Origin of the sequence: Pseudomonas jessenii, assembly GCF_002236115.1 — a bacterium.
Taxonomy (GTDB): Bacteria; Pseudomonadota; Gammaproteobacteria; order Pseudomonadales; family Pseudomonadaceae; genus Aquipseudomonas; species Aquipseudomonas jessenii.
The window spans coordinates 341770-399440 of record NZ_NIWT01000007.1 but is presented as its reverse complement, the minus strand read 5'-3'; the positions used below and the strand labels follow the sequence as shown (position 1 = coordinate 399440).

Genomic DNA, 57671 nt, shown 5'->3' with positions numbered 1-57671 from the left:
TCGTCAACGAAGTGTTTTCCCCGGAGTTCACCGACCTGGTGTTCCAGCAGCCAAGCAGCGAGCGCGAGCGCCTGGTGAACGAGTACCACAACACCAACTACTCGGTGGTGGACATCGATCTGATCGAGCGAATCTACGGCATCTTCTATCGGCAGAAGGTCTCGGGCATCGCCCGTCATGCGTTCCGCACCCTGACCACCATCGAAAAGGCCACCGCCAACGAACGGGGCATCGAACTGGTGTTGCGCAACAACGCCACCGGCGAAGTCTCGGTGCGTCACTACGACGCTGTGGTGCTGGCCACCGGTTACGAGCGGCAGATGCACCGCAAGTTGCTGGCACCGCTCGAAGAGTACCTGGGTGATTTCGAGGTCGACCGCAACTACAAACTGATCACCGATGAACGCTGCAAGGCCGGCCTCTACATGCAGGGCTTTTGCCAGGCAAGCCATGGGCTGAGCGACACCTTGCTGTCGATCCTGCCGATTCGTGCCGATGAGATTGCCGGCTCGCTGTATGAACACGGCAAGCATCGCGGGCATGGCCGGTCGGTGGTGGATTTGTTGTTGGCCACTGCCAGCTGAGTCCTGCGGCGACTAAAAGGCCGCCATCGCGAGCAAGCTCGCTCCCACAGGGAACCGCATTCCAATGTGGGAGCGAGCTTGGTCCGGGCGGCGTTCCGACGATGGGGCCACTGAAGTCACCCAAAACAGTCAATCCTGAACCCTTCCTGAAGAACCCCGCGATTCCCCCCGGCAAGCTTTTATAGCGGGTTTACTCTCCAAACTTCGGGGCGTAAGCTTCGCGCGTTTTCATCCATTACGGAGACCCACAGTGGGTACTTGTTCGAGTGACAGTTGTCGGCCGGTCTCGGTAACCGGCATTTTCTCGGCAAGATAACGCGCAGTCTCCTGTGCCGTTGTCTCGCCGACAAGCGAGCAGCGGCATCCCGATCATGGCCCGTCCTGGCCGTGTCCCGACGTCCCTCTCATCGACGCTGAACAGTGCGTGGTTTCGACTTGTTGTCGTGGCCGCCGCTCTATCGACACGCCTGTCATTCGTGACCGGCGTGCCAGGCCTTGCTTTGCCGGTTGTTCCGGCGCAAGAGGCGTGGACCCGCCTGCTCGACGGTTTCCCGGCTGACCAAAGGGGCACCAGCCATGAAACTTAACCTCAAGGAATTCTTCGCAGGCTTCCTGCGTAACCGTCACATCGCCCGGCACTTCCGTAGCCTGGCGTTGCTGGAAACCTTCACCGACACCACGGTCAGCCGTGAAGTCCCGCCCAGCCTGGCGCAAACCCTGGTGGCCGCTGCCGGCAGCGACACGGGTCAATTGCTCAACACCCTGGGGAGTCACACCGATGGCTTGAGCGAGCTTGAAGCCGATGCCTTGCGCGAGCAGTTCGGCCTCAATGAAGTCGAGCACGAACAACCACTGCCTTGGTGGATGCACCTGTGGCACTGCTACAAGAATCCGTTCAACCTGCTGCTGACGTTGCTGGCGGTCATCTCCTGGCTGACCGAAGACATGAAAGCCGCCGTCGTGATTTTCTCCATGGTGGTGCTCTCGACCTTCCTGCGTTTCTGGCAGGAAACCAAATCCAACCAGGCCGCCGATGCCCTCAAGGCGATGGTCAGCAACACCGCCACGGTGATGCGCCGGGACCTTGAGGACCGCGGCGCGCAGCGTATCGAATTGCCGATCAGGCACCTGGTGCCGGGCGATCTGATCGTGTTGTCTGCCGGCGACATGATTCCCGCCGATTGCCGGGTGCTCAGCGCCAAGGACCTGTTCGTCAGCCAGGCTGCCATGACCGGCGAATCGATGCCGGTGGAAAAGTTTCCCCGCCAGCAGGACCGTGACACGCTCAATCCCCTGGACCTGGACAACATCCTGTTCATGGGCACCAACGTGGTATCCGGCACGGCCATGGCGGTGATCATTACCACCGGCAACAGCACCTATTTCGGCGCCCTGGCCCAGCGGGTCGGCGCCACCGACCGGGCACCGACTTCGTTCCAGACCGGGGTCAACAAAGTCAGCTGGCTGCTGATCCGCTTCATGTTCGTGATGGCGCCGCTGGTGTTGTTCATCAACGGTTTCACCAAGGGCGACTGGACCGAAGCGCTGCTGTTCGCGCTGTCGATCGCCGTGGGCCTGACCCCGGAAATGCTGCCGATGATCGTCACCTCGACCCTGGCCAAGGGCGCGGTGTTCCTGTCGCGCAAGAAAGTCATCGTCAAACGCCTCGACGCTATCCAGAACTTCGGCGCCATGGACGTGCTGTGCACCGACAAGACCGGCACCCTGACCCAGGACAAGATCTTCCTGGCGCGTAACGTCGATGTTTGGGGCCATGACTCCGATGACGTGCTGGAAATGGCCTACCTCAACAGCTACTACCAGACCGGGCTGAAAAACCTGCTGGATGTGGCGGTGCTCGAACACGTCGAAATCCATCGTGAATTGAAAGTCGGCACGGCGTTTCGCAAGGTCGACGAGATTCCGTTCGACTTCACCCGTCGGCGCATGTCGGTGGTGGTCGCCGAGCGCGATCAACCGCACTTGCTGATCTGCAAGGGCGCGGTGGAAGAGGTGCTGGCGGTGTGCTCGCGGGTTCGTCATGGCGAAGTCGATGAAGCCTTGACCGAAGAACTGCTGGCGCGCATCCGTCAGGTCACGGCCACGTTCAACGCCGAGGGCCTGCGGGTGGTTGCGGTAGCGGCACGGCCAATGGTCGAAGGCCGCGATACCTACAGCCTGGCAGACGAACAGGCACTGACGCTGATCGGTTACGTGGCATTTCTCGATCCGCCGAAAGAAAGCACCGCACCGGCCATCAAGGCCCTGGCCGCCCATGGCGTGGCGGTGAAAGTGCTGACCGGCGACAACGAACTGGTGACGGCGAAAATCTGCCGCGAAGTCGGCCTGGAGCAGCAGGGCCTGCTGATGGGCAATGACATCGAACGCATGAGCGACGCCGAACTGGCGAAAGCCGTGGAGACCACCAACGTCTTCGCCAAACTGACGCCCTCGCACAAGGAGCGCATTGTCCGTCTGCTCAAGGGCAACGGCCATGTGGTCGGTTTCATGGGCGACGGCATCAACGACGCCCCGGCCCTGCGTACCGCCGACATCGGTATTTCGGTGGACAGCGCCGTGGACATCGCCAAAGAAGCGGCCGATATCATCCTGCTGGAAAAGAGCCTGATGGTGCTGGAGGAGGGTGTGCTGGAAGGGCGCCGGACCTTCGCCAACATGCTCAAGTACATCAAGATGACCGCCAGTTCGAACTTCGGCAACGTGTTCTCGGTGCTGGTGGCCAGTGCGTTCATCCCGTTCCTGCCGATGCTGCCGATGCACCTGCTGGTGCAGAACCTGCTCTATGACATTTCGCAGATCGCCATTCCGTTCGATAACGTCGATGACGAAATGCTCAAGCAACCGCAGCGCTGGCAGCCGGCGGATGTCGGCCGCTTCATGCTGTTTTTCGGGCCGATCAGTTCGATCTTCGACATCACCACGTTCGCCTTGATGTGGTACGTGTTCGATGCCAACACCCCGGATCACCAGACCCTGTTCCAGTCCGGCTGGTTCGTGGTCGGGCTGCTGACCCAGACGCTGATCGTGCACATGATCCGCACGCCGAAAATCCCGTTCCTGCAAAGCCGCGCGGCCATGCCCTTGCTGGTGATGACCGGGCTGATCATGGCCATGGGGATTTTCCTGCCGATGGGACCGTTGGCCCATTACTTCAAATTGCAGGCGTTGCCTTCGCTGTATTTCGTGTTCCTGCCGGTGATCCTGCTGGCGTACATGGCGCTGACCCAGGCGGTGAAGGGGTTCTACATTCGCCGGTTTGGCTGGCAATAAAGCCGCGAGGCTGGCCAATCAACGCAACCCCTGTGGGAGCGTGTGTTTTTCAAAGGATTCATCATGCAAGCACTGAACAACCTCAACCTGACCTCCCTGCTCGACACCCTGGTCAGCCTCAGCGCGGCCTTCATCCTCGGTGGCCTGATCGGTTTCGAACGCCAGTACCGGCAGCGCACCGCCGGCCTGCGCACCAACGTGCTGGTGGCGGTGGGCGCGGCGATTTTCGTCGACATGGCCAACCGTCTCGCCGGTGCCGAAGGTGCCGTGCGGGTCGTAGCTTACGTAGTTTCCGGCATCGGCTTTCTCGGTGCCGGGGTGATCATGCGCGAAGAGGGCAACGTGCGCGGTCTCAACACGGCCGCCACGCTCTGGACCTCGGCGGCAGTCGGTGCCTGCGCCGGTGCCGACCTGCTGGCCGAGGCGTTGCTTGGCACCTTGTTTGTGCTCGCGGCCAACACCTTGCTGCGGCCGATCGTCAACAACATCAACCGTCAGCCGCTGGATGTGATTTCGGCGGAGGTCACCAACATCGTCTATGTCATTGCCCGACGCACGCAGCAGAAAGCCGTGCTGGCCTTGCTCGAAGCCGAGCTGGAACGCAGTAACTACCCGGCCAGCGATGTCGATGTGCACGCCTTCGGCACGGATGAAATTGAAATCGAAGCCACCCTGGCCACCACTTCGGTCGATGGTGATGAGCTGGATGCGCTGGTGGCACGGATTTCGACCTCGACCCTGGTGGTGCAGGCGTTCTGGAGTCCGAGTACCACGGAGTAAGGGCCAAGGTTTCCCTGGCAAGCGTCAGACTAACCGGCTTTTATTTAGGAAAATTCCTACATAAACCCAGGAAGGTCTTCCGTAGGCTTTGCGACCTCTTGAAATCGACATCCTTTTGGAGGTCACCATGCCGAACAAATCCTTGCGCATCCTGATCGCCGATGCGCAGCACTTCAACCGCCTGCGGATCGAGCGACTGTTCAATCAGCTCGGCTACTTTCGCGTAGCACCGGTGCAGAGCCTCGACGAGCTCCTGCCACTGGTGGAGTACGGTTGCGAGCCTTTGGACCTGGTGCTTATCAACGGGGCGATGGCCAGCGAAGGGCTGGACCTGTTGAGTTTTTTTGCCGACAACCCGCAGGTTCATCACGCGTTTATCTTCAATGAACAGCAGACGCCGTTGCCGCTCGTCGCGGGCAACGTCCAGGTCAGCCGGACTGCCCTGCCTGACCTGGTGTGCATTACGCAGCTGATGAGCGCTGTCGATCGTCGGCTACCGTTTGTCGGAACTGTCATTTCTGTCAGGTAGTTCTTTGCAGCCTTCCATGCAAAAGTCTATGCGCAGCGTTGTGTCCAACCGCTGCGGTGCCTGGAGGGCATTTTTTGCCCGATCGTGTTGGTTTGCACGGGAGATGTCATGAAGTCAGCACTGATTGCGGAAGATCATCCGGTGGTTCGCTCCATGATCAAACTCGTACTCAAGGGCGAAGGGTTCAAGCGGATTTACGAGGCCTGCCGTGGCGATAAGGTCCTGACGTTGATCCGGGAGCATCAACCGGATGTCGTGCTGCTTGATCTGGGCCTTCCCGGTGTGGCGGGGCTTGAGGTGATGGACCGTATCAAGACCGAAAAGATGCGATGTCGCGTGGTGGTGTTCACCTCGCTGGAGGCCCAGTTCTATCAGGACCGCTGCATGCGTGCCGGGGCTGTTGCCTATGTTTGCAAGAGCAAGGACCTGGATGACCTGAAGGCGGCGGTGAATTGCGTGATGGCCGGCTACACCTATTTCGCTCAGATTCCCTCCAGTTCCGTGTCGATGGGGGAGTTGCAACGCAGCGAAAAGCAGTTGATCGACAGGCTGTCCAATCGTGAGTTGACCATCCTGCAGTACCTGGCCCGGGGGTCGAAAAACCTCGAAATCGCCGAGATCATGCACCTGAGCTACAAGACCGTCAGTACCTACAAGACCCGACTCACCCTCAAGCTCAACGTGAACTCGTCGGTGCACTTGAGGGATTTCGCCCTGCGCAATCATCTGATCTGAATGAACGCACTCCGACGACTGGCAGGTGGGGTGCTGATCGGCCTTCTTCTCTGGGCATCGACGGTCTGTGCGCAACAGTCGTTGACCCTTTTGGGACGCTCGAGTGTCGAAGGCCTGAGCGTCAGGTTGTCGGAAACCGAGTCGCGCTGGCTACAGCAAAAGGGCCGGTTGGTGCTGGCTGTCTCGGCGCCGGACTATCCCCCCTTCGAGTTCAACACGGCGGGCAAGGTATTCGAAGGCCTGACAGCCGATTACGCCGGCTTGCTCGAACAATTGCTGAACGTCGTCATTGAGGTCCAACGTTATCCGTCGCGGGCCGACGCGGTGCAGGCCATCAAGGAAGGGCAGGCAGACCTGCTGGGAACGGCCAATCGATTTGAAGCCGAAGATCCACAGTTACAGATGTCCAGCGCGTACGCGGTCGATCAACCGGTGCTGGTCACGCGCACCGATTTCCCTCCGGTGCTCGACCCGACACTGGCCGGCAAGCGGCTGGTGATGCTGTATCACTACCTGCCCGAATACAGCGTGCAACAGTTCTATTCCAGGGCGCAGGTCCAGCTGTTTCCTTCGACATTGGCGGCGATGGGCGCCGTGGCTTTCGGCCAGGCCGATGTCTACCTGGGCGATGCGATCAATGCCCATTACCTGATCAGCAGAAATTACCTGAACAACGTACACCTGACGGACTTCTCGCCCATGGAGTCCGGGCGTTTTGCCTTTGCGATGGCCCGCGACAACGATTCGCTGTTGCGCATCGTCAACAAGGCGCTGGCGGCCATCACCACCAATGAACAAATGAACATCCTGCGTCGTTGGGGGGCAAACGGGGTGTCTATCCCCGGCACCCAGTCATTGCAATTGAGCGTGGCCGAACAACGCTGGCTCGAACGCCACCCACGGGTGAGGGTCGCGATCAACGAAAGCATTCCGCCGATTTCATTTATCGACAGCGAAGGCAAGTTCCGCGGTATTGGCGTCGATGTGCTGACGAAAATCAGTTTGCGCACCGGCCTGCAATTCGACATCCGGGGCATGAAATCGGTAGCCGAGATGATGACCGGCATCAGGAGCGGGCAGATCGATGTGCTGGCCGGTATCGGCCTCAGTTCCCAGCGTGAAGATCAATTGCTGTTCACCCGGGCGTTCCTGAGCAGCCCTTCGGTGCTGGTGACCCGCGTGGCCGCGGACAGCCCCAGGACGCTGGATGACATGGCAGGGCGAACCCTGGCACTGACCCAGGGCAACATTGTCGGCGAGTACCTTCGCCAGCATTACCCGCTGATCCAGCTGGTGGATGCACCATTGTCGACGGACGCCATGGAAATGGTCGCCCAAGGCAAGACCCACGGCGGCATCAACTCCTTGATCAGCGCCCGTTACCTGATTTCCCGGCAGTATCGCGATCGCCTGCAAGTGACCAGCACCGTGGGCACCGACCCTGCACGAAGCACCCTGGCGACCAGTCGCGAGGCCACCGAGTTGCATTCGATCCTGGACAAGGCGCTGTTGAGCATCCCTCCCGAAGAAATTGACGAGCTGACCCAGCCCTGGCGCTATGACTCGATGGTCGAGCAGAGTTACTGGTTGCGACACCGGCAGGCGATCGTGAAGGCGTTTGCAGTGGCGGGTGTCTTGCTGTTGCTCGCGTTGGCCGGGATCGTCTGGCAGCGGCGTCAGATTCGCCAGCGTCAGCAATTGCTCGGACAACTGCAGGAAGCCAAGGACGCGGCGGACGACGCCAACCGGGCCAAGACCACGTTCCTGGCCACCATGAGCCATGAAATCCGCACGCCGATGAACGCCTTGATCGGCATGCTCGAACTGGCGCTGAAACGGGCCGATGAAGGGGAGACCGACCGCGCCGCCATCGAAGTGGCGTCCAACGCCGGGCAACAATTGCTGGATTTGATCGGCGACATTCTGGACGTCGCGCGGATCGAATCCGGGCATTTGTCGCTGACGCCGGAGCGGGTCAATCTGCAGGCGCTGGTGACGTCGGTCTGCCGGGTTTTCGAAGGGCTGGCGGTGCAGAAGAATCTGCAGTGGCGGGTCGAGCTCGACGAACACAGTGACTGTGACGTGATGCTCGACCCCACGCGCTTCAAACAGGTGCTGTCCAATCTGCTGAGCAATGCGATCAAGTTCACCCGGGAAGGCCAGGTGAAGCTGACGCTGGGAGTGCGGCCTCAAGCCCCGACGCACCTCGCCGTCAGCGTACAGATCGAGGACAGCGGCATCGGCATCAGTGCTTTCGACCAGCAACGCCTGTTCAGCCCGTTCGTGCAGGCGGGCAACAGCCAGCAGAGCGCCCGGCAAGGATCCGGCCTGGGCCTGGTGATCAGTCGTACCCTGTGCGAAATGATGGGGGGCCGGTTGCAACTCGACAGTCAGCCTGAGCATGGGACGCGGGTGGACATCAGCCTGGTGCTGCCCGCCCTGCAAGCGTTACCCGCGGGGGGCAAGCCCCTGGATCCGGCGCAGCTCACGACCCGGGCGTTGTCGATTCTGGTGGTCGACGATTATCCGGCCAATCGCCTGTTGCTCTCGCGGCAGTTGAGCTACCTGGGCCATCGCGTGGTGCTGGCTGAAGACGGGGCGCAGGGGCTTGAACAGTGGCGCGGGCAAGGGTTCGATCTGGTCATCACCGACTGCAACATGCCGGTGCTCAGTGGTTACGAATTGGCGGGTGCAATACGTGAACAAGAGCGGGTGCAGGGGCTGTCGGCGACGCTGATTCTGGGCTTTACCGCCAATGCGCAGGCCGAGGAGAAGGTCCGATGCCAGGCCGCGGGTATGGACGATTGCCTGTTCAAACCCATTCGCCTGGTGGATTTGCAGGCGTGGCTCGCCCAGCGGTTTTCCAGCGCACCCTCAACGGCAATCGACGATCCAGGCGTCGCCGAATTCGATTTGAGCGGGCTGGAGCGCTTTGCGGATGTGGACCGTGAGCTGATCGATCAACTGTTGCGCGATCTGGCGCTGAGCAACCGCGAGGATCGCGTGCATTTACTGGCCTTGCATGCCGGCGGCAATCGCCCGGGCTTGCAGGAACTGGCACACCGGATCAAGGGCGGGGCGCTGATGGTGCGAGCGCTTGCCCTGGTCGAGTGTTGCGAACAGCTGGAGCAGGCGTGCAATGACGGTCGCGGGGTACTGATCGACGACGCCGTCGACCAGCTACAGCAAGCCATGGCCCGCCTGGACCGGCATCTCGAGCAGGATTGAGGCTCAATCCCAGTTCGGTGCGATGCCTTTCGGGCTGGTCAAGCGATGGCCGCGATCCAGCGTTGCGATCAAGGCCATGTCGGCTTCGCTCAAGGTCAGTTCGCGAGCCTTCAAGTTGCTTTCAAGGTTGGCCCGGCGAGTGGAAGACGGGATCACGGCGTAACCCGATTGCATGGCCCAGGCCAGGGTGACCTGCGCCGGTGTCGCGTGCAGACGTTCGGCGATCTGCTGGATGAGCGGATCCTTGAGGACTTCACCGTAAGCCAGGGTCATGTACGAGGTGATGCCGATGCCTTGGCTGCGTGCGAACTCGACGACCTCGCGGTTCTGCAGGTAAGGGTGCAGTTCGATCTGGTGGGTGGCGATGTGCTCGGCACCCGTGGCGGCGATCGCCTGTTTCATCAGGTCGATGGTGAAATTGGACACGCCGATCTGCCGGGTCAGGCCCAGGTGTTTGGCTTCGAGCAGGGCGCTCATGAACTCTTCGACCGGCACCTGATCGTCCGGCGACGGCCAGTGGATCAGGGTCAGGTCCAGGTAGTCGGTCTGCAGTTTGCGCAGGCTTTCTTTCAAGCTGTCGATCAGACGATCACCGGCCAGGTTGGCGACCCAGATCTTGCTGGTGATGAACAACTCTTCCCGGGCGATGCCGCTGGCGGCGATAGCCTCGCCGACGTCGGCTTCGTTCTCGTAGATTTGTGCGGTATCGATCACCCGGTAGCCAAGCGCCAGGGCGGTGCTCACCGAATCGATGACCACCTGGCCTTGCAGGCGAAAGGTACCCAGGCCGAAAGCGGGAATAGACATTGAAGACTCCAGAGGTTGCAGTGGGAATGGGCGGCAGTATCGGCGCCTGCATCCGTGAGAAAAACCGCTGGAGCGGCAAAGCAATGTTTACCGCAAGTCAAGAATCGGGGCAGACCGATGTATTGAAGGTGTCTGGTCTGGCGCCATCGCGAGCAAGCTCGCTCCCACAGGGGATTTGTGGTGCATATAGATCCAATGTGGGAGCGAGCTTGCTCGCGATAGCCATCACTCGGTCCAAAGCCTTACCCCGCCCTTAAGCAATATCACTGCGGCTGAACTCCTCCCCAAGAAAATCGATCAACGTGCGCACCGAAGGCAGCAGGCCCCGACGCGAGGGGAAGATCGCATGGATGACACCGCTTTTCGGTGCCCAGCCCGGCACCAGTTCCACCAGTTGCCCGGCAGCGATTTCATCGCGCACCACCACACTGGGCAGGTGCACGATGCCGATCCCGGCGACCGCCGCATGGCGCAAGGCCAACAGGTCATCGGTGACCATGCGCGGTGCATGCCGGATCATCGCGGTGCTGCCATCGGCCCCGAACAGTTCCCACTGATATTCACGTTGCGCCGCGCCCCAGTGCAGGCTCGGCAAGCCGCTGAGGTCGGCCGGGGAGGCCGGTGTCGACAGGCGCGATAAAAAGGCCGGGCTGCCGACCACGCTCTGGGTGCTGTTGCCCAGCACCTTCATCACCATGTCGGTGTTTTCCAGCGGGGGGAAACGTACCCGCAGGGCAATGTCGAAGCCCTCATGGATCAAGTCGACCCGGCGGTTGGTGCTCTCGATGAACAACTCCACCAGCGGGTACTTGAGCATGTAGCGGGTCAGCATCGGCCCAACCCAGGAATTGAGCAGCGCCGTCGGGCAACTGACACGCACCAGGCCCTGAGGCTCGGAGCGATTGCGTTCGATCAGTTCGGCGGCGCTTTCCGCCTCCACCCGCATGGCCAGGCAGCGCTGGTAATAGGCCTGGCCGATTTCCGTCAAGGAGCAATGCCGGCTGGTGCGGTGCAGCAGGCGCACGCCGAGGCGTTCTTCAAGCTCGGCAATGCGTCGGCTGAGCTTGGACTTGGGCATGTCCAGTGCCCGGCCGGCCGCGGCGAAACCGTGATGCTCCACCACTTGGGTGAAGTAGTAGAGGGTGTTGAGGTCTTCCACCATCGTTCTCCAAATAGAACGCTAAAGCTGATTTTTGCAGTCTAGCGCAGCAAAGGTCACGGTTTTAAGCTTTGTCCATGGCTTCACTCACCTCATCAGGAGACACCATGAAAAACATCATCGGTATCTACACCAGTCCACGGACCCATTGGGTTGGCGACGGTTTTCCGGTTCGCACGCTGTTTTCCTACGACAACCTGGGCAAACACATCAGCCCGTTCCTGATGCTGGATCATGCCGGCCCCGCTGAATTCACCCCGACCACCGAACGGCGTGGCGTTGGTCAGCATCCTCATCGTGGCTTCGAAACCGTGACTATCGTTTACAAGGGCGAACTGGAGCACCGGGACTCCACCGGCAGTGGCGGCAAGATCGGCCCTGGCGATGTGCAATGGATGACCGCAGCCTCGGGGATCCTGCATGAAGAGTTTCACTCCGAAGGTTTCGCCAAGAGCGGCGGCACCCTGGAGATGGTGCAACTGTGGGTCAACCTGCCGGCCAGGGACAAAATGGCCGACCCCGGCTACCAGACGATTCTCGACCGTGACATCCCGGCCATCCCCTTGAAGGACAACGCCGGCAGCCTGCGCCTGATCGCCGGCGAGTTCGATGGCCACAAAGGCCCGGCGCGCACCTTCACCCCAGTCGACGTGTGGGACATTCGTTTGAATGCCGGCAAGTTGCTCACCCTTGACCTGCATGAAGGGCGCAATACCGCCCTGGTGGTTCTGCGTGGCACGGTTCAGGTCAACGGCCTGGAATCGGTGCGCCAGGGGCAACTGGCCCTGTTCGACCGCAAGGGCGATCAGGTGAGCCTCGAAGCCAGCGAAGACGCGGTGGTGTTGTTGCTCAGCGGTGAGCCGATTGACGAGCCGATCGTCGGTCACGGGCCGTTCGTGATGAACACCGAGCAAGAAATCCACCAGGCCTTCGCCGACTTCCAGTCCGGTCGCTTCGGCCGGATGCACGCTTAGTTCGCAACGCTTTTACACCCGACTCTACACAGGATGAGTAGGCCGGTTTTCAGGCCAGGGATGGCTGTTGCCCAAAAGAAAGAGGAAACGCACATGAACACTGCCTACGCGGCCAACTTCAACGGCCAGAAACCGACCATCGACCCCAATGACAGCGCAATGCTGTTGATCGATCACCAGAGCGGACTGTTCCAGATCGTCAAGGACATGGACGTGCCCCAATTGCGCGCCAACGCCATTGCCCTGGCCAAGGCCGCGACCCTGCTCAAGATGCCGGTGATCACCACCGCTTCCGTTCCCCAGGGGCCGAACGGGCCGTTGATCCCGGAAATCCACGAGGCCGCGCCCCATGCGCAGTACGTGGCGCGCAAAGGTGAAATCAACGCCTGGGACAACCCGGAGTTTCACGCGGCGGTCAAAGCCACCGGCAAGAAAACCCTGGTGATCGCCGGCACCTTGACCAGCGTGTGCCTGGCGTTCCCGTCCATCGCCGCCGTGCATGAGGGCTACAAGGTGTTTGCCGTGGTCGACGCCTCCGGCAACCACTCGAAACTGGCCACTGATCTGACCGTTGCCCGTCTGGCCCAGGCCGGGGTGGTGCCGATCGACATCATGGCTACGCTCTCTGAGCTGCAAGGCTCGTGGAACCGCCCGGACGCCGAGCAGTGGGCCGCTGTCTACGCCCAGGCCATGCCGCATTATCAGTTGCTGATCGAGAGCTACCTCAAGGCCCAGCAAGTGGCGAACGAACACGAAGCGCTGGACTCCCAGCGCTAACCGGTTACCCCACGCCGATTTCCAATCGGCATCGATAACATGCGAGGACTACTGCAATGACTTCTTCCTACAAGCGTCTGGACAAGGACAACGCCGCGGTTTTGATGGTCGATCATCAGGCGGGCCTGTTGTCTCTGGTGCGCGACATCGATCCGGATCGATTCAAGAACAACGTGCTGGCGCTGGCTGACCTGGCCAAGTACTTCAAGCTGCCGACCATCCTCACCACCAGTTTCGAAACCGGTCCCAACGGACCGCTGGTGCCCGAACTCAAGGCACTCTTTCCGGACGCGCCGTACATCGCTCGCCCGGGCCAGATCAACGCCTGGGACAACGAAGATTTCGTCAAGGCGATCAAGGCCACTGGCAAGAAACAACTGATCATCGCCGGTGTGGTGACGGAGGTGTGCGTGGCGTTCCCGGCGCTTTCGGCGCTGGCCGAAGGTTTTGACGTGTTCGTGGTCACCGACGCGTCCGGCACCTTCAACGAACTGACCCGCGAATCGGCGTGGCACCGTATGACCGCTCAGGGCGCGCAACTGATGACCTGGTTCGGCCTGGCCTGTGAACTGCACCGCGACTGGCGCAACGACATCGAAGGGTTGGGCACGCTGTTCTCCAACCATATCCCGGATTACCGCAACCTGATGACCAGCTACAGCACACTGGCCAACAGCAAGTAACTTCGGCATCACTCATCCCCCCTGTGGGAGCGGGCTTGCTCGCGAAGGCTGCTTAACTTTCAACCTATGTGTTGACTGTTATACCGCTTTCGCGAGCAAGCCCGCTCCCACATTGGTTTTGTGGTGTTTTTGGGAGGGTGTTCATCCCGCCAAATCAAATGCTCCTACACTGAGGCCAATCCATGCGATCTTCGCGTTATTGGCCCTGGCTGGAGTTGCTTGATGCTGTCATTGCTCACCGAACACCCGCTGATTTGCGCGATGGCGCTGATCCTGATCGATCTTGGGTTGTGGTACTTGCTCAGTGCACTTGGCAGCGCCTGGCGGCTATTGGTACGGGTGGTGATTTTTTCGTTGTTCAGCCTGCTGTTGTTCAACGAAGGCCTGAACCCGATGGAGCCGCCGCCCTGGGCTGACAACGTACCCTTGCATCTGGCGGCCACCGGTTTGCAGATCGGCTGGTGGTTGTTCGGCGCGCGGACCCTGACCGTGCTGATCGGCGCGGTGATGATGCAACGGGTCGGGCACACCGGGCGATTGCTTCAGGATCTGCTCGGTGCGGTGATTTTCCTGATCGCGGTCATAGCCGCCCTGGCCTATGTGCTCGATCTGCCGGTCAAGGGCGTGCTGGCGACGTCCGGTGCGTTGGCGATCATCGTCGGGCTGGCCTTGCAAAGTACCCTCAGTGACGTGTTTTCCGGGATCGTCCTGAACACCACCAAGCCCTATCAACTCGATGACTACATCTCCATCGATGGCATGGAGGGCCGGGTCACCGACATCGACTGGCGTGCCACGCGCCTGCAGACCTCCCAAGGTTGCATGGCGGTGATTCCCAACTCCCTGGCAGCCAAGGCCAAGATCATCAATTTCAGTCGGCCGAGCGATATGTTCGGCATCTCCGTTTCGTTGGAAGTGAGCCCCCACGCGCGGCCGAACACGGTGATCGAAGCCCTGGAGCGGGCTATTCAAGGTTGTCGTGCGTTGCTCGATACACCGTCGCCAAGCGTCGGCCTGAAAACCGCCAGCAACACCGGAGTGGTCTACGAAATCAGCGGCTTTGTCGCGTCGATGGACGAGAAACGTTCAGTGCGCAACCAGCTGTACGATCTGGCCTATCGGCACTTGCAGGCGTCCGGGGTCAGTTTGTTGTCGAGCGTGGAGCCCAGTCCGCCGGTCAACTCGACTCGCAAACGCGCGTTGCTCGACAGCTCGCCGATTTTCTCCACCTTGCGCCAGGAAGAGAAAGACACCTTCAGCCAGAACATGACCCTGCAAACCTTTCGCGCCGGGGAGGTGATCCTGGAAGCGGGGCAGGTCAGCGATCACTTGTTCATTATCGAATCCGGCGTGATCTCGGTGACCTTGATGCGCCATGGAGCGCCATACGAATCCGGACGCATGGGGCCGGGGGAGGTGTTCGGCGAGGCAGGTATTCTCACCGACAGCGCGCTGCCTGCGCAGTTTACCGCCAAGACATTCAGTGGCCTGTACCGCATCGAAAAGTCATACCTCAAGCCGTGCCTGGATGCCCGTCACGATATCAACGATGCAATGCAGGCCTTGCTCGATTACCGGCTGCAAAAAGCGAAATCCCTGACTCAGGACCTACCGGTGGCGGTGGAGAAAAAGGGCTTCCTGCGATGGTTGCGCAGTCGGGTGTGAATGGCCGCTGCGCGGATCGCGAACAGATCTCGAATAGCCATTTCTTTCAGGAAGACACCGCCAATGGCCTCCTCGACTTTTGAGATATTGGCTATTTGTGTAAACGGGCTGCGGGACTAACGTAGTGACACACTCACTTGCCGTGGAGCACACCATGAAACCCCGTATCGATTTCTACACCGCATCCCCTGACGCCCTCAAAGCGATGATCGCGTTGGAAACAGCGGTTTCGAAATTGCCGCTGGAAAAAAACCTGATCGAACTGGTCAAGCTGCGTGCCTCGCAAATCAACGGCTGCGCCTTCTGCATCGACATGCACACTGCTGATGCGATCAAGGGCGGTGAAACCCCGCGCCGCCTGTTCGCCGTGACAGCCTGGCGCGAAGCACCGTTCTTTACCGAGCGCGAACGCGCTGCGCTGCTCTGGACCGAATCCCTGACCCAGCTCAGCCTGACCCACGCTCCGGATGAAGACTACGAAATGGTCAGCGCCCAGTTCTCGCCCAAGGAAATGGTCGACCTGACCGTGGCCATCAGCACCATCAACAGCTGGAACCGTCTGGCCGTAGGTTTTCGCAAAATGCCTCAGGCCTGACCCGCACAAGCATCAATGAGCGTCGGCACTCGGCGCGGCCGGTGGTTGTACCTTGCGCATCAAAGGCACCATCGCCGTGGCGATAATGAAGCAGACCATGATCATCAAGAACGCGTCGCCATAGGTTTGCGTCTGGGCTTCGCGGTAGGTCAGCAACCATAGTTGATGCAGGCTGGCGGTGACCCCGGCGTCACCGCTCTGGCCGAGGGCGGCGAAGTTGTTGCCAACCTGGGACAGCCATTGGTTGAGCGCCTCGTTGGTGCTGTTGAGGTTCTCCGCCAACCGGGTGAAATGCAGGTTGGTGCGGTCGTTGAGGATGGTCGCGCACGCGGCGATGCCGATGGCCCCGCCCAGGTTGCGCATCAGGTTGAACAACCCCGACGCATGCTTGAGCCGTGCCGGCGCCAGGCCGCCGAGGGTCAAGGTCACCGCCGGCGGCACCGCCAATTGCTGGGCAATCCCGCGCAAGGCTTGCGGCAGCATCAACTCCTTGGCCCCCCAGTCATGGGTGATCGGGCTGAAATCCCACATCGACAAGGCGAACAGCCCAAGACCGAACATCATGATCCAGCGCAGGTCGACGCGATTGGCCAGAAAGGCATACAGCGGAATCGCCATGATCTGGAACACTCCGGTGGAGAAAACCGCCAGACCAATGTCCAGCGCTCCGTAGCCACGCACCCGACCGAGGAACAGCGGTGTCAGGTAAATGGTGGCGAACAGGCCGATGCCGGTGACGAACGAGAAGAAACAACCGAGGGCGAAATTGCGGTCCTTCAAGGCGCGCAGATCGACAATCGGGTTGGTCACATGCAAGGTCCGGCCGATGAACGCCAGCCCGGCCAGGCCACTGATCCACGCGGTGGTCAGGATCGTGCGGTCGCTGAACCAGTTCCAGCGCGGGCCTTCTTCGAGGGTGTATTCCAGGCAGCCAAGGAACAGCGCCAGAAACACCATGCTCAAGTAATCCGCGCCTTTGAGCAGCGACAGTTCCGGCTGGTCGATTTTTACCAGCATCGGCACGGCCACGGCGACGAAGATGCCGGGGACCAGGTTGATGTAGAACAGCCAGTGCCAGGACGATATGTCGGTGATCCAGCCACCGATCACCGGCCCCAGGGTCGGTGCCAGGGACGCCACTGCGCCGATGGTCGCGGCGGCAATCACCCGTTGTTTGCCGGTGAAGAACACGAAGGCCGTGGTGAACACCAGCGGGATCATCGAACCGCCCAGAAACCCTTGCAGGGCGCGGAAGGCGATCATGCTCTGGATGTTCCAGGCTATGCCGCACAGCAGGCTGGCCAGGGTGAAACCCACCGCCGATGCGCAGAACAGCCAGCGCGTCGAGAACACCCGCGACAGCCAACCGGAGAGCGGGATCACGATGATTTCGGCGATCAGGTAGCTGGTTTGTACCCACGCGGTTTCGTCGGTGCCGGCGGAAAGCCCGCCGCCGATGTCACGCAACGAAGCCGAGACAATCTGGATGTCCAGCAGGGCAATGAACATGCCGATGCACATGCTGGCGAAGGCGAAAACCTTGGTCGCCGTCGCCATGTTCGCGGCATTGAACGGTTGCGCCGGGGCGGCGAGGGCACGGCTCATGGCGCGCTGGCCACGGCTGGCGCTTCAGGTTCCTTGCGCGTGTCCACTTCAGCGGTGACCGACAACCCCGGACGCAAGTGGCCGAGCACACTGTCGGCTGGGTCGAGGTGAATCCGCACCGGTACCCGCTGCACGATCTTGGTGAAGTTGCCGGTGGCGTTTTCCGGTGGCAACACACTGAATTGCGAACCGCTGGCGGGGGCGAGGCTGTCCAGGTGACCGTGGAATTCCTGCCCCGACAGCACGTCGGCACGGATCACCACCCGTTGCCCCGGCACCATGTGCGCCAGTTGGTCTTCCTTGAAGTTGGCATCGACCCACAGACCGCTGGTCGGCACCACCGAGAGCAATTGCGAGCCGGCCTGGGCATAGGCGCCGACCCGTGCCCGGCGATTGCCGATCACACCGTCAACCGGTGCCTTCAGTTCGGTGTAGCCGACATTCAATTGCGCCAGGTCGCGCTCAGCCTTGGCCTGGATCAAGGCGGCCCGGGCTTGTTGTTTCTGGGTGTCGATCACATTCAACTGGCGTTGCGCGGCCAGCAATTCAGCCTGGGCGCGGTTGCTTTGGGCCTGGGCCGTCTTGAACGTGGTATTGGCCCGCTGGGCACTTTCAACCGAGACGGCGTTGGTGATCACCAGTTTTTTGTAGCGGGCATCGTCATCCCGCGAACGGACGGCTTCGGCACCGGCGGCGTCGATGCCGGCACGGGCTTGGCCGATGACGGCCTGTTGCAGTTGTTCGGTGGCGTCGAGGTTGGCGAGCAGGGCCTGCTGGGCGGCCACTGCGCCTTCGGCCTTGGCCAGGTGGGCGCGGTAGTCGCGGGAATCGAGACGGACCAGCACGTCGCCGGCCTTGACCTTCTGATTATCGGTTACCAGCACTTCGTCGATGTAGCCCGCCACTTTCGGCCCGATCACCGTCACATCGCCGCCGATGTAGGCGTCGTCGGTTTCCTCGATGAAACGTCCGGCAGTCCACCAATGCGTGCCATACACACCGGCCAGCACCAGTGCCGCGATGCCCAGTGTTGGCAACAGCAGGCGTTTGAGCAGGGGAGGTTTGGCGGCAGTCACCGGGGCAGCCAGGTCGGGTTCAACGGTGGGCATGCTGGTCATGGAGGATTACCTGTGGGTGCGGCGGTTAATTATGATGATCATAATATGACGAATGTAATATTTTGTGGCAAATGGTTTTTGCTGCCGGTCGTCAGGTGGTTTGTTCAGCGTGAATGGGATTTTATTTGCGCTAGAGAACCCCTGTGGGAGCGAGCTTGCTCGCGATAGCGGCCGTCCAGTCAACAATGACGGTGCCTGACACGCCGCAATCGTCGGAACGCCGCTCGGAGCAGGCTCGCTCCCACAGGGAATCGCTACTGGTCTGCTGGAATGAAAAAGGCCGGTGATCTGCGCGATCACCGGCCCTTTTTACAGCTATTGCTTAGACCCGTTCAAAAATCGCCGCAATCCCCTGACCACCACCGATGCACATGGTCACCAGCGCGTAACGGCCGCCGGTGCGGTGCAGTTCGTGGATGGCCTTGGTGGCGATGATTGCGCCGGTGGCGCCCACCGGGTGGCCCAGGGCGATACCCGAACCGTTCGGGTTGACCTTGGCCGGGTCGAGGTCCAGTTCCTGGCTGACGGCGCAGGCCTGGGCGGCGAAGGCGATGTTGGCTTCGATTACGTCCAGGTCGGCGACGGTCAGGCCGGCGCGCTTGAGCGCCAGGCGGGTGGCCGGGATCGGGCCCAGGCCCATGAATTCTGGTTCAACGCCGGCGTGGGCGTAGCTGACCAGGCGGGCGAGGGGTTTCAGGTTATTGGCCTGGACCGCGTTGCCACTGGCCATGACCAGTGCGGCGGCGCCGTCGTTCAGACCCGAGGCGTTGCCGGCGGTGACCGAACCGTCCTTCTTGAACGCCGGCTTCATTGCTGCCAGCTGTTCCAGGGACGTGGCGCGTGGATGTTCGTCGACGCTGAACAGCTTGGTGCCTTTGCGATCCTGGATTTCCACGGTCGCGATCTGCTCGCTGAAGTAGCCGTTGGCAATCGCGTGGGCCGCGCGTTTCTGGTCTTCCAGGGCCAGGGCGTCCTGCATTTCGCGGGTGATGCCGTTGCGCGCGGCGACGTTCTCGGCGGTGATGCCCATGTGGATGCCATGGAAGGGGTCATGCAGGATGCCGAGCATGTAGTCGATGACCTGGGCGTTGCCCATGCGCGAACCCCAACGGGCGGCCGGCATCAGGTACGGACCACGGCTCATGGACTCGGCACCGGCGCCGACGACGATGTCGGCATCGCCGAGCATCAGGGTCTGGGCGGCGTTGATGATCGCTTGCAGGCCCGAACCGCAGAGGCGGTTGACGTTGTAGGCCGGGGTTTCCTTCGGAATGCCGGCGTTCATCGCCGCGACGCGGGAGATGTAGGCATCGCGGGTTTCGGTCGGGATCACGTTGCCCATCACCAGATGGCCAACGAGCGCCGGGTCCACGGCGGCTCGCTCCAGGGCGGCTTTCACGGCCGTGGTCGCGAGGTCGGCCAGCGGCACGTCCTTGAGCGAACCACCGAAGGTACCGATGGCGGTACGGGCGGCGCTGACGACGTAGATTTCTGGAGTGTTCATGGCTGGTTTCCTTTCGGTGGATTCTTATCTGTACTGCGATTGAGCAGGGCGTTCAAGGCGGTTTTCGCCTCGTCGGTATTCAGGCGCTGAATGAACAGCGTGTTTTCTTCGCGCAGGGTGGTTTCCAGTTCGGCCAGGGAAGCCTGTTTCATCAGCAGCCGGGACTGGCGCAAGGCTTGCTGGGGCATGGCCAGAAAGCGCTGGGCGATTTTTGTCGCCGCCGCCAGGCATTGTTCGCCGTCATCGAAGGCTTCGTTGGCCAGGCCCCAGGCCACCGCTTCGTTGCCGTCCAGGCCGTTGCCCAACAGGAGCAGGCTCGCGGCACGGGCATGGCCGAGCCGGCGTGGCAGCAACAGGCTGGCGCCAAATTCGGGGCACAGGCCGATGTTGACGAACGGCATGCGCAGCTTGGCGTTGCGGGTGACCAGTACTTGATCGCAATGCAGCAGCAATGTGGTGCCAATACCGATGGCCGTACCGCAGACTGCCGCGATCAACGGTTTTTGCAGGCGCGTGACGACCTTCATCAGGTGGAACGCCGGGGCGTCCAGATGAGTCGGCGGGTGCTGGAGGAAATCCACCAGGTCATTGCCGCTGGTAAAGCACGCCGGGCCACCGGTGATGATGATCACGCCGGTCTGCGGGTCTTCGTCGGCGGCCAGCAACAGCTCGGCCAGTCGCGTGTACATGGCGTTGTTCAGCGCATTGAGCTTGTCCGGGCGGTCGATGGTCAGCGTCAACACGCCGTCGCGTTGCTCGTGTTTGATCAGGTCGGTCATCGCAGGCTCTGCAGGGTCGGTTCAGGGCTGCCACTTTAAGCGCCGGACAAACCCCGGATCTATGGCAAAACGGGTCAACTGTACTGCCGCTTTTTGCCATGCCGGTATGCCCAAAAAGCGACACACACCCATTCGGGGTATGGCCGCGCCCGCTGAATCCACCAATAGTGGGGGCATCCGCTCATCCAGAGCCGAACTCGCTATAAGGTGCATTTGCTATGGGCAAGACGCTGCTTAAGGTGATTTCCAGTCTGTTTGTTGTACCGCTGACATTGAATGCCTACGCCGCTCAAGTGGACGACAGCCATACGCTGCGGTTGTACAACTGGGCGGATTACATCGGTGAAAAAACCGTGGCCGACTTCGAAAAGGCCACCGGCATCAAAGTCATCTACGACACCTTCGATGCCTACGAAACGGTGCAGGCCAAATTGCTCACCGGCCACTCCGGTTATGACCTGATCGTGTTGAACGCGTCCCTGGCGCCACCACTGATCAAGGCCAAGGTGTTCCAGCCGCTGGACAAGAAACAGCTGCCGGGCTGGACCAACCTGGACCCGAAAGTCCTGGAGGATCTGCAAGGGTACGATCCGGGCACCACGTACTCGGCGCCTTATACCTGGGGTAGCAACGGCGTCACCTACAACGTCGACAAGATCAAGGAACGCATGCCCGACGCACCGATCGGTTCGCTGGCGATGATCTTCGATCCGAAGATCGTCTCGCGCTTCGCCGACTGCGGCGTGACCCTGCTCGATGCCCCGACCGAAGTCATTCCCATGGCCCTGAAGTACCTGGGACGTGATCCGAGAAGCGCTGCACCGGAAGATCTGAAAGCCGCCCAGGACTTGCTGTTGTCCGTGCGGCCGTACATCCGCAAGTTCGACTCGGTCAATTACCTGACCAGCCTGCCCAATGGCGATGTGTGCATGGCCATGACCTGGTCCGGCGACTACGCCACCGCCATGGCCCGCGCAGCAGAAGCCAAGAAGAAGATCGACCTGGCCTACTTCATCCCCAAGGAAGGCTCGCTGATCTGGTTCGACAACCTGTACATCCCGGCCGACGCGCCCCACGTCGCCAATGCCCACAAGTTTCTCGAGTACCTGATGCAGCCGCAGGTGATGGCGGATGTGAGCGACTTCATCAATTACGCCAACAGCAACGCCGCGGCCACCCCGTTGTTGAGCGCCGATGTGCGCAACAACCCGGCGATTTACCCCGACGCGCAAACTCGCGAGCGGCTGTTTCCGCAGAAGACCCAGAACGCCAAGGACATGCGGGCGATTACCCGGGTCTGGAGCACCGTGAAAAGCGGCATCTGATTTGTTCGAACGTTAGTCAATTCGGTTAGAGGTTTATTTATGGCGACGCCAACACGCACCGTTTTTTCCCCAGCGGACGAGTCCCGGCTGGTCAAGGCCGACAAGGCTCACCATATGCACGGCTATCACGTGTTCGACGAACACGCCGAACAGGGCTCGCTGAACATCGTCGCAGGCGACGGCGCCTACATCTACGACACCCAGGGCAACCGCTTTCTCGATGCGGTGGGCGGCATGTGGTGCACCAACATTGGCCTGGGTCGCGAGGAAATGGCCGAGGCCATCGCCGACCAGGTGCGCCAACTGGCCTATTCGAACCCGTTTTCCGACATGTCGAACAACGTGGCGATCCAGTTGTGCGAAAAACTCGCCAGCCTGGCCCCCGGCGACCTTGACCATGTGTTCCTGACCACCGGCGGCTCCACCGCCGTGGACACTGCGTACCGGCTGATCCAGTTCTACCAGAACTGCCGAGGCAAACCGGAGAAGAAGCACGTCATCGCCCGGTTCAACGCCTATCACGGCTCCACCACCCTGACCATGTCGATCGGCAACAAGGCCGCCGACCGGGTGCCGGAGTTCGACTACGCCAACCCGCTGATCCACCACGTCTCCAACCCGAATCCGTACCGCGCGCCCGATGGCATGGACGAGGCGCAGTTCCTCGAGTTCCTGGTCAAGGAATTCGAAGACAAGATCCTCTCGATTGGCGCGGACAAGGTTGCCGGTTTTTTCGCCGAGCCGATCATGGGCTCCGGCGGGGTGATCATTCCGCCCCGGGGCTATCTCAAACGCATGTGGGACGTCTGCCAGCGCTACGACATCCTGTTCGTCGCCGACGAGGTGGTCACTTCGTTCGGGCGCCTGGGCAAGTTCTTTGCCTCTTATGAGGTGTTCGACGTGCAGCCCGACATCATCACCACCGCCAAGGGCCTGACCTCGGCTTACCTGCCGCTGGGTGCGTGCATCTTTTCCGAGCGCATCTGGAAAGTCATCGCCGAGCCGGGCAAGGGCCGCTGCTTCACCCACGGCTTCACCTACAGCGGGCATCCGGTGTGCTGCACGGCGGCGCTGAAGAACATCGAAATCATCGAGCGGGAAAACCTGCTGGCCCATGTCGACACGGTTGGGGCTTATCTGGAGGAGCGCCTGGCAACCTTGCGGGACTTGCCGCTGGTGGGGGATGTGCGCTGCCAGAAACTCATGGCCTGCGTGGAGTTCGTCGCCGATAAACGCACCAAGGCGCTATTCCCCGACGAGATCAACATCGGCGAGAAAATCCACGTGCGGGCCCAGGCCCGGGGCTTGCTGGTGCGGCCGATCATGCACCTCAATGTCATGTCGCCACCGTTGATCCTGACGTCTGTCCAGGTCGATGAAATCGTCGAGACCTTGCGCACATGCATTCTGGAAGTGGCCGCCGAGCTTGAAGCGAGCGGACAGTACGCGGGCCAATGATTTCGTCAGTCAGGCTGTTACCAAGGGCGTGTCCAGCCGCTAGACTGCGGGGCATGAGCAAACCAGACGACGATACGCTGATCGCGGTGCCCTTCGGGGCATTGCACAAATGGCATGGGGGAATGCGCGAGGCATTCGCCCATATCGATGAGCCTGACGCCTTGCAACACCTGGCGTCGGCGTTGGCGCAACTGGTGTCCGTCGAGTCGATGATGATCAGCCTGGAGCGTAAGGACCGCGCGCCCCAGTTGCTGCATCAGCGCGGAATTGCGCAGGAGTATCAGGTCTCGATTCTGGAGCGCTATTTTGCCGGGGGTTATTTGCTCGACCCGTTCTGCCTGGCGGTGGAGCAGGGGTTGGCGCAAGGCTTCTATCACCTGGAGGAAATTGCCCCGGACAACTTCTTCGACAGTGACTACTACAAATCCTATTACCTGAAGGCGGGCTGCTCGGAAGACAGCTACTACATTGTCGATATCGGCAATGACACGAAGATTTCCGTCAGCCTCTATCAGGGTTTCGGCGGTGAATGCCTGAGCGCCGAACAGCTGAATCTGCTGCGCGCCGTGGAACCGCTGGTGCGTGAATTCATCAGCGAATTCAGTCAACGGGGCATGCTGCGCAGTCGCGAGATCCAGTGCGATAAAGACCAGGGCATGCGCGATGATCTCAAGCACCGGGTGCAGTCGGCGTTCGAGCATTTCGGCAGCGACTTGCTCACTGAACGAGAGCGGCAAGTGGCGCATATGGTGTTGCGCGGGCATTCGGTGAAATCCACGGCCAGCCAGATGAACATCTCACCGGAAACTGTGCGCATGCACCGCAAGAACCTGTACCTGAAACTGGAGGTGGGTTCGCAGTCGGAGTTGTTTGCGCTGTTTATCGAGTGGTTGCGCAGGCACTAACCAGAATTTTTGGCCTACCGATACCCCTGTAGGAGCGAGCCTGCTCGCGAAGAACGTCCAGACGACGCGTTCTGTCAGACCGCCCGCGTTATCGTTGACCTCCATCGCGAGCAGGCTCGCTCCTACAGGGTTGGTCAGTGCGCCCGCAATCGTCGCCCGACCACATCCAGCACATCACAGCCATCGCGCAACGGGATGGCGCAGAGCAATGAAAAGTCGCTGAGGATGAAGGATTCGCACTCGATCGAGCCGCGCATGGACAGGTTTTCCAGCACTTGGGTGACGGCGCGAATTCGGTAGTTGGCGGCGTCCATCAGGACGTCGAGCGGTGCGTGGGTGTCGACGAAGAGGGTGGGCATTTCACTGCAATTGCTGGTGAGCGCCATGAAGCGGTTGTTGGGGTGTGGGGTTGGTTTTTCGTAGGGTGGATCGGGATGAATGGTTTTCATGCTTTCTAACTCTAGGAAAGGAAAATCGAAGCTACCGAAAGCCTTCCTACGGGCTAGGGTGGCAGCCATGTACGGGGTAGGAATATCGAGTCCCTAGCACCTCGACCACGCCGAAGCGTGCCCGTACATAGCCGCCGCAGCTGATCTTACGGACGCATTTCAACGGCCGCAAACCAGGTAATTGGCGCCAACGTGGTACTAGGGAAACTGGAGGTTCCTACACCCCGCCACTGAAATTCAGTGACCACCAAAGACTATCGATTGAGCACCTTTCAAACCAGTTCATGCGGATCGCCGCAATTCGAAGGAAATCTCCGAAGACCTTGCCCGGAAATGTCCTAGGACCTGTGGAACTTGTATCCGCAAAACGGGGGGAGTGAGTTGTGGGTGAGGCACAACGGGCATGACCGAAGCCTAGGAAAAACAGAAATGTCCTACGCCAATTGACGCCTGGATCACCTCAACCCTGTGGGAGCCAGTGAGCACAAAATTGAAGTTCGACAGAGAACGAACTGTAGGAGCGAGCTTGCTCGCGATGGCGGACTGTCAGGCACTATTGATGTTGACTGACACTCCCTCATCGCGAGCAAGCTCGCTCCCACAGGGGGTGGCGGTTGACCACGAGATCTGTGGTCAACCGGGGTTTCTGATCAATCCTCGCGTTTGACCACCAGGGTCAGAATGTCATAACTGGCCACCAGTTCACCCAGCTGGTTGGTCACTTCCACATCCCACGCCACCACCCCTTGCGGGATGCCCTGCGGGCTCTTCTTGCCCTGGTCGATCTTGCGTTTGCAGGTCAGGCGAGCCTGGATGGTGTCGCCGATGCCCACCGGGTTGATGAAGCGCAAGGTGTCCAGGCCATAGTTGGCCAGTACCGGCCCCGGAGCGGGGGAAACAAACAGCCCGGCCGCCGCTGAAAGCACGAAGTAACCGTGGGCGATGCGCTTGCCGAATTGCGATTCCTTGGCCGCGATCTCGTCGAAGTGCATGTAGAAGTGGTCGCCCGACAGGCAGCCGAAGTTCACCAGATCTGCTTCGGTGACGGTGCGGCGGTGGGTCAGCAGCGACTCGCCGATCTGCAGGTCCTGGAAATGGCGACGGAACGGATGCACGTCGGTTTCGATGACCTTGGCCCCGCGCACGTACTCACCGGTGACCGCTGCCAGCATGGTCGGCGAACCTTGTACCGCCGCGCGTTGCAGGTAGTGTTTCACCGCGCGCAGGCCGCCGAGTTCTTCACCGCCACCGGCACGCCCCGGGCCGCCGTGCTTGAGCTGTGGCAGCGGCGAGCCATGGCCGGTGGATTCGCCGGCAGAGTGGCGATCCAGTACCAGCAAGCGGCCGTGCCAGGCAGCAGCGACCGGGATGGCCTTGGCGGCGATTTGCGGATCCTTGGTCACCAGACTGGCCACCAGGCTGCCTTTGCCGCGGGCGGCCAGGGCCAATGCTTCGTCGAGATCGTCGTAGGCCATCAGCGTGCTGACCGGACCGAACGCTTCGATATCGTGGGCGCCGCCCTCGGCATGGGGGGCGCGGGCCTGCAACAGGGTCGGGGCGAAGAACGCGCCTTTGTCGACGTTTTCACCACGGGGTTCGAAACCGTCGCGAGCACCGAACAGCATGTCGCTGCTCTGCAACAGCGCTTCCAGACGCTCGGCCACGTCTTTCTGCTGGTCGTGAGACGCCAGTGCGCCCATGCGTACGCCTTCCACCGACGGGTCGCCGACCACCACTTTGGCCAGGCGATCACGCAGGCGCGTAGCTACGGCATCAATGTGCTTGGCCGGGACGATGGCGCGGCGGATGGCGGTGCATTTCTGCCCGGCCTTGGTGGTCATTTCCCGGGCGACTTCCTTGATGAACAGCTCGAACTCTTCGTCGTCCGGGGTTACGTCCGGGGCGAGGATCGCGCAGTTCAGGGAGTCGGCTTCGGCATTGAACGGCACCGAATTGCGGATCAGGTTCGGGTTGACCCGCAGCTTGGCTGCGGTGTCGGCGGAACCGGTGAAGGTCACCACGTCCTGGCCTTGCAGGCGGTCGAGCAGGTCGCCGGTGCCACCGATGATCAGTTGCAGGCTGCCCGCTGGCAACAGGCCGGATTCGTCCATCAGGCGCACCACGGCTTCGGTCAGGTAGCTGGTGGCGCTGGCCGGCTTGACGATGCACGGCATGCCGGCGAGGAAGCTCGGGGCGAACTTTTCCAGCATGCCCCAGATCGGGAAGTTGAACGCATTGATGTGCACCGCGACGCCACCGCGAGGCACCAGGATGTGGGTGCCAGCAAAGGTGCCCATTTTGCTCAACTGCAGCGCCGGGCCTTCGTGGACCACGTTGCCCGATGGCAGCTCGCGGGAGCCGAGGCTGGCGTAGGTGAACAGTGTGCTGTTGCCGCCTTCAATGTCGATCCAGCTGTCGGCGCGGGTCGCGCCGCTGTGGTGGGAAATCGCGTAGAGCTGTTCCTTGCGCTCGCTCAGGTACAGGGCCAGGGCCTTGAGACGCTGGGCGCGCTGCTGGAAGTCCAGCGCCATCAAGCCGCTGATGCCCTGGCGACGGCCGTGCTCGATGGCTTCGGCGAAGTCCGGACGCTCTTCGTGGGTGCGGGCGATTTCATGGCCGTCGATGGCGCTGCGCAGGACCTGCGCGCCGTGTTGGCCGATCCAGCGACCGGCGATGAAGCTTTGCAGGGTGGGGGCATGCAGTGCAGGTGAAGAGGACATCACGATTGCTCCTGGTTATGAAGGGTTGTGGCGCGGTGGCGGCCGCGCCTTTCGGAATTACCAAAGCGCCAGGGTGTAACCGACGATCAGCCGGTTCTCATCGAGGGCGGTAGTCAAGCCATTGCCGGAACGGAAGGTCACGTTGCGCCAGCGCAGGCTGACGTTCTTGAACACACCGCTCTGGACGACGTAGCTGATATCGGTGTCGCGCTCCCATTCGCGACCGTTGTCGACGGTGCCTGCCTTGACGTGGCGACCGTCGGTGTAGCGGGTCATGAAGGTCAGGCCGGGAATGCCTTGGGCCGCGAAGTCATAGTCGTAACGCAGTTGCCAGGAGTCCTCGTCGGCGCGGGTGAAGGTGTTGAACGTCACCAGGTTGACCACGTACGGATCGCCGCCGTTGAGGAACGGAAAGGCGCTGTCGCCGGACAATTGCTGGTAGGCGGCACTGACCTTGTGGGCACCGTGGGACACCGTGAACATGCCGTTGAAGTTGCGGTTGTCGATGCGCCCGGCCCGCTCGGCGCCGTCACCGCGGCTGTCGAAATAACGCAGGTCGCTGCGCAGGTTGAAGCCGTTGCCCAACGGTTGCGTATGCACCAGTCCGGCGAATTGCTGGCGATAGATCTGTTCCAGCTTGCCGTAGTAGTAGCTCACATTCAGTTGCGGGCTGAACGCGTAGGTGCCGCCGCCGAAGTCGAAGTGATCGCTGGTGGCGGCGGCGTAGCCGATGTCATCGTTGCTGGAGGAGTCCCGCAGGTTGGCCTTGGTCAGGCGTCCGGCATTCACCGTCAGGCCGTCGATTTCCTGGCTGGTCAGCAAGCCACCTTCAAATGTCGAACCCAACAGGCGTGTGTCGTTGTAAGTCGCTACTGGCAACAAGGGCTGCAGGGTGCCGAGTTTCAACACGCTTTTGGATACTTTCAATTTACCGGTCAGGCCCAGTTCGCTGTACTCGTCGTCGGGCTCATGGCTCTGCGGGCCAAACGGCAGCAGCCCGGTACCACGGCGGTCGGGACTGGAGTCGAGCTTGATCCCCAGCTCCCCCAGCGCGTCGAGACCGAAACCGAAGGTGCCGTCGGTGAATCCGGACTCGATGCGCGCAGTGAATCCCTGGGCCCATTCTTCGGCTTTGGATTGCGGCGCGTTGTCCTGACGGAAGTCGCGGTTGATGTAGTGGTTGCGCATATCAATGCGGGCCTTGCTGTCGCCGATGAAGTCGGCCATGGCGCTGGGGGCGATCATGGGCAGACTCAATGCGGCGGCCAGTGAAAACAGTGATTCACAAGACGTGGTACGTGCGGGTTTCATTATTTTTATTCCCTGCCAACTGATCGGTCGTCGTTTAGTGTTTGCTGGCGCCAGTGGCACCGATGCCGGTCATCGAGCGGATGAACTGCGCCAGATAACGGCCGCGCTCAAGGGCTGCACGGGGCGAGGTATCGGTGACGGAAAACAGCCATGCACTAAAGAACGCCAGGCTCATGGAAAACAGGGCCGGGTTGGAGTACGGGAACAGCGCCTTGTCGTGATGCATCACGTTGACCCACACCGCCGGGCTCAGCACCAGCAACACAATCGCCGAGACCAGTCCGGACAGGCTGCCAAGGACCGCGCCGCGGGTGGTCAGGCCTTTCCAGTACATCGAAAGGAACAGCACCGGGAAATTCACCGACGCGGCAATGGCCAGCACCAGACCCGAGAGGAAGGCAATGTTCTGCGATTCGAACAGCAGGCCGAGGATGATCGCCAGTACACCGATGCACAGGGTGGCGATTCGCGACACGCGCATTTCCTGTTGCTCGCTGGCCTGGCCTTTGCGCATCACGCAGGCATACAGGTCATGGGACACCGCCGAGGCGCCGGACAGCGCCAGCCCGGCAACCACCGCCAGGATGGTGGCGAAGGCGACCGCCGAGATGAAGCCGAGGAACAGGTTGCCGCCTACCGCGTGGGCCAGGTGCACCGCGACCATGTTGCCGCCGCCGATGATCGCGCCGCTGGCGTCACGAAACGCCGGATCGGTGCCGACCATGACGATGGCGCCGAAGCCGACGATGATCAGCAGCAAGTAGAAGTAGCCGATGAAACCGGTGGCGTAGAACACGCTTTTACGCGCTTCCTTGGCATCGCTGACGGTGAAGAAACGCATCAGGATGTGCGGCAGGCCGGCGGTGCCGAACATCATGCCCAGCCCCAGGGAGATCGCATCGATCGGGTTGGACAGCAAGCCGCCGGGGGCCATGATCGCGTTGCCCTTGGCGTGCACGGCGGTGGCACCGGCAAACATCGCCTCAGTGCTGAAGCCGAAGTGCTTGAGCACCATGAACGCCATGAAGCTGGTGCCGAACAGCAGCATCACCGCCTTGATGATCTGCACCCAGGTGGTAGCGAGCATGCCGCCGAAGGTCACGTAGAACACCATCAACACGCCGACCAGCATCACTGCATAGAGGTAGTCGATGCCGAACAACAGTTCGATCAGCTTGCCGGCGCCGACCATTTGCGCCACCAGGTACATCAGGGCCACGGTCAGGGTGCCGAAGGCCGAGGTCAGGCGCACCGGGGTTTGTTCCAGGCGATAGGACACCACGTCGGCAAAGGTGTATTTGCCCAGGTTGCGCAGGCGCTCGGCAATCAGGAACAGGATGATCGGCCAGCCGGCCAGCACGCCCAGGGCGTAGAGCAAACCGTCGTAGCCATTGAGGAACATCATCGCGGAGATGCCGAGGAACGAGGCTGCCGAGATCATGTCGCCGGCAATCGCCAGACCGTTCTGGAAACCGGTCATGCCGCCACCAGCGGTATAAAAATCGCTGGTGGAGCGGGTACGCAGTGCCGCCCAGCGTGTCACACCAAGGGTGAACAACACGAACACCAGGAACATGCCGATGGCGTTCCAGTTTAACGGTCGGGATGCGCTGTCGGCGGCCATCGCAACATCAGTGACAGCCGCCAGCGGCAGCAGGAACAGTGCAAAAAGGCGGTTCATCGGGCGCACTCCTGCTTGAGTTTTTCATTCAGCGGATCGATCACGTTGTTGGCGCGATAGACATAGAAACCGGTCAGCGCAAAGGCCAGCCCGACGATGACGACACCCACCAGCATGCCCACGGTGGTCACGCCGCCGCTCAGGGATTGGCCGAGGGTAGAAGGGGAGAAAGCCACCAGCAGCACGAAGCCGTAATAGATCACCAGCATGGCCAGGCTCAGTGACCAGTACAGCTTCTGTTTGCGACGAACCAGCTGGATGAAATCCGGGTGCTGGCGGATGAGTTCTATTTCCTGGGGTGTCATGACGCGCGCTCCTTTGTTGTTTTTGTTTTGGGTGAAACAGGTTTTGCATTACGGCCCGGTCCCTGTAGGAGCGAGCCTGCTCGCGATGGACCCGAGATCGCCGCGGGGTATCAGGCATCCAGCGTTATCGTTGACGACCATCGCGAGCAGGCTCGCTCCTACAGGGTTTTGCGGCGGTTTCAGAGCTGATCGAAATCCAGCACCACCTTGTCGCTGATCGGAAAGGCCTGGCACGACAGCACGTAGCCGGCGGCCACTTCGTAGTCTTCCAGGGCGTGGTTGCTGTCCATTTCCACTTCGCCCTCGATGACCTTGCACTTGCAGGTCGAGCACACGCCGGCCTTGCACGAGTAGGGCAGTTCGGCCCCTTGGGCGTTGCCCGCATCGAGAATGCTCTGGCTGTTGCGCGGCAGGTCGAACGCCAGGGCGCGGCCATCGCTGATGACGGTGATCTGGCTGACCGCTGAATCCACTTGGTGCGCCGCTTCACGGGCTTCGCGTTTTTGCTGGCTGCCGGCGGCGGCGAACAGTTCGAAGTGAATGCGCTCGGGCGCCATGCCCTTGGCCTTGAGGCTGTCGCGCACGGTCTCGGTCATTTCCTGCGGGCCGCAGATGAAGGCGGCGTCGAGGGCCTTGACGTCGAGCCAGCGGCTGAACAGCTGCTCGCATTTCTCGGCGTTGATCCGGCCGTTGTACAGGTCGACATCCTGCTGCTCGCGGCTGAACACGAAGATCAGGTTCAGGCGTTGCAGGTAGCGGTTTTTCAGGTCTTCGAGCTGTTCGCGGAACAGCGCACCGGAGCTGGAGCGGTTGCCGTACAACAGGGTGACGCGGCTGTGGGGCTCGGTTTCCAGGGTGGTCTTGATGATCGACAGGATCGGCGTGATGCCGCTGCCTGCCGCCACGGCCAGGTAGTTGCCATGGCGCGCCGGGTCGAGTTCGACGCAGAAATGCCCGGCGGGCGGCATCACTTCCAGGGTGTGCCCGGCTTTCAGCTGTTCGTTGGCAAATGCCGAGAAGCGTCCGCCGGTAACACGCTTGACGGCGATGCGCAGCTCACCGTCGTTGACCCCGGTGCAGATCGAGTACGAGCGGCGTACTTCTTCGCCGTCCAGTTGGGTGCGCATCACCAGGTGCTGGCCCTGGGTGAAGTGGAAGCTGTCCTGCAAGTGCTGCGGAATCTCGAAGGCGATGGACACCGCGTCACGGGTCTCGGCGCGCACGTCCTTGATGGTCAGGCTGTGAAATTTGCTCATTGTTGTTCTCCAGCTGGGACGGCCGATTCGCCGCTCAGATGCACTTGAAATAGTCGAACGGTTCCCGGCAATCGACGCAGCGGTACAGGGCCTTGCAGGCGGTGGAGCCGAACTCGCTGAGGACCTCGGTGTGGGCGCTGCCGCATTGCGGGCACACAACCTGCGGGTTCTCGCCGAGCAGGCTGCGCTTGCTGGTGCTGCCCTCGGGCGGCGCGATGCCGTAAGCGCGCAGGCGTTCGCGGCCGCTGTCGCTGATCCAGTCGGTGGTCCAGGCCGGGGTCAACTTGCGCTCCAATTGCGGCGCCTTGAATCCGGCGAGTTCCAGGGCTTCGCGGATGTCGCTTTCGATCACTTCGGTGGCCGGGCAACCGGAGTAGGTCGGCGTGACCACCACGTGAAGGTGACCGGCCTGCCAGTCGAGATCGCGGACGATGCCCAGGTCGACCACGCTGACCACTGGCACTTCCGGGTCCATGACCTCGCACAGGATCGCCCACGCGGCAGCCAGGTCGGTCGGTTGAGCCGGCCGGGCGCCGAGGTCGCTGGCGATCAGCTCACCAGGTTGCATCGGGGTACGCTCGTGGCAGGCACTGCATTTCGGCCAGCAGAATCCCTAAGTGTTCGGTGTGCAGGCCCTTGCGTGCATTCAGGTAGAAATAGCTCGGCGCCGCTGGAACGGGCAGGGTGGCGCTGCTGAAGATCTGCTCGACCTTTGTCTGCCACTGGGTGGCGACGCTGGCGATGTCCGGGGTGATGCCGGCGGCGCACAGACGCTGTTCGCTGTCATCGGCGGCGATCAGTTCCACGGTGAAGCGCCACACCTCGGGGATCGCCGCGAGCATGCGCTTGTGGCTTTCCTCGGTGCCGTCACCCAGACGCTCGACCCACTCGCCGGAGCGGCGCAGGTGATAAGTCACTTCCTTCACGGCTTTGGCGGCAATCCCGGCGATACGCTCGTCGCTGGACTGGCTCAGGCCCTGCAGCACCGGCAAATGCCAGGCGTCATAGAGGAACTGCTTGAGCATGGTTATCGCGAAGTCGCCGTTGGGTTGTTCCACCAGCAGCAGGTTGCGATAGGCGCGCTCGTCACGACGAAACGCCAGGTGATCGGCATCACGGCCGTCGTCCAGCAGTTCGGCGGCGTACTCCAGCCAGTTGCGCGCCTGGCCCACCAGGTCGAGGCCGACGTTCATCAGCGCCAGTTCTTCTTCCAGCGCCGGGGCCTTGCCGCACCATTGGCACAGGCGCTGGCCCTGGATCAGGGCGCTGTCGCCGAGGCGCAGCAGGTATTCGATCAGATCGGTCTTGTTATTCATGGTCGACCTCACATGTGCCCGACTTCGGCCGGCAGCTCGTAGAAGCTGGCGTGGCGGTAGACCTTGTCGTCCGACGGATCGAACAGCGGGTCTTTTTCATCCGGCGACGAAGCGGTGATCAACGCCGAAGGCACGACCCACAGGCTCACGCCTTCGCTGCGACGGGTGTAGAGCTCGCGCGCGTTTTCGATGGCCATGGTGGTGTCGGCGGCGTGCACGCTACCGACATGCTTGTGGTTCAGACCGTGCTTGCTGCGCACGAAGACTTCGAAGAGGGTCCACTCGGACATTTCAGTTACTCCACATCAGGTGGCCGGATCAGGCGGCGTTCTTGTTTTGTTTTTTGCGGGCGTGGGCGACGGCGGCTTCACGAACCCAGGCGCCGTCTTCAATCGCCTTGCGGCGGGTGGCGACGCGCTCCTGGTTGCACGGGCCGTTGCCCTTGAGCACTTCGTAGAATTCGTTCCACTGGATTTCGCCGAAGTCGTAGTGGCCGCGTTCGGCGTTCCACTTCAGGTCCGGGTCGGGGCAGGTGCAGCCCAATAGCTCAAGCTGCGGGATGGTCTGGTCGATGAAGCGCTGGCGCAGTTCGTCGTTGCTCTGGCGCTTGATTTTCCAGGCCATGGATTGCGCGCTGTTCGGCGAATGTTCATCGCTTGGGCCAAACATCATCAGCGACGGCCACCACAGGCGGTTGATCGCGTCCTGGACCATGTCTTTTTGCGCCTGGTTACCGTGGCGCATCATGGTCAGGAGGATTTCGTAGCCCTGGCGCTGGTGGAAACTCTCTTCCTTGCAGATGCGGATCATCGCCCGGGAATACGGGCCGTAGGAGGTGCGCTGCAGCACCACCTGGTTGACGATCGCCGCGCCATCCACCAGCCAGCCCACCGCGCCCATGTCGGCCCAGTTCAGCGTCGGGTAATTGAAGATGCTCGAGTACTTGGCCTTGCCGCTGTGCAGCTTGGCGATTTCTTCATCGCGGTCGGCGCCCAGGGTTTCCATGGCGCTGTACAGGTACAGACCGTGACCGGCTTCGTCCTGGATCTTGGCCATCAGTTGCAGTTTGCGTTTGAGGCTTGGCGCGCGGGTGACCCAGTTGCCTTCGGGCAGCATGCCGACGATTTCGGAGTGGGCGTGCTGGGAAATCTGCCGGATCAGGGTCTGGCGGTAGGCATCTGGCATCCAGTTCTTGGCTTCGATCTTGATTTCTGAATCGATTTTTTCCTGGAAGGCGCGTTCCTGTTCGGACATTTCCGAGAGGTCTTTTATGCGCTTGACGCCTGTTTCTACGAGCTGTGCGTACATTTTTGAGTTCCCGCCTTGAATCTGTTCTGGGGCATGGAGAACTTTATAAGCGATACAGAATTTAATATCAAACACAAAATGACGTGTCGTAATTGTTTTTTGTATCGCTTTGGGATGAATGGGGGGGAGGTCGGCGTACATATCCATTTCTTTGGTAACGGCCACTGGCGGTTTCGCCCTTACGGCGACTCACTTTTTTTTCAAACGCCAAAAAAAAGTAAGCAAAAAAAGGCTCGCCCCGAGCGTCCGGCCCCTCGCTAAGGCTCGGCGTTCCTTCGCTCCGGCATTCATCCGGGGGCATTGCCCTCCGGTTTGCTTCGCTGCACCTACATGCAATGTGTTCGACTGCGTCGAACGGCGCTGCGCGCCAATCCCCGGATGAATACCTCCACTCAGCCTCCCGAAGGGGCGGGTGGATCAAGATCAAGAGCTGCAGGCGAGCTAACGCTCGGCCTGATGAGTGGTGAAGAGCGTTTGTGTACGCCGATCTGCCTTTGCTCTTCTGTGGGAGCGAGCTTGCTCGCGATGGCGGCCTGACAGCCGACCTGGTTTTTGCAGATGTCCCCAACCCCTGTGGGAGCGGGCTTGCCCGCGAAGGCGGCCTGCCAGCCGACCGAAATCTTGCAGATGTACTCGATACCTGTGGGAGCGAGCTTGCTCGCGATAGCGACCTGGCAGTCGACGAGGTACATCACAGTCGAACGAACCCAGCAAACAGGCCGGCCGGCATGCCGAGCCTAAGCGAGGCACCGAATGTCAGGGGCAAGAGCCCTTGGTTACTTGGGGCCGGGCGGCGCTCCGCTTTTCCAAGTGACCCGCCGTAAGGGCGGAACCCTAAGCGGCCGTTACCGCAGCAATGGATATGTACACCCGTAAAAAACACGTCGCCTGATACAAAGCCATCGCGAGCAAGCTCGCTCCCACAGGAATAGTGATCGGCGCCAGAGTCGGTAAAGCCCCGGCAAAAAAAAGCCCCGCAAAAAGCGGGGCCATAAAGGGTGCAGCAGTCATGCTTTAGGACGTTTATCCACCACGTGGCAAGCCTTGCCCTCGGATCGCTTGATCGAATGGAACGGCTGTAAAACGATCCGCGAACTGATCCCGATGTACGTCTTGATATGCCGGCTCAATTCCCCGCAAACAGCCTTCTGCTGTTCATCGCCCAGGTGCTGGTGCTCAGCCTTGAGCTCGACATGCACATCAACGCTGTCCAGGTTGCCATTGCGATACAGATGAATCTCATAACACTCGGCAAGTTGTTTAACTTTTAAAACCTGCTCCTCGATCTGCGTCGGAAACACGTTAACGCCACGGATGATCAGCATGTCATCGCTGCGCCCGGTGATCTTGTCGATGCGCCGCATGGGACGCGCGGTGCCCGGCAGCAGGCGCGTCAGGTCGCGGGTGCGGTAGCGGATCATCGGCAGGGCTTCTTTGCTCAGGGAGGTGAACACCAGTTCGCCCATCTGCCCGTCCGGCAGTACTTCGCCGGTGACCGGGTCGATGATTTCCGGGTAGAAGTGGTCTTCCCAGATGGTCGGGCCGTCCTTGGTTTCGGCGCATTCCATGGCCACGCCCGGGCCCATGATTTCCGAGAGGCCGTAGATGTCCAGGGCGGTGATGCCCATGCGTGCTTCGATGGCGCTGCGCAGTTCGGCGGTCCACGGCTCGGCGCCGAAGATGCCCAGGCGCAGGGCCAGTTTGTGCGGGTCGATGCCCTGGCGCTCGATTTCATCGGCGATGTTGAGCATGTAGGACGGCGTGACCATGATGATGTCCGGCTGGAAATCCTTGATCAGCTGCACCTGTTTTTCGGTCTGGCCACCGGACATCGGGATCACCGTACAGCCCAGGCGTTCGGCGCCGTAGTGCGCGCCGAGGCCGCCGGTGAACAGGCCGTAGCCGTAGGAAATGTGCACTTTGTCGCCACGATGGCCACCAGCGGCGCGGATCGAGCGCGCAACCACGTTGGCCCAGGTGTCGATGTCGTTCTGGGTGTAGCCGACCACGGTCGGTTTGCCGGTGGTGCCGCTGGACGCGTGCAGGCGCACGATGTCGTGCATCGGCACGGCAAACATGCCGTAGGGGTAGTTGTCCCGCAGGTCGGACTTGGTGGTGAAAGGGAATTTCGCCAGGTCGTCCAAGGACTTGATGTCGTCCGGGTGCACGCCCAGCGCATCGAAGCGCTGACGGTACAGCGGCACGTTGTTGTAGGCGTGGTTCAGGCTCCAGCGCAGGCGCTCCAGCTGATGCTGGCGCAGCTCGTCGATGCTGGCGGTTTCCAGCGGGTCCAGCACAGGGTTCAGCACGGCTTGGGCAATTGGCATGTTCATGTGTTCACTCGAATTGTTTTTGTGTTCCAGCCCTTTTGCACAAGGGCTTTGAGTGCATGCCCCAAGGATACCTCTCGGCTCCTTGGGAATCGCGATTCTTTAGTGGGATAGACGCTCGATGATCAGCGCGATCCCCTGGCCGACACCGATGCACATGGTGCACAGGGCGTAGCGGCCATTGCGTTCTTCAAGCTCATGCAGGGCGGTGGTGACCAGGCGTGCGCCGCTCATGCCCAGCGGGTGGCCCAGGGCGATGGCACCGCCGTTGGGGTTGACCCGCGGATCGGTGTCGCTCAGGCCCAGTTCGCGCAGCACCGCCAGGCCCTGTGCGGCGAAGGCTTCGTTGAGCTCGATCACGTCCATGTCGGCCAGGCTCAGGTTGGCCACCTCCAGCACCTTGCGGGTGGCTGGCACCGGGCCGATGCCCATGATCCTTGGTTCAACGCCAGCCGTGGCCATGGCCACGACTCGGCCACGGGCGGTCAGGCCGTGGCGTTTGGCGGCTTCCGGGCTGGCCAGCAGCAGCGCGCAGGCACCGTCGTTGACCCCGGAAGCGTTGCCGGCGGTAATGCTGCCGCCTTCGCGGAACGGCGTGCCGAGTTTGGCAAGCTGCTCAAGGGTGGTATCGCCGCGTGGGTGTTCGTCGTGCTCAACCACCTTGGCCGGGCCTTTGCGCTGGGGGATTTCCACCGCGACGATTTCCCTGGCCAGGCGTCCGTTGGCCTGGGCGGCAGCGGCGCGTTGCTGGCTGCGCAAGGCGAAGGCGTCCTGGTCGGCCCGGGAGATGTTGAACTGTTCGGCGACGTTCTCTGCCGTTGCCGGCATGGAGTCGATGCCATAGGTCTTTTTCATCAGCGGATTGACGAAGCGCCAGCCGATGGTAGTGTCGAAGACCTCGGCTGCACGTGAAAACGCCTGCTCGGCCTTGCCCATCACCAATGGCGCGCGGGACATGGATTCAACGCCACCGACCAGCATCAGCCCGGTTTCGCCACTGCGAATGGCGCGGGCGGCGGTGCCGATGGCATCGAGCCCGGAACCGCACAGGCGATTGAGGGTGGTGCCCGGCACACTGACCGGCAATCCGGCCAGCAACGCAGACATGCGCGCGACGTTGCGGTTGTCTTCGCCGGCCTGGTTGGCGCAGCCGTAGATCACGTCGTCAACCGTGTTCCAGTCCACTTGCGGGTGGCGGCGCAGCAGCTCGCGCAGCGGCACCGCGCCGAGGTCGTCGGCGCGCACGCTGCTCAGGACACCGGCGTAACGGCCAATCGGGGTCCGGACTGCGTCGATGATCAGGGCGTCATTCATTCGGGTTCTCCTGCGTCAGCACCGGGCCGCGCACTTTGTAGGATTTGCCATGGAACAGGGCGATCAATTGGCCCTGCTGGTTTTCGATGCGCACGTCGTAGTTGCCGGTGCGACCCGAACGGCTCTGCTCGATGCAGTCGGCGTTCAGCGTGTCACCCAGGCGCGCCGGGGCGATGTAGTCGATGCTGCAACCGATGGCCACGGTGGCTTCGTTGTAACTGTTGCAGGCAAAGGCGAATGCCGAATCGGCGAGGGCGAACAGGTAGCCGCCGTGGCAGGTGCCGTGACCCTGGATCATGTCGGCCCGCACCGCCATGCCCACTCGCGCGCAACCGGGGCCGGCCGAGAGCAGGCGCATGCCCATGGCCTGGCTGGCGGCGTCGCGCTGGAACAGCGATTGCGCGCATTCACTGGCCAGGGTCATGGCTTCATGGTTAGTCATGGAATGTTCTCCCTTCGGCGACGCGACGGCGCAGCAGCAGCGACGGCCGGTAGCGTTCTTCGCCATAACTGGCTTGCAGGTTTTCCAGCGTTTCAAGAATGTGCGACAGGCCAATGGCATCGGCCCAGGCCAGCGGCCCCTGTGGATAATTGACCCCGGCGCGCATGGCCAGATCGATGTCGGCGGCCGAGGCCACGCCTTGCAGCAGGGCGTCGGCGGCTTCGTTGGCGAGCATGGCCACAGTGCGCAGGACGGCGAGGGCCGGGCTGTCGCTGAGCAGGCTGACCATGAGGCCGGCCCGTTGCAGCAGGGCAGCGCCTTGTTCGAGGGCCAGCGGATCAATGCCTGCCGCATGGCTGATAGCGATGCGTTTGGCGTTGCCGTAATCGAACGCCAGATCCAGCAGGATCAGGTTGCGCAGCCCGTCTTCCCGGGCACGCTGGCAGGCCATGCGGCCATCGCTCAGGGCCAGCACCGCGTCACCCACTCGCAGCAATCCGCGGCCGTCGCGCCGGATGACTTCGACACCTTGCTCGCTCAAGCGCGCCAGCAAACCCTGGGCAATGCCAAGGTCACCTTCGGCGATACAAGTCTCGACGCTCGCGCTGCTGCTGATTTCAGCTGCTTGCGGACGTTCGGCGCCTTGGGCGTAGCTGTAGAAACCCTGTCCGCTTTTACGTCCCAGACGCCCGCCATCCACCAGTTCTTTCTGGATCAGCGACGGCAGGAAGCGTGTGTCCTGGTAATAAGCGTCGAACACCGAGCAGGTCACGGCGTAGTTGACGTCATGGCCGATCAAGTCGGTCAGTTCGAACGCGCCCATGGCAAAGCCGCCGGCCTCGCGCATCAACGCATCCAGGGTTGGGCAGTCGGCCGCGCCTTCCTGCAGCATCCGCAGGCTTTCGGCATAGAACGGCCGGGCCACGCGGTTGACGATGAAGCCCGGTGTGGAGCGGGTGTGCACCGGTTTTTTGCCCCAGGCCCTGGCGGTGTCGTACAGGCACTCGGCGAGTGCCGGATCGCTGGCCAGGCCGCAGACGACTTCCACCAGCGCCATCACCGGTGCCGGGTTGAAGAAGTGCAGGCCGAGCAAGCGTTGTGGATGATCAAGCTGCGCGGCGATGCTGGTGATCGACAGCGACGAGGTGTTGCTGGCGAGGATGCAATGCTCGCCGCAGATGCCTTCGAGCTGGCGGAACAGTGCGCGTTTGACCTCAAGGTTCTCGACGATGGCTTCGATGATCAAATCGCAGTCGGCCAGGGTTTCGATGGCTTCTACCGCTTGCAGGCGTGCAATTGTCGCGTTGCGCGACTCGGCCGACAGCTTGCCGCTTTCGACCCGTTTGCCCAGCTGTCGGTCGATGCCTTCAATCGCTTGGGCGGCTGCGCCGGGACGATTGTCCAGCAGCAAGACCGGATGGCCGGCCTGGGCCGCCACCTGGGCGATACCGGCACCCATGGCCCCGGCGCCGATCACGGCGATGCGTGCAGATGTGTTCAATGCGGTCATGGCTCAGCGTCCCTTGAAAACTGGGGTGCGTTTTTCCATGAAGGCGCCGACGCCTTCGCGGTAGTCCTCGCTGCGCCCGGCCAGACGTTGCAGGTCTTTCTCCAGCTCGAGCTGTTCGTCAAAACTGTTGCTCATGCTGGCGTTCAGGCTGCGTTTGATCAGCGCCAGACCGTAGGTCGGTTGTGTGGCGAGGTGGCGGGCCAGCTTCAGGGCTTCATCGCGCAGTTCGGCGTCTTCCACACACTGGTAAATCAAGCCCCATTGCTCGGCTTGTTCGGCGCTAAGGCGGTTGCCCAGTAGTGCCAAAGCCTTGGCCCGGGCCATGCCCACAAGACGCGGCAGGGTCCAGGTGCCGCCTGAATCAGGGATCAGGCCAATCTTGCAGAACGCCTGGATGAAACTGGCCGAACGCGCCGCCAGTACCAGGTCACAGGCCAGCGGAATGTTGGCGCCAGCCCCGGCGGCCACGCCGTTGACCGCGCAGATCACCGGCAGCGGCAGGTCGCGCAACTGGCGGATCAGCGGGTTGTAGAACTTCTCGATGGACTCGCCCAGATCCGGTACGGCGCTGCCCGGCGCGACATTGCGGTCGCTCAGGTCCTGCCCGGCGCAGAAGCCGCGACCTTCACCGGTCAGCAGCAGCACGCGCACGTCCGGGTTCTGCCGCACTTGCTTGAGTGCTTCCTTCACTTCGCCATGCATCTGGGTGTTGAAGCTGTTGAGCTGGTCCGGCCGGTTGAGGCTGAGCAGGGCGACGCCGGCCTCGATGGAAAACAGGATGTGTTCGAAGTTCATGGTCTTGGCGCTCTCTCGGAGGTCATTCGAATTCGTTGCGGATTACTGGCCGGTGAAGGTCGGCGAGCGCTTTTCCTGAAAGGCCGCAATGCCCTCGTCGCGGTCGCGGGTGCCGGCCAGCACGGTGAAGGCGTGACGCTCGAAACGCAGGCCGCTGGCCAGGTCCGTGTCCATGGCCTTGAGCAGCGCTTCCTTGGCCAGGCGCACCGCCAGTGGCGCCTTGGCCGCAATGCTGCGAGCGATGTGCAGGGCGCGATCGACGGTAAATTCCGGCTGGGTCACTTCGCTGACCAGACCGACGCGCTGGGCCTGACGGGCGTCGATCGGCTCGCCCGTCAGCACCATTTGCATGGCCATGGATTTGCCGACGGCGCGCAGCAGACGTTGGGTACCACCGGCGCCGGGCATGATCCCTAGGTTGATTTCCGGCTGGCCGAAGCGGGCGTCTTCGCCGGCAATAATGATGTCGGCGTGCATCGCCAGTTCGCAGCCGCCGCCGAGGGCGAAGCCATTGACCGCGGCGATCAGCGGTTTGCTGAAGCGGGTGATGGCTTGCCACGAGGCCTGGCGCGGGTCGTCGAGGATGCCGACCAGATTGCGTTCGGCCATTTCCTTGATGTCGGCACCGGCGGCGAAGGCTTTGCGGCTGCCGGTGAGCACCAAGGCACGGGTGTCGGGGTCGGCTTGCGCGATGTTCAGTTCAGCGGCCAGTTCGCCCAGCAACTCGGTGGTCAGGGCGTTCAGGGCTTGCGGGCGCTGCAGGGTAATCAGGCGGACGCCAGGCTCGATCAATTCGACGGCAAGGGTCAGAGGCATGGCGGATGCTCTCACGGTGCACGCTCGGCGGGGTGCCGGCTCGTTATTGGATCGGCCGCAGGGGCCGGTTTTGCCCAAGTATAGCTATAACGTGATACGCAAATGCAATACGAAAATTGATTTAATGTGTCTTATTGGTGTGCGTTTAGATTTTTCATCTTCCCGCTGAAGGGGTGCTGATGGCGGGTTTTGCCTAGAAAACATTGGGTTTTATGGTGATTTTGGAGGCATGCTGGCATTCGTCGGAAAGGTGTATTTCAAGTGATACGGTTTTTAGTCTTTGTGCTGTTAAAAGTGATGTGATACAAAATGAGTCATTATTTGCATCGCTTTGTGAAGGAAGCTTCCATGACCTGCTACAGCCTTGATGGCCTGACTCCGGTGGTTGATCCGAGCGCTTATGTGCATCCGTCCGCCGTATTGATCGGTGACGTGATCATCGGCCCCCATTGCTATGTCGGCCCGCTGGCCAGCCTGCGCGGGGATTTCGGGCGGATCGTGCTGGAGGAGGGCGCCAACCTGCAGGACACCTGCGTGATGCACGGTTTCCCTGACAGCGACACCGTGGTCGAGCGCAATGGCCACATCGGCCACGGTGCGGTGCTGCACGGTTGCCGGATTGGCGCCGATGCGCTGGTGGGCATGAATGCGGTGGTGATGGACAACGCCCGGATCGGTCCGCGTTCGTTCGTTTCGGCGGCGGCATTCGTCAAGGCCGGCTTCGAATGCCCGGAGCAGTCGCTGGTCATGGGTGCACCGGCCAGCGTCAAGCGCAGCCTCAGCGATCAGGACGTGGCGTGGAAGCAGGCGGGCACACGTGAGTATCAGGAGTTGGCCAAGCGTTGCCTTACGCAGATGCAGGTCTGCGAACCGTTGAGCGAGCCGGAGCCGGATCGCCCGCGTATCAGTGACAGGGGGTTGCGGCCCAAGGGCAGTTCCCGGTGAATACAAATCCCTTTGTAGGAGCGAGCTTGCTCGCGATGGACGTCAACGATGACGCGGGCTGTCTGAATGCCCGTGTTGTCCGGACGTTTTTCGCGAGCAGGCTCGCTCCTACAGGTGGATGCGATTAACAGGCAGAGTTTCGGTATATTCCTTTTCTTTTTTTACACGGAACGCCCATGTCGTCCCTGACTCCCTTGAACCATCTGATTACCCGCTTTCAGGAGCAGACGCCGATCCGCGCCAGTTCCTTGATCATCACGTTGTACGGGGATGCCATCGAACCCCATGGCGGCACCGTCTGGCTGGGCAGCCTGATTCAATTGCTCGAGCCCATCGGCATCAACGAGCGTCTGATTCGCACCTCGATTTTTCGCCTGACCAAGGAAGGCTGGCTGACCGCCGAGAAGGTCGGTCGCCGCAGTTACTACAGCCTGACCGGCACCGGTCGCCGGCGTTTCGACAAGGCCTTCAAGCGGGTCTACAGCACCACGATGCCGGCCTGGGATGGTTCCTGGTGCCTGGTGATGCTCTCGCAGCTGACCCAGGACAAACGCAAACAGGTGCGTGAAGAACTGGAGTGGCAAGGTTTCGGCGCGATTTCGCCGGTGGTGTTGGCCTGTCCGCGCAGCGACCGTTCCGACGTCAATGCGACCCTGCTCGACCTCGGCGCGCAGGAAGACACCATTGTCTTCGAAACCACCGCCCAGGACGTACTGGCCTCCAAGGCCCTGCGTCTGCAGGTGCGCGAGAGCTGGAACATCGAGGAGCTGGCCGCGCACTACAGCGAGTTCATCCAGCTGTTCCGGCCGCTGTGGCAAGCCCTGCGCGAGCAGGAAAACCTGCAACCGGCCGACTGCTTCCTGGCGCGGGTGCTGCTGATTCACGAGTACCGCAAGCTGCTGCTGCGCGACCCGCAACTACCGGACGAGTTGCTGCCCGGCGATTGGGAAGGCCGCGCCGCCCGCCAGTTGTGCCGCAACATTTACCGTTTGATCTACGCCAAGGCCGAAGAATGGCTGAACGCTGCACTGGAAACGGCCGACGGCCCGTTGCCGGATGTGGGTGAAAGCTTCTATCGGCGTTTTGGCGGACTGAAATAGCACGTCATTGTTCAGGGAGTGGTGCGGTTCAGGAGACTCGAAGCATCCGATGTCGTGTGGATTGACGTAGACAATAAAAATAAGCCTGCGTGAGGCCTGACATGATTTCCACAACAGCACAGCGCCATGATGGGTTCGACCAGTGGATCCATCAGATCAACCAGATCTGTGGCGCCTTCAACGCACAACCCCTGGGCAGCGAGTTTGCCGGGCGCATCCGCGAATACCAGAGCGATGCGCTCAAACTCAGTTTCGTCGACGTGTGCCAGGCGCGTTTGTACCGTACGCCCCAGGAAGTCGCGGCGGGCGAGGGCGGCAAGTATTTTGCGGTGTTCCAACTCGACGGCACGGCGGGCATGGCCCAAGGCGACGACAAGGTCTTGCTGTCCCCCGGCGACATCACGCTAATCGATGCTTCGCGGCCCAGCGACTTCACTTATGGCGAAAACTCTCGGCAGTTGTCGCTGATCCTGCCCCATCAACTGGTCGAGCAAACCCTGCGTTTCAATCAGGTCAAGTGCGGCCACCGGATTGCCGCAACCTCGCCCATCGCGATGCTGTCGCACCGACTGATCCTCGATGCCACCCGCCAGCAGCACCTGACCCGGCAGGAAAGCGAAGCGACCCTGGAGGCGATTGTCAGTCTGCTGCGCCCGGCGATCAGCCAGGCCGACGATTGCACCGATGCCCATGAGCGGATCTTTCGCAAGACGCTCACCTGCATCGACGAAAACATTCGCTCCGAAGACCTGTGCCCGGAATGGCTGGCGCGGGAAGTCGGCATATCGACCCGAGGCCTGTACCGGATGTTTGCCAAGAAAGGCCTGGTGGTGGCGCGCTACATCAAGAACCGCCGCCTGGACCTGTGCGCCGAATCCCTGCGTCAATCGGGCAAGGAGGAGAAGTTGTCGGTGCTGGGGTATTCGTGGGGGTTTTCCGATTCGAGCTACTTCTCGACAGCGTTCAAGTCGCGCTTCGGCATTGCGCCGGGGGAGTATCGCAAGCGGCATGCTTGATATTTTGCCTGTACCTGTAGGAGCGAGCTTGCTCGCGAAAAACGTCAGGACAACGCGGGTATTCAGACAGCCCGCGTCATCGTTGACGTCCATCGCGAGCGGGCTCGCTCCTACAGGTTTTTGCGTGTGCCTTATTTCGGTGCGTTGAGGTTCAGGGTCGGCGTTTCATCGAAGAAATTCCACGGCTTGAGCAGCACGTGCACCCACTCGGTCGGCATGATCGGCCACTCTTCGGCGCGGGCGATGTGGGTGGTGCCGGTGGTCAGCCAGACCACATCGTCGGTGTTCTCGATGGAGTGGTTGTCCTGGGTGAACTGCCCCAGGCCCGAGTCCTTGTCCGAGCGGTTCGGGTATTTGCCTTCCGGGTACTTTTCCTCCGGGTTGTATTGCGTCACCCATAGCTGCTTGTCCATGAAACTCAGGCGGTGGTAGAGCCATTCGTCCTTGCCGAAGTTGGCGCCTTTGGCCACCGGGTGCGTGCCGCCGGCGTACGGGATCAATTGATAGGAAACCGGGTTGCCGACCTTGTTCTCCTTGCTGAAGTTGGTCAGCAGGCGCACGGTCGACGGGTCGAACTTCTGCGCCGCTTGCTGCTCGTTTCCGACCACTTTGGTCTCGGTCTGCATGGTGCTGGTGCGCGGGCCGCCACGGTCGTTCGGCAGCACCACCGGGTTCACTTCCACCAGTGAGTTCTGCTCGCCGTCCACGTCCATATCGAGACGGAAGTTGTAGATGTGCTGGTGTGTGGTGCCGACGATGTTGTGGTCCAGCAGGGTGCCGTAGCGGGTGTCTTCCCTGGCGGTGTCTTCGTGCATGGTTTTCGATTTCACGCCCTTGACCGCTTCGATACCGGTGGCGCCGGCGTCGATGCCGATGGTGCCGTTCTGCTGGAAGACCCAGTCGAAGATGTAGTCGTAGTTGCCCACGGTGCTGATCCAGCGCACCACCAGCTCACGGCGCTCGGTGCTGAGGTTGGGCTGGCCCATTTCCTGGTGTTTGTATTCGGGGCCGGCGTAGCGTTCGAACACCGCCATGGCGCGCGGGATTGCGGTCGGTGCGCCGGTGTAGTCGGCGATGGTGGCGTCCAGCAGCACGGCGTTTTGCGGGGCGTCTTTGCCACGGGCAATCGGCGAGGTCAGGGTGCCCATGCCGTAGTCGCCGGAGTCGAGGTAGGCCTTGAAGTACCAACCGACGTCCGGGTCGCCGTAAGGCACGATCATGCCGCCCAGCGAGCCTTCGTACATGATCTTGCGTTTCTTGCCCTTGTCGTCGTAGGTGACGGTGGACAGGATCGGCCCGACCCGCGAATCGAGGCGAACATGGAAGTCCCAGTTCTGCCAGTGAATGCTGTTGCCGCTGATGGTGTAGTTCTTGCCCTCGGGCTCGATGATTTCCAGCGGTTTGACTGCGACGCCCTGGCGTCCGCGACCGTCATACGGCGTCGGTTTCATCGGCACCGGAATGAGTGCTTCGTCTTCGATCTTGATCAGCTTCTTCTGTTCCAGGTCGACAATCGCCACCAGGCCTTCAATCGGGTGCGCCCAGTAGTTGCCGTCACCGGTGTTGAGGTAGCTGACGATTTTCAGCAGGCGCTTGTCCTGCGCCAGGCCGTCCTTGCCGTCGAAGAAACCGACAGTCAGCGGCGTGGCCACAACCTTTTTCACATCGTTGATGCCGCGCTTGGCCAGGGCCTGGGCGTATTCCGGGCTGGTTTCCACAGCCGTCTGCACCGTTGCGAAATCGTCCAGCAGCACCATGCCGTGGGCGCCTTCGATTGGCTTCCAGGACTTGAGTTCTTTTGTGTCGAGGTCGACCAGGGCTTCGATCACGTGCTTGCCGTCGAGCACCACGATTGAGGCCTCACGCGGCTGGGCGACGTTTTGCCCGGTGAGGACGAAGTTCCACACCTGATCCTTCGGCGGTTCCTTGACCGAGACTTCGGTGAAGCGGAAGCCAGGTTTGTAGTTTTCCGATTTCTTGACGATGTCCACTGCCGTGGTGATTTCGGCTGCGCTCAGGGGGTTGAGCGGGTTGGGGCGGGTCTCGACGACGAAGGTCTTGTCCAGCCCGGACTGGAACACCTGGTTGATAAACTCCTTGGACATGAACGCCGTATGGTCCTTGAACACCACCGGCACCGTCAGCTCGATACGCTTGCCGTTGAGCATCGCCACTTTGCTGTCGGGCTTGACCTTGAGGTAGACCCCGTCCTTGGCAATGGTGAACAGGTTGGCGTAATCGTCCCATTTCACCGTGGCGCCAAATTCCTCAAGACCCGCTTGCAGCGGCACCATTTCGGCGTGACCGCCGTGGGCCTGGGCATTACCCGCCCAGAACGGCAGGCCGAGGGTGCTCAGGGTGATGGCCAGGGCGAGGCGGGCCAGCGGTGTTCTCTTGGGCGATGCTTTGGGGCTGAGCATGTGTGAATTCCTGGGTGAAAGCCGGGTACGGGCATTTCTGCACTTTGTTACAACCAGTCAATGGCTGCATTTGAATGCCTGCCAGATTTCTTTGGTTCCGTGCCGCAATTGAGCTTTCCTGACGAAATGCACAATGGCAAGGGGATAAAGTGCCCTGTGTGGCGGACGCAAACCATTGCTTCAAGTTAATAGGAAGCATTACTATTCACGCCCCGTCTCCACAGCACACCGCAATGACCCTCAAGCTGCCCCGCAGACACGGCTTTTTCGAGCATTACGAAGAGTTGGTTGGCACCTGGACCCGTCGCCTGAGGAATCGTCAGCAGGCCGAGGATCTGGCCCACGATACCTTCGTGCGGGTGCTTGAGTCCGATTCGGCGGTGGTGCAGCAGCCCCGGGCGTATTTGCACCAGACCGCGCGCAACATTGCCGTGGATGGTTATCGGCGTGAGGACCGGCGGGGCGCCATGGAGTCAGAGGCGATCGATCTCAGTGAGTCGCCGACCGGCGACCCGGAGCATTTCATGCACGCGATCCAGCTGGCTGATTCCATCGAACGGGCGCTCACCGAGCTGCCGGTCAACTGCCGCAAGGTGTTTGTCTGGCAGAAAATCGAGGGCCTGACCCAGGCCGAAATCGCCGAACGCCTGGGGCTGTCCAAGAACATGGTGGAAAAGTATATGATCCGCACGCTTCGGCATCTGCGCGATCGCCTGGACGGGTTGCAGTCATGACCGGCCGCGCCTTCTCCTCCCCAGCCAAACAGGAACTTCCATGATGGATACTCGTGATTGTGCGTGCGGGCAAACAGCGGTTCGCGATGACGCGGCGCAGTGGTTTGTGCGTTTGCAGGAGCCTGTTGCCGATGTCGAAGTGCGGCGTCAGTTTCAACTCTGGCTGGAGCAGCACCCCCAGCACCGCAACGAATTCGAAGTGCTCCAGGGCTTGTGGAGCGCCGCCGACCTGCTACCGGCGGCGCGCTTGCGGGCCCTGTGTGAAACCCCGCCAACCCTGAAAAAACGTCGTCCCGTGCTGCGTTACGCGGTGGCTGCCAGCGTGTTGGCGGTAGCGCTCGGCCTGGGTTTGTTCAGCGGCCTGAATCATCCGGCGCCTTACACCGCCGAGTTTTCAACGGCCCTGAATGAGCGACGCCAAGTGGCGTTGCCCGATGGCTCGGTGGTCGATCTGGACAGCCGCAGCCGGATTCAGGTGCGCTTTGAAAAGGATCGCCGCAACGTTGAGCTGACCGAAGGCGAAGCGATGTTCAGCGTCGAGCATGACACTGGCCGGCCTTTCGTGGTCGCGGCGGGCAGCGGCAAGGTCACGGTTACCGGCACCCGATTCGACGTACGTCATGGCGCCAGCGAATCCCGGGTGGTGGTGGAGCAGGGCAGCGTCAAGGTTCAAGGTCGCGACGCCGCCGATAACGATTTCATCAATCTGACGGCAGGCCTTGGCACCCACGTCGATGCCCAGGGCAAAGTTGTCGCCGCCTATGCCGTCAACCCGGCGGAAATGACCGCCTGGCGCAACGGCAAACTGGTGTTCAACAATGCCAGCCTGGCCGATGTCGCCGAGCAGGTCTCGCGCTATCGCGAGAAGCCACTCAAGGTCGCCAGTGCAGCGGTGGGCGATCTGCGCCTGACCAGCGTGTTCAAATCCGACAACACCGACGCGCTGCTCAAGGCCTTGCCGAGCATCCTCCCCGTGGCCGTGCGCACCCTTGGCGATGGCAGTCAGGAAATAATTTCAAAATAAAATTCAGGTTTTTTTCGAGTTCATCGTCTTCCTGTTCAACTGCAACTGGTTTGCATTAACAAACGCACACTCTTGCGATCCACAGGATTACGTTCGACGTGAAAAACTCCACCGCTAAAAACAACAAACTCCCCTGGTTACCGCTGGCCCTCGCGCTGGCGGTCAACGTTGCGCTGCCCCAGGCCTTTGCCGCCGATGCCATCCGCATCCCGGCGCAACCCTTGGGACAGGCCCTGAGTCAGTTGGGCCAGCAAACCTCGCTTCAGGTGTTCTTCAGCCCTGAACTGGTCGCCGGCAAGCAGGCTCCGGCGGTGGATGGCAACCTTTCCCCGGAAGACGCGCTGCGCCAGTTGCTGCAAGGCAGCGGCCTGCAATACCAGATCGATGAAGGTTCGGTGACGCTGATGCCGGCACCAGCATCGGCGGCCAGCGGTCCACTGGAACTGGGCGTGACTGACATCAAGGTCGTCGGTAACTGGCTCGGCGACGCCGATGCCGCCGTGGTGCAGAACCACCCCGGGGCACGAACCGTGATCCGCCGCGAAGCCATGGTCGAGCAGGGCGCGATGAACGTCGGCGACGTACTCAAACGTGTTCCGGGCGTGCAGGTACAGGACGCCAACGGTACCGGTGGCAGCGACATTTCCCTCAACGTCGGCGTGCGCGGCCTGACTTCACGCCTGTCGCCTCGCTCCACCGTGCTGATCGACGGCATCCCGGCGGCGTTCGCTCCTTACGGTCAGCCGCAACTGTCCATGGCGCCGATTTCCTCCGGCAACCTCGACAGCATCGACGTGGTACGCGGTGCCGGTTCCGTACGCTACGGACCACAAAACGTGGGCGGCGTGATCAACTTCGTGACCCGCGCGATCCCGGAACAGGCCTCCGCGGAAATCGGCACCACCCTGGAAACCTCACAGCACGGTGGCTGGAAGCACATCGACACGGCATTCATGGGCGGCACCGCCGACAACGGCATGGGCGTGGCGCTGTTGTATTCCGGCGTGAACGGCAACGGTTACCGTGAAAGCAACAACGGCAACGACATCGACGACGTGATCCTCAAGACCCATTGGGCGCCGACCGATGTCGACGATTTCAGCCTCAACTTTCACTACTACGATGCCAAGGCCGACATGCCCAGCGGCCTGACCCAGGCGCAGTACGACGCCGACCCGTTCCAGTCCGTGCGCGACCACGACAACTTCAGCGGCCGCCGCAAGGATGTGTCGTTCAAGTGGGTGCGGCAGATCGACGATCGCACCCAGGCCGAAGTGCTGACCTACTACACCGACAGTTTCCGTGGCAGCAACATCGCCTCCCGTGACCTGAAGACACTCAACTCCTACCCGCGCACCTACTACACCTACGGTATCGAACCACGGGTGTCTCACGTCTTCGATGTGGGCCCTACCACCCAGGAAGTCAGCGTCGGTTATCGCTACCTGAAAGAGGCCATGCACGAAGAGGCCAGCCGTGTGGCGCTGGTCAACAATGAGCCGGTCGTGCGTCCGGGGGCGGACGGCCATGTCTATCAGGACCGTACCGGTGGAACCGAGGCCAATTCGGTCTACGTCGACAACAAGATTGACGTTGGCAACTGGACTGTCACGCCAGGCATTCGCTTCGAGCACATCAGCACCGATTGGCACGATCGCCCGGTACTCGATAACGCCGGTAAACGGGTGCCGGAGAAAAAACGCAGCATCGAGAGCAATGAGCCGCTGCCGGCCCTGAGCGTGATGTATCACATGTCCGATGCCTGGAAGTTGTTCGCCAACTACGAAACCTCGTTCGGCGCGCTGCAGTATTTCCAGCTGGGGCAGGGCGGTATCGGTAATGAGCCCGCCAACGGCCTGGAGCCGGAAAAGGCCAAGACCTACGAAATCGGTACGCGCTACAACGATGACGTGTGGGGCGGTGAAGTGACGCTGTTCTACATCGACTTCGACGACGAACTGCAATACATCAGCAATGACGTGGGCTGGACCAACCTCGGCGCGACCAAGCACCAGGGTATCGAAGCCTCGGTGCACTACGACATGGCCGCGCTGAACCCGATGCTGGACGGCCTGACCGCCAACGCCGGTTTCACCTACACCCGCGCCACCTACGAAGGTGAGATCCCGGGCTTCAAGGGCCGTGACCTGCCGTTCTACTCCCGCCAGGTGGCCACCGCCGGCCTGCGTTACGACGTCAACCGCTGGACTTACAACCTCGATGCGTTCGCCCAGTCCAAGCAGCGCTCGCCGGGCACCGGCGTGAACGCCGATGGCAGCTTCAACGGCGACTACATCACTGAAGGCACCGCTGATGGCCAGTTCGGTGATATCCCGGGTTACGTACTCTGGAACGCACGTGCCGGCTATGATTTCGGTCCGCAGGTGTCGAACCTGAAACTGGGGGCGGGGGTGAAGAACATCTTCGACAAGCAGTATTTCACCCGTTCCAGCGACAACAACTCGGGCATGTATGTCGGTGCGCCGCGCACGTTCTTTGTGCAGGCCAGTGTCGGGTTCTGATAGACCGAGGTGAATTCATCGCGAGCAAGCTCGCTCCCACAGGTTCCGTGTGATCCCTGTGGGAGCGAGCTTGCTCGCGATGCTTTTCAGACCTTCAACACTCTCCCGCCAATGGCAACCGCCACCAGCAACACCGCCATCAGGGCAAAGGCGAAACTCAAGCTGCTGCCATGGGCGACGAAGCCGATGACGGCGGGGCCTGCCAGGATGCCCGCATAACCCAGGGTGGTAATGGCCGGCACGGCGATGCTTTCGGGCATGACCGTCTGCTTGCCGACTGCGGTGTACAGCACCGGCACAATGTTCGAGCAACCGGCACCCAGCAACGCATAACCCACCAGCGCCGCCTCCCAGCTCGGTGCGAACGTCGCCAGAAACAAACCTGCGGCGGCGGTCAGCCCGCCGGACACAATCACCCGCGTCGCGCCCAACCGTCGTACGATTTTGTCACCGGTCAAACGCCCGGCCGTCATGGTCAAGGCAAACGCCGCATAACCGAGCCCCGCATACGCTGTGTCGATGCCACGTTCCTGTGTCAGGAACACCGCGCTCCAGTCCAGCGCCGCGCCTTCGGCGAGGAACACGATGAAGCACATGCCGCCAATGAACAGGACGATGCCATGGGGCACCGCAAACGCCGGCCCCGAACTCTCGCTGCCGTAGGGCAACAGATGCGGCACGGCCTTGGCCAGCGCGATCAGCAGCAACACGATCACCACCAGCGTGGCCCCCAGGGGGGAGATCCCCAGGCCAAGCAATCCGCTGACGCCTGCCGCGCCGACAATCCCGCCCAGGCTGAACAGGCCATGGAACCCCGACATCATGTTTTTGCCGCTGGCGCGCTCGACGATCACCGCTTGCAGGTTGACCGTCGAATCCACGGTGCCGAGCCCCGCGCCGAACATGAACAATGCGGCGATCAGCGCCGGAATCGACGACACTGTCGCCAGCAGCGGCAGGGCGGCACAGATCAGCAGGGTCCCGCCGGCCGTCACCCGCCGGCAGCCGAAACGTGTGGACAGGATCCCGGCCAGCGGCATCGCCAGGATAGAACCTACCCCCAGGCACAGCAGCAACAATCCCAGGGTGCCTTCATCCAGTCCGGCCCGGGCCTTGGCATAGGGCACCAGCGGTGCCCACGCGGCGATGCCGACCCCGGCGATGAAAAAGGCGATGCGCGTGGACATCTGTTCCAGACGCCCGGGAACGAAGGTGGTTTGGCTGTTGAGGCTGGTCATAACAATCCTTGGCAAAAAGCGTCGCGTCCTCAACGGACAGTGATCGGCCTTTGAGGGTTCGATCAGTGCCCGGAAAGTTTTACGGTCAAACAGGGCGATATGGTTGCACAGCGCTGGTGTTTTTCGCGATATGTTGAGCCATTCCAATGACACACGGAGGGCGCCATGGCGCAGAGGTACGATGCACGGGGCAACATTTACATCGTGGTAACGCCCGAAGAGCTGCGCCGTCAGGGCATCGACCTGCCCGACCAGGCCAGCCAGGCAGCGCAAACCCTTGAAGCCTGGGCGCTAGCCGCGATCGAGGCTTGCTGCAGCTGGGCTCCAGGCACTCAACCGTCCGGCAGCAAGGATCATCGCAGCGACGGTTTGCTGGTCGGACCGTTTCAGTCGTCGCCTCCCTTTGATCTGTTGATCGTGAACACCGACGGTACCCTGGCCGAGCGCAGTGGCAACGGGCTGACGATTTTTTCCCAGGCCCTCAGTGATCAAGGGCTGTTGCCGCACAACGAAGCCTGTCTGCTCAGGGTTCACCACGACAAGGCTGATACGTCTTCGCCGGGGCAGACTTCAGTGAAAGCCGCAGAGGTCGGGGGCGTGAAGGGTTTTTGGCTCGATCTGGGCCAGCCGGGATTCGGGCCGTCGGCGGTCAGTGCTCACGGGGTTGAAGCGGCGATGTTCAATGGTCGCGAACTCAGCCACGTTGAACAATTGTCGGCACTCAATAGTGCATGGTCGCACAGCCAGTTCGCGCGGGTCGGCAATCCCCATTGCGTGACGCTGGTGGAAAGTGCCGAGGACCTGCCGAGCAACGAGCAGATGCGCGAGCCAGCGCTGGGTGAGGGGCTGACGCGAATCGCCTACGCCATGCCGGTCGGCGCAGGCAAGCCTTGTCCGGCGGGAGTCAACCTGCAATGGGCAATGCGCGTATCCGAAGGACACATCGCCGCGCGGGTATTCGAGCGGGGCGAGGGGCCGACGGCGTCGTCGGGGACCAGCGCCAGCGCAGTGGCCTGTGCGGCCTGGCGGGCAGGTTGGGTCAGCGCCGGGGAGGTGAAGGTGACGATGCCGGGTGGCACGGCGCCGATCTTGCTGGCGGAAGAGTTGGGGGAGTTGAGTCGGGTCAGTCTGTTTGGTACGGCTCGGTTAATTGATTGACTTCAAAATAGCTTTCGCGAGCAAGCTCGCTCCCACAGTGTTTTATGTCGTTCACAAAACCTGTAGGAGCGAGCCTGCTCGCGATGAGGCCAGTCCAGTCAGCGCAAGTTTCAGCCCAGCCCACTGAACTCCACCACCGGCATCGTCCGCTTCATCAAGACCTTGCCATCGCGCACCGAGTACAGCGGCAACCCCTGGCTGCGGATCATTTCGTAATCACTCTCCGCCGACAGAATCAGCAGGTTCGCCGGCCGCCCGCGCTCCAGGCCATAGCGATCGCCGAGGTTCATGGCTCGGGCGCTATTGTCCGTCACCAGGTCCAGCGCACTTTGCAGGTTGCGATAACCGAGCATGTGGCAGATGTGCAGGCCGGCTTCGAGCACCCGCAGAATGTTGCCGTTGCCCAGCGGGTACCACGGATCGACGATGGAGTCCTGGCCGAAGCACACGTTCATGCCTGCTTCCAGCAACTCGTTGACCCGGGTCACGCCCCGGCGTTTCGGGAAACTGTCGAAGCGACCTTGCAGGTGGATGCTTTCGGTGGGGCAGGAGACAAAGCTGATCCCCGAATGCCCGAGCAAGCGAAACAGTTTGGCGCAGTAGGCGTTGTCGTAGGAGCCCATGGCCGTGGTGTGGCTGGCCGTGACCCGCGAACCCATGTCGCGGCTGCGGGCCTCTTCGGCGAGCACTTCGAGAAAGCGTGAATGCGGGTCGTCGGTTTCGTCGCAATGCACATCCACCAGGCAACCGCTGCGTTCGGCCAGGTCCATGAGAAACTTCACCGAGCTGACGCCCTGATCGCGGGTGTATTCGAAATGCGGAATGCCACCTACCACGTCGGCGCCCATGCGGATCGCTTCTTCCATCAATTCGCGGCCATTGCGGTAGGACTCGATGCCTTCCTGAGGGAATGCGACGATTTGCAGGTCGACCAGGTGCCGGCTTTCCTCGCGTACTTCGAGCATCGCCTTGAGCGCGGTCAGTTGCGGGTCGGTGACGTCAACGTGGGTGCGCACATGCTGGATGCCGTGGGCGGCGAGGGTCTGGATGGTTTTCTTTGCCCGGGCCTTGGTGTCTTCCTGGGTGATGGTCGCCTTGCGTTCACCCCAGCACTCGATGCCTTCGAACAGCGTGCCGCTCATGTTCCAGCGCGGCTCGCCGGCGGTCAGGGTTGCGTCGAGGTGGATGTGCGGCTCGACAAAGGGCGGCACCACCAGGTTGCCGCCGGCATCCAGATCGTCAGGGCCCAGGGTCGGGGCTTCGATCTGGCGGCCGATGCTGCTGATCAGGCCGTTTTCCAGGTTCAACTCATGCAGGCCTTCCTGGTTGCGCAGACGGGCATTGATGATGTGCATCGGGCAGATCCTTTTGGCGAATCGTTTAGGCAATGCTCTTACGTTAGCTCGCCAGCGGCGATTCCCGCCAGTGACATTGATCACCACCGTTCAAATGTGGGAGCGGGTTTGTTCTGGAGGATTACTGCAGGGGCAAAAACCGCAGCAGCGCCGCGACTACCGCTTCGGGCGCGTCTTCCTGAACCAGATGACCGGCGTTGGGAATCGGATAAAACTGCGATCCGGGAATCATCTGCTGCAAGGCCCGCCCGCGTTCGATGGGAATCCACTGGTCATCTTCACCCCAGAGAATCTGCACCGGGCAGCGGATCGTCGAGTACAGGCCCTCGGCCTCGCAGGTATAGCGCTCGTTCATCTGCGCGATCTGCCGGTAGAACGCCGCTTGCCCCGGCTCTCCCAGCCACGGCTGAACATAGGGGGCGAGTTCGTGGTCCGGGATTTTCCGCTTGATCGCCCCGCGGATGTAAGCCGGCACGATCGCTTGCTGGATGTAATCGGGCAGTCCGCTGAAGGCGGCTTCATGCTGGCGCACATGCTGCACGAACGGCGAACCCCAGGGCGTGAGCGCCACCGGGTCGATCAGTGTCAGGCTGCGGTAATCCTTGCCGTTTAGCAGGTGCGTTCGCAGGGCTGTGGCACCGCCAAAGTCATGGGCCACCACGTCGGGGCGATCCAGGCCCCAATGATCCAGCAACTGCGTCAGCAATTCGTTCTGCACACCCAGGGACACGTCACCATCAACTTTCTCGGATTGCCCGTAGCCCAGCAAATCGAAATAGTGCACCCGGTGCGTGGTGATGAAGTGCGGGGCAATCCGGTGCCAGACATAGGAGGAGAAGGGCGTGCCATGCACGAACACCAGCGGCGGGCCGTCGCCGCGCACGGCGTAGCGCACGGAGTGCCCTTTGAAGCGATAGGTCTGGGGCAGTGGCCAGTCAGTCATAGGTGTGTCCTCTTGGCGGGTGCGAGGCAAAAAGCATAGGCATAAAAAAACAGCCGATGAAGGCTGTTTTCTTTTTCTCTGACAAAACGCTGTTCCATTGTGGGAGCGAGCTTGCTCGCGATGGCGTTGTGTCAGTCACATCGATGTTGAATGTGGCGCCGTCATCGCGAGCGAGCTCGCTCCCACAGGGTTCTGCATTTGTCTGCCGGCTTATTCGCCGCGATAGATGCAACCGCTGGTGCAGGTCTCGTGGATACGGATCGCGCTGAGTTCCGGCAGCAGAGGCTTCAATTCCTGCCAGATAAACTTGGCCAGCACTTCACTGGTCGGGTTTTCCAGGCCAGGAATGTCGTTCAGGTAGTTGTGGTCCAGACGCTCGTACAACGGCTTGAAGATCTCTTTGATTTCCGAAAAATCGCGGATCCAGCCGGTGTGCGGGTCGAGGTCGCCGCTCAGGTGGATTGCCACTTTGAACGAGTGACCGTGCAGGCGCCCGCACTTGTGGCCGTCCGGTACGTGGGGCAGGCGGTGGGCGGATTCGAAGGTAAACTCTTTGAAAATTTCCACAGTATCTTCAGCTCTGTTCAGGTGGCGTTCGCCGCAGCGATTCGGGCAGGTGGCGAGTTTACCAGTTTGTCCTGACTAAAGGGTCAGCAAGCGCTCGCCCAGGCGACCGTTGGCGGCCAGTTCGAGGAATTCGTCCCCCAGGCGGCGGCTTTCGTCCATGGTCGTGCGCCAGTATTTCTGCCGGCTCGGGGCGTCGCCCATGAAACGCTTGAAGTCGTTACGGTCCGGCAGTTTGCCGTAGGGCAGGCGCGCCAGGTATTCCTTCGACGGCGCCAGCAACAGCACGTTCTGCAAGCGAGCCGGGCAGGCGCGGCGCCACGGCAGGGTCTTGTCGAACCAGCCGGGAATCACCCGGTCGGTGAAATGCGGGTAAAGCACGATGTCGTTGCCGCTGTAGGGCAGGTCCAGGTGGTAATCCAGCAGACCGCCGTCGCGGAAGGTCCCGGTGCCGGCGCCCGGCAGGTCGCGCACGCCTTGCATCACCATCGGGATCGAACCCGAGGCCAGCAGGGCCTGGCGCAAGTTGCCGGCATTGAGGGCGACGAAGCGCGACGGGAAGTCATTCAAGGCATTGACTGGCGGCGCCAGGCGCGGA

49 protein-coding genes (2 of these 49 only partly in view) are annotated in these 57671 nt (G+C 61.5%); 21 read left to right on the top strand and 28 right to left on the bottom strand.

Features of this window, described 5'->3' with window-relative positions; all coding sequences use genetic code 11:
- The 6 genes from PSJE_RS24705 to PSJE_RS24680 form a co-directional block, all read left to right on the top strand.
- Positions 1–584, top strand: partial view of a lysine N(6)-hydroxylase/L-ornithine N(5)-oxygenase family protein gene (locus tag PSJE_RS24705; protein WP_090456889.1) — the 3' portion only. It extends 754 nt beyond the left edge of the window; only the last 584 of its 1338 coding nucleotides appear in the window; its start codon lies off the left edge, out of view; it ends in the stop codon at positions 582–584.
- A gap of 576 nt (positions 585–1160) precedes the next feature.
- Positions 1161–3875, top strand: coding sequence for a magnesium-translocating P-type ATPase (gene mgtA, locus PSJE_RS24700; protein ID WP_057713954.1), 2715 nt, complete (start codon positions 1161–1163; stop codon positions 3873–3875).
- Positions 3876–3938: 63 nt separating this feature from the next.
- On the top strand, positions 3939–4655 hold the full coding sequence (locus tag PSJE_RS24695) for an MgtC/SapB family protein (protein WP_057713955.1): 717 nt from the start codon (positions 3939–3941) through the stop codon (positions 4653–4655).
- Positions 4656–4782: 127 nt separating this feature from the next.
- On the top strand, positions 4783–5184 hold the full coding sequence (locus PSJE_RS24690; protein WP_090456887.1) for an ANTAR domain-containing protein: 402 nt from the start codon (positions 4783–4785) through the stop codon (positions 5182–5184).
- A gap of 108 nt (positions 5185–5292) precedes the next feature.
- Complete coding sequence (locus PSJE_RS24685) at positions 5293–5919, top strand: response regulator transcription factor (RefSeq protein ID WP_057713957.1); 627 nt, start codon at positions 5293–5295, stop codon at positions 5917–5919.
- Positions 5920–9147: a transporter substrate-binding domain-containing protein gene (locus tag PSJE_RS24680; RefSeq protein ID WP_090456885.1), complete on the top strand. Its 3228-nt coding sequence runs from the start codon at positions 5920–5922 to the stop codon at positions 9145–9147. It begins immediately after the preceding gene.
- Positions 9148–9150: 3 nt separating this feature from the next.
- Here PSJE_RS24680 and dkgB read toward each other — a convergent pair whose 3' ends face one another.
- On the bottom strand, positions 9151–9954 hold the full coding sequence (dkgB, locus tag PSJE_RS24675; protein ID WP_090456883.1) for a 2,5-didehydrogluconate reductase DkgB: 804 nt from the start codon (positions 9952–9954) through the stop codon (positions 9151–9153).
- Between the two features lie 253 nt (positions 9955–10207).
- The gene (locus PSJE_RS24670; protein WP_057713960.1) at positions 10208–11116 is read right to left on the bottom strand and encodes a LysR family transcriptional regulator; all 909 of its coding nucleotides are present in this window, start codon (positions 11114–11116) and stop codon (positions 10208–10210) included.
- A gap of 104 nt (positions 11117–11220) precedes the next feature.
- Between PSJE_RS24670 and PSJE_RS24665 the strand changes: the two genes are divergently transcribed.
- From PSJE_RS24665 to PSJE_RS24645, 5 genes are all read left to right on the top strand, one after another.
- The gene (locus PSJE_RS24665) at positions 11221–12087 is read left to right on the top strand and encodes a pirin family protein (protein ID WP_090456881.1); all 867 of its coding nucleotides are present in this window, start codon (positions 11221–11223) and stop codon (positions 12085–12087) included.
- Between the two features lie 93 nt (positions 12088–12180).
- The gene (locus tag PSJE_RS24660; RefSeq protein WP_090456879.1) at positions 12181–12864 is read left to right on the top strand and encodes an isochorismatase family protein; all 684 of its coding nucleotides are present in this window, start codon (positions 12181–12183) and stop codon (positions 12862–12864) included.
- A 56-nt stretch (positions 12865–12920) separates the two neighbouring features.
- On the top strand, positions 12921–13547 hold the full coding sequence (ycaC, locus tag PSJE_RS24655; protein WP_057713962.1) for an isochorismate family cysteine hydrolase YcaC: 627 nt from the start codon (positions 12921–12923) through the stop codon (positions 13545–13547).
- Between the two features lie 222 nt (positions 13548–13769).
- Positions 13770–15212 (top strand): mechanosensitive ion channel domain-containing protein, encoded by a 1443-nt coding sequence (locus tag PSJE_RS24650; RefSeq protein ID WP_090456877.1) that lies wholly within the window; start codon positions 13770–13772, stop codon positions 15210–15212.
- 154 nt (positions 15213–15366) lie between these two features.
- A complete protein-coding gene (locus PSJE_RS24645) occupies positions 15367–15807 on the top strand; it encodes a carboxymuconolactone decarboxylase family protein (RefSeq protein WP_090456875.1) in 441 nt (146 codons plus the stop codon).
- Positions 15808–15819: 12 nt separating this feature from the next.
- On the opposite strand, the gene PSJE_RS24640 is transcribed toward PSJE_RS24645, so the two are convergent.
- The 4 genes from PSJE_RS24640 to PSJE_RS24625 form a co-directional block, all read right to left on the bottom strand.
- Positions 15820–17412, bottom strand: a complete 1593-nt coding sequence (locus tag PSJE_RS24640) for a DHA2 family efflux MFS transporter permease subunit (protein WP_090456874.1) — start codon at positions 17410–17412, stop codon at positions 15820–15822.
- Entirely contained in the window at positions 17409–18530 is a 1122-nt protein-coding gene (locus PSJE_RS24635; RefSeq protein WP_090456872.1) for an HlyD family secretion protein, read from the bottom strand. Before PSJE_RS24635 ends, PSJE_RS24640 begins: the two co-directional genes overlap by 4 nt.
- 322 nt (positions 18531–18852) lie before the next feature.
- Positions 18853–20034, bottom strand: coding sequence for an acetyl-CoA C-acyltransferase family protein (locus PSJE_RS24630; RefSeq protein ID WP_090456870.1), 1182 nt, complete (start codon positions 20032–20034; stop codon positions 18853–18855).
- Positions 20031–20813, bottom strand: coding sequence for an enoyl-CoA hydratase-related protein (locus tag PSJE_RS24625; RefSeq protein WP_090456868.1), 783 nt, complete (start codon positions 20811–20813; stop codon positions 20031–20033). The genes PSJE_RS24630 and PSJE_RS24625 overlap by 4 nt, the downstream gene beginning before the upstream one ends.
- Before the next feature lie 218 nt (positions 20814–21031).
- Here PSJE_RS24625 and PSJE_RS24620 point away from each other — a divergent pair, with 218 nt between their 5' ends.
- From PSJE_RS24620 to PSJE_RS24610, 3 genes are read left to right on the top strand one after another with little or no spacing between them, the layout of a single operon-like run.
- The gene (locus tag PSJE_RS24620) at positions 21032–22138 is read left to right on the top strand and encodes a polyamine ABC transporter substrate-binding protein (RefSeq protein WP_090456866.1); all 1107 of its coding nucleotides are present in this window, start codon (positions 21032–21034) and stop codon (positions 22136–22138) included.
- 39 nt (positions 22139–22177) lie between these two features.
- Entirely contained in the window at positions 22178–23596 is a 1419-nt protein-coding gene (locus PSJE_RS24615; RefSeq protein ID WP_090456864.1) for an aminotransferase, read from the top strand.
- Positions 23593–24501, top strand: coding sequence for a LuxR C-terminal-related transcriptional regulator (locus PSJE_RS24610; RefSeq protein ID WP_057713971.1), 909 nt, complete (start codon positions 23593–23595; stop codon positions 24499–24501). The genes PSJE_RS24615 and PSJE_RS24610 overlap by 4 nt, the downstream gene beginning before the upstream one ends.
- A gap of 134 nt (positions 24502–24635) precedes the next feature.
- Here PSJE_RS24610 and PSJE_RS24605 read toward each other — a convergent pair whose 3' ends face one another.
- The 16 genes from PSJE_RS24605 to paaF form a co-directional block, all read right to left on the bottom strand.
- On the bottom strand, positions 24636–24950 hold the full coding sequence (locus tag PSJE_RS24605) for a hypothetical protein (RefSeq protein WP_090456862.1): 315 nt from the start codon (positions 24948–24950) through the stop codon (positions 24636–24638).
- Positions 24951–25600: 650 nt separating this feature from the next.
- Positions 25601–27670, bottom strand: a complete 2070-nt coding sequence (paaZ, locus tag PSJE_RS24600; RefSeq protein ID WP_090456860.1) for a phenylacetic acid degradation bifunctional protein PaaZ — start codon at positions 27668–27670, stop codon at positions 25601–25603.
- Positions 27671–27727: 57 nt separating this feature from the next.
- Complete coding sequence (locus PSJE_RS24595) at positions 27728–28981, bottom strand: OprD family porin (RefSeq protein ID WP_090456858.1); 1254 nt, start codon at positions 28979–28981, stop codon at positions 27728–27730.
- A gap of 34 nt (positions 28982–29015) precedes the next feature.
- Positions 29016–30662 carry a cation acetate symporter gene (locus PSJE_RS24590; RefSeq protein WP_090456856.1) on the bottom strand — a complete coding sequence of 549 codons (1647 nt, stop codon included), beginning with the start codon at positions 30660–30662 and terminating at the stop codon, positions 29016–29018.
- Positions 30659–30967 (bottom strand): DUF485 domain-containing protein, encoded by a 309-nt coding sequence (locus tag PSJE_RS24585; RefSeq protein WP_007978006.1) that lies wholly within the window; start codon positions 30965–30967, stop codon positions 30659–30661. The genes PSJE_RS24590 and PSJE_RS24585 overlap by 4 nt, the downstream gene beginning before the upstream one ends.
- 179 nt (positions 30968–31146) lie before the next feature.
- Complete coding sequence (paaE, locus tag PSJE_RS24580; protein ID WP_090456854.1) at positions 31147–32223, bottom strand: 1,2-phenylacetyl-CoA epoxidase subunit PaaE; 1077 nt, start codon at positions 32221–32223, stop codon at positions 31147–31149.
- 34 nt (positions 32224–32257) lie between these two features.
- A complete protein-coding gene (gene paaD / locus PSJE_RS24575; protein ID WP_090456852.1) occupies positions 32258–32791 on the bottom strand; it encodes a 1,2-phenylacetyl-CoA epoxidase subunit PaaD in 534 nt (177 codons plus the stop codon).
- A complete protein-coding gene (gene paaC / locus PSJE_RS24570) occupies positions 32778–33539 on the bottom strand; it encodes a 1,2-phenylacetyl-CoA epoxidase subunit PaaC (protein ID WP_090456851.1) in 762 nt (253 codons plus the stop codon). The genes paaD and paaC overlap by 14 nt, the downstream gene beginning before the upstream one ends.
- A gap of 8 nt (positions 33540–33547) precedes the next feature.
- On the bottom strand, positions 33548–33829 hold the full coding sequence (gene paaB, locus PSJE_RS24565) for a 1,2-phenylacetyl-CoA epoxidase subunit PaaB (protein WP_007943393.1): 282 nt from the start codon (positions 33827–33829) through the stop codon (positions 33548–33550).
- A gap of 28 nt (positions 33830–33857) precedes the next feature.
- Entirely contained in the window at positions 33858–34847 is a 990-nt protein-coding gene (gene paaA / locus PSJE_RS24560) for a 1,2-phenylacetyl-CoA epoxidase subunit PaaA (protein WP_057713980.1), read from the bottom strand.
- 1007 nt (positions 34848–35854) lie between these two features.
- A complete protein-coding gene (gene paaK / locus PSJE_RS24550; RefSeq protein ID WP_057713982.1) occupies positions 35855–37180 on the bottom strand; it encodes a phenylacetate--CoA ligase PaaK in 1326 nt (441 codons plus the stop codon).
- Positions 37181–37279: 99 nt separating this feature from the next.
- Positions 37280–38491 carry a 3-oxoadipyl-CoA thiolase gene (gene pcaF, locus PSJE_RS24545; protein WP_090456849.1) on the bottom strand — a complete coding sequence of 404 codons (1212 nt, stop codon included), beginning with the start codon at positions 38489–38491 and terminating at the stop codon, positions 37280–37282.
- Positions 38484–38933: a hydroxyphenylacetyl-CoA thioesterase PaaI gene (paaI, locus tag PSJE_RS24540; protein ID WP_057713984.1), complete on the bottom strand. Its 450-nt coding sequence runs from the start codon at positions 38931–38933 to the stop codon at positions 38484–38486. The genes pcaF and paaI overlap by 8 nt, the downstream gene beginning before the upstream one ends.
- A complete protein-coding gene (gene paaH / locus PSJE_RS24535) occupies positions 38926–40443 on the bottom strand; it encodes a 3-hydroxyacyl-CoA dehydrogenase PaaH (protein ID WP_090456847.1) in 1518 nt (505 codons plus the stop codon). The genes paaI and paaH overlap by 8 nt, the downstream gene beginning before the upstream one ends.
- 3 nt (positions 40444–40446) lie before the next feature.
- On the bottom strand, positions 40447–41238 hold the full coding sequence (paaG, locus tag PSJE_RS24530; RefSeq protein WP_090456846.1) for a 2-(1,2-epoxy-1,2-dihydrophenyl)acetyl-CoA isomerase PaaG: 792 nt from the start codon (positions 41236–41238) through the stop codon (positions 40447–40449).
- Between the two features lie 42 nt (positions 41239–41280).
- A complete protein-coding gene (gene paaF / locus PSJE_RS24525) occupies positions 41281–42054 on the bottom strand; it encodes a 2,3-dehydroadipyl-CoA hydratase PaaF (protein WP_090456844.1) in 774 nt (257 codons plus the stop codon).
- 348 nt (positions 42055–42402) lie between these two features.
- Between paaF and paaY the strand changes: the two genes are divergently transcribed.
- The 3 genes from paaY to feaR all read left to right on the top strand — a co-directional run bounded on the left by paaY (position 42403) and on the right by feaR (position 45115).
- Positions 42403–42999 carry a phenylacetic acid degradation protein PaaY gene (gene paaY, locus PSJE_RS24520; RefSeq protein ID WP_090456842.1) on the top strand — a complete coding sequence of 199 codons (597 nt, stop codon included), beginning with the start codon at positions 42403–42405 and terminating at the stop codon, positions 42997–42999.
- 176 nt (positions 43000–43175) lie between these two features.
- Entirely contained in the window at positions 43176–44099 is a 924-nt protein-coding gene (paaX, locus tag PSJE_RS24515) for a phenylacetic acid degradation operon negative regulatory protein PaaX (RefSeq protein ID WP_007972019.1), read from the top strand.
- 101 nt (positions 44100–44200) lie between these two features.
- Complete coding sequence (gene feaR, locus PSJE_RS24510; protein WP_090456840.1) at positions 44201–45115, top strand: transcriptional regulator FeaR; 915 nt, start codon at positions 44201–44203, stop codon at positions 45113–45115.
- A 131-nt stretch (positions 45116–45246) separates the two neighbouring features.
- On the opposite strand, the gene tynA is transcribed toward feaR, so the two are convergent.
- Complete coding sequence (tynA, locus tag PSJE_RS24505) at positions 45247–47535, bottom strand: primary-amine oxidase (RefSeq protein WP_090456838.1); 2289 nt, start codon at positions 47533–47535, stop codon at positions 45247–45249.
- Between the two features lie 233 nt (positions 47536–47768).
- Here tynA and PSJE_RS24500 point away from each other — a divergent pair, with 233 nt between their 5' ends.
- The 3 genes from PSJE_RS24500 to PSJE_RS24490 all read left to right on the top strand — a co-directional run bounded on the left by PSJE_RS24500 (position 47769) and on the right by PSJE_RS24490 (position 51815).
- Positions 47769–48269: a sigma-70 family RNA polymerase sigma factor gene (locus PSJE_RS24500; RefSeq protein ID WP_057713991.1), complete on the top strand. Its 501-nt coding sequence runs from the start codon at positions 47769–47771 to the stop codon at positions 48267–48269.
- A 40-nt stretch (positions 48270–48309) separates the two neighbouring features.
- Positions 48310–49293 (top strand): FecR family protein, encoded by a 984-nt coding sequence (locus tag PSJE_RS24495; protein ID WP_090456836.1) that lies wholly within the window; start codon positions 48310–48312, stop codon positions 49291–49293.
- Positions 49294–49391: 98 nt separating this feature from the next.
- Positions 49392–51815 (top strand): TonB-dependent siderophore receptor, encoded by a 2424-nt coding sequence (locus PSJE_RS24490; RefSeq protein WP_090456834.1) that lies wholly within the window; start codon positions 49392–49394, stop codon positions 51813–51815.
- Between the two features lie 86 nt (positions 51816–51901).
- Here the strand turns inward: PSJE_RS24490 and PSJE_RS24485 are convergent, their stop codons facing one another.
- Positions 51902–53053 carry an MFS transporter gene (locus PSJE_RS24485; protein ID WP_057713994.1) on the bottom strand — a complete coding sequence of 384 codons (1152 nt, stop codon included), beginning with the start codon at positions 53051–53053 and terminating at the stop codon, positions 51902–51904.
- A 165-nt stretch (positions 53054–53218) separates the two neighbouring features.
- Here PSJE_RS24485 and PSJE_RS24480 point away from each other — a divergent pair, with 165 nt between their 5' ends.
- Positions 53219–54211, top strand: a complete 993-nt coding sequence (locus PSJE_RS24480; protein ID WP_090456832.1) for a diaminopimelate epimerase — start codon at positions 53219–53221, stop codon at positions 54209–54211.
- A 110-nt stretch (positions 54212–54321) separates the two neighbouring features.
- Here PSJE_RS24480 and codA read toward each other — a convergent pair whose 3' ends face one another.
- From codA to PSJE_RS24460, 4 genes are all read right to left on the bottom strand, one after another.
- On the bottom strand, positions 54322–55566 hold the full coding sequence (codA, locus tag PSJE_RS24475; RefSeq protein WP_090456830.1) for a cytosine deaminase: 1245 nt from the start codon (positions 55564–55566) through the stop codon (positions 54322–54324).
- A gap of 121 nt (positions 55567–55687) precedes the next feature.
- Positions 55688–56509, bottom strand: coding sequence for an alpha/beta fold hydrolase (locus tag PSJE_RS24470; protein WP_090456828.1), 822 nt, complete (start codon positions 56507–56509; stop codon positions 55688–55690).
- A gap of 210 nt (positions 56510–56719) precedes the next feature.
- The gene (queD, locus tag PSJE_RS24465) at positions 56720–57076 is read right to left on the bottom strand and encodes a 6-carboxytetrahydropterin synthase QueD (protein WP_008021670.1); all 357 of its coding nucleotides are present in this window, start codon (positions 57074–57076) and stop codon (positions 56720–56722) included.
- A gap of 75 nt (positions 57077–57151) precedes the next feature.
- On the bottom strand, positions 57152–57671 hold the 3' end of the coding sequence (locus PSJE_RS24460; protein WP_090456826.1) for a hypothetical protein. The gene runs 560 nt beyond the window's last position; only the last 520 of its 1080 coding nucleotides appear in the window; its start codon lies off the right edge, out of view — the gene reads right to left on this strand; the stop codon is at positions 57152–57154.

What these genes read in the sequence shown, in the direction of transcription:
- PSJE_RS24485 (WP_057713994.1), bottom strand. Translation starts at nt 53,053, where the DNA reads ATGACCAGCCTCAACAGCCAAACCACCTTCGTTCCCGGGCGTCTGGAA.
- paaH (WP_090456847.1), bottom strand. Translation starts at nt 40,443, where the DNA reads ATGACCGCATTGAACACATCTGCACGCATCGCCGTGATCGGCGCCGGG.
- PSJE_RS24640 (WP_090456874.1), bottom strand. Translation starts at nt 17,412, where the DNA reads ATGAGCCGTGCCCTCGCCGCCCCGGCGCAACCGTTCAATGCCGCGAAC.
- PSJE_RS24645 (WP_090456875.1), top strand. Translation starts at nt 15,367, where the DNA reads ATGAAACCCCGTATCGATTTCTACACCGCATCCCCTGACGCCCTCAAA.
- PSJE_RS24630 (WP_090456870.1), bottom strand. Translation starts at nt 20,034, where the DNA reads ATGAACACTCCAGAAATCTACGTCGTCAGCGCCGCCCGTACCGCCATC.
- PSJE_RS24685 (WP_057713957.1), top strand. Translation starts at nt 5,293, where the DNA reads ATGAAGTCAGCACTGATTGCGGAAGATCATCCGGTGGTTCGCTCCATG.
- paaG (WP_090456846.1), bottom strand. Translation starts at nt 41,238, where the DNA reads ATGAACTTCGAACACATCCTGTTTTCCATCGAGGCCGGCGTCGCCCTG.
- PSJE_RS24595 (WP_090456858.1), bottom strand. Translation starts at nt 28,981, where the DNA reads ATGAAACCCGCACGTACCACGTCTTGTGAATCACTGTTTTCACTGGCC.
- PSJE_RS24660 (WP_090456879.1), top strand. Translation starts at nt 12,181, where the DNA reads ATGAACACTGCCTACGCGGCCAACTTCAACGGCCAGAAACCGACCATC.
- PSJE_RS24625 (WP_090456868.1), bottom strand. Translation starts at nt 20,813, where the DNA reads ATGACCGACCTGATCAAACACGAGCAACGCGACGGCGTGTTGACGCTG.
- paaZ (WP_090456860.1), bottom strand. Translation starts at nt 27,670, where the DNA reads ATGTCCTCTTCACCTGCACTGCATGCCCCCACCCTGCAAAGCTTCATC.
- codA (WP_090456830.1), bottom strand. Translation starts at nt 55,566, where the DNA reads ATGCACATCATCAATGCCCGTCTGCGCAACCAGGAAGGCCTGCATGAG.
- PSJE_RS24500 (WP_057713991.1), top strand. Translation starts at nt 47,769, where the DNA reads ATGACCCTCAAGCTGCCCCGCAGACACGGCTTTTTCGAGCATTACGAA.
- PSJE_RS24650 (WP_090456877.1), top strand. Translation starts at nt 13,770, where the DNA reads ATGCTGTCATTGCTCACCGAACACCCGCTGATTTGCGCGATGGCGCTG.
- paaX (WP_007972019.1), top strand. Translation starts at nt 43,176, where the DNA reads ATGTCGTCCCTGACTCCCTTGAACCATCTGATTACCCGCTTTCAGGAG.
- pcaF (WP_090456849.1), bottom strand. Translation starts at nt 38,491, where the DNA reads ATGAATGACGCCCTGATCATCGACGCAGTCCGGACCCCGATTGGCCGT.
- paaY (WP_090456842.1), top strand. Translation starts at nt 42,403, where the DNA reads ATGACCTGCTACAGCCTTGATGGCCTGACTCCGGTGGTTGATCCGAGC.
- PSJE_RS24585 (WP_007978006.1), bottom strand. Translation starts at nt 30,967, where the DNA reads ATGACACCCCAGGAAATAGAACTCATCCGCCAGCACCCGGATTTCATC.
- PSJE_RS24495 (WP_090456836.1), top strand. Translation starts at nt 48,310, where the DNA reads ATGATGGATACTCGTGATTGTGCGTGCGGGCAAACAGCGGTTCGCGAT.
- paaE (WP_090456854.1), bottom strand. Translation starts at nt 32,223, where the DNA reads ATGAGCAAATTTCACAGCCTGACCATCAAGGACGTGCGCGCCGAGACC.
- paaI (WP_057713984.1), bottom strand. Translation starts at nt 38,933, where the DNA reads ATGACTAACCATGAAGCCATGACCCTGGCCAGTGAATGCGCGCAATCG.
- PSJE_RS24620 (WP_090456866.1), top strand. Translation starts at nt 21,032, where the DNA reads ATGGGCAAGACGCTGCTTAAGGTGATTTCCAGTCTGTTTGTTGTACCG.
- PSJE_RS24615 (WP_090456864.1), top strand. Translation starts at nt 22,178, where the DNA reads ATGGCGACGCCAACACGCACCGTTTTTTCCCCAGCGGACGAGTCCCGG.
- PSJE_RS24670 (WP_057713960.1), bottom strand. Translation starts at nt 11,116, where the DNA reads ATGGTGGAAGACCTCAACACCCTCTACTACTTCACCCAAGTGGTGGAG.
- ycaC (WP_057713962.1), top strand. Translation starts at nt 12,921, where the DNA reads ATGACTTCTTCCTACAAGCGTCTGGACAAGGACAACGCCGCGGTTTTG.
- paaA (WP_057713980.1), bottom strand. Translation starts at nt 34,847, where the DNA reads ATGTACGCACAGCTCGTAGAAACAGGCGTCAAGCGCATAAAAGACCTC.
- PSJE_RS24690 (WP_090456887.1), top strand. Translation starts at nt 4,783, where the DNA reads ATGCCGAACAAATCCTTGCGCATCCTGATCGCCGATGCGCAGCACTTC.
- paaB (WP_007943393.1), bottom strand. Translation starts at nt 33,829, where the DNA reads ATGTCCGAGTGGACCCTCTTCGAAGTCTTCGTGCGCAGCAAGCACGGT.
- PSJE_RS24695 (WP_057713955.1), top strand. Translation starts at nt 3,939, where the DNA reads ATGCAAGCACTGAACAACCTCAACCTGACCTCCCTGCTCGACACCCTG.
- PSJE_RS24610 (WP_057713971.1), top strand. Translation starts at nt 23,593, where the DNA reads ATGATTTCGTCAGTCAGGCTGTTACCAAGGGCGTGTCCAGCCGCTAGA.
- PSJE_RS24470 (WP_090456828.1), bottom strand. Translation starts at nt 56,509, where the DNA reads ATGACTGACTGGCCACTGCCCCAGACCTATCGCTTCAAAGGGCACTCC.
- PSJE_RS24605 (WP_090456862.1), bottom strand. Translation starts at nt 24,950, where the DNA reads ATGAAAACCATTCATCCCGATCCACCCTACGAAAAACCAACCCCACAC.
- tynA (WP_090456838.1), bottom strand. Translation starts at nt 47,535, where the DNA reads ATGCTCAGCCCCAAAGCATCGCCCAAGAGAACACCGCTGGCCCGCCTC.
- paaK (WP_057713982.1), bottom strand. Translation starts at nt 37,180, where the DNA reads ATGAACATGCCAATTGCCCAAGCCGTGCTGAACCCTGTGCTGGACCCG.
- feaR (WP_090456840.1), top strand. Translation starts at nt 44,201, where the DNA reads ATGATTTCCACAACAGCACAGCGCCATGATGGGTTCGACCAGTGGATC.
- PSJE_RS24680 (WP_090456885.1), top strand. Translation starts at nt 5,920, where the DNA reads ATGAACGCACTCCGACGACTGGCAGGTGGGGTGCTGATCGGCCTTCTT.
- PSJE_RS24590 (WP_090456856.1), bottom strand. Translation starts at nt 30,662, where the DNA reads ATGAACCGCCTTTTTGCACTGTTCCTGCTGCCGCTGGCGGCTGTCACT.
- paaD (WP_090456852.1), bottom strand. Translation starts at nt 32,791, where the DNA reads ATGCAACCTGGTGAGCTGATCGCCAGCGACCTCGGCGCCCGGCCGGCT.
- PSJE_RS24665 (WP_090456881.1), top strand. Translation starts at nt 11,221, where the DNA reads ATGAAAAACATCATCGGTATCTACACCAGTCCACGGACCCATTGGGTT.
- paaF (WP_090456844.1), bottom strand. Translation starts at nt 42,054, where the DNA reads ATGCCTCTGACCCTTGCCGTCGAATTGATCGAGCCTGGCGTCCGCCTG.
- PSJE_RS24635 (WP_090456872.1), bottom strand. Translation starts at nt 18,530, where the DNA reads ATGACCAGCATGCCCACCGTTGAACCCGACCTGGCTGCCCCGGTGACT.
- paaC (WP_090456851.1), bottom strand. Translation starts at nt 33,539, where the DNA reads ATGAATAACAAGACCGATCTGATCGAATACCTGCTGCGCCTCGGCGAC.
- PSJE_RS24480 (WP_090456832.1), top strand. Translation starts at nt 53,219, where the DNA reads ATGGCGCAGAGGTACGATGCACGGGGCAACATTTACATCGTGGTAACG.
- mgtA (WP_057713954.1), top strand. Translation starts at nt 1,161, where the DNA reads ATGAAACTTAACCTCAAGGAATTCTTCGCAGGCTTCCTGCGTAACCGT.
- dkgB (WP_090456883.1), bottom strand. Translation starts at nt 9,954, where the DNA reads ATGTCTATTCCCGCTTTCGGCCTGGGTACCTTTCGCCTGCAAGGCCAG.